Origin of the sequence: Bradyrhizobium rifense (assembly GCF_008123425.1) — a bacterium.
Taxonomy (GTDB): domain Bacteria; phylum Pseudomonadota; class Alphaproteobacteria; order Rhizobiales; family Xanthobacteraceae; genus Bradyrhizobium; species Bradyrhizobium rifense.
In genome coordinates this window covers 1-57,319 of record NZ_VSSS01000028.1, presented here as the reverse complement: position 1 = coordinate 57,319, position 57,319 = coordinate 1, and the positions used below count along the sequence as shown (strand labels likewise).

Sequence of the window (57,319 nt, the reverse complement as noted above, 5' to 3'; positions counted from 1 at the left end):
GCAAATAGGGCGTCATCAGCGCCAGCGAAGCCAGATAGGTGATGCCGACGATGAAAATGAACAGCATTCCCACCGTGAAGTTGCGGTCGAGGAACAGCTTCGGATTGACGAACGAATCGTCGGCCGTGAAGGTATGAACCAGGAAGACGTAGAACGCCGATACCGCGACGACGGCCTCGATCAGGATCTCGAAGGAGGAAAACCAGTCGAGCTGCGCGCCCCGATCCAGAAAGACCTGCATGGCGGCGATGGCGATACTCAGGCTGCCAAATCCGACCCAATCGAGCCTGGCGGCTGCGCTGGTTTTGGTTTCCCGCAGGAAGAACGAGATGCCGGCAAAAGCGATCGCGCCAATCGGCACGTTGATATAAAAAACCCAGCGCCAGCTGTAATGGTCCGTCAGCCAGCCGCCGATCACGGGGCCGAGCACCGGCCCGACCATCACGGACACGCCGAACAGCGCCATCGCCGATCCCCGCTCTTCGGGAGTATAGATATCGAGCAGGATCGACTGTGACACCGGCACCAGCGCCGCGCCGAAGAAGCCTTGCAGCAGGCGGAACGCCACGATCTGGACCAGCGACTGCGCGAGGCCGCACAGGACGGACGCAACAACGAAGCCGGTAACCGCCGCCAACAGGACCCGCCGGCGCCCGAACTTGTTGACGAGAAAGCCGGATGGCGGAGTCATGATCGCCGCGGCCACAATGTAGGATGTGAGCACCCAATTGATCTGATCCGCGCTGGCAGAAACGCTCCCCTGCATATACGGAAGCGCGACGTTGGCGATCGTGGTATCCAACGCCTGCATGATCACGGCGAGGATCACGCAGGCCGTGATGGCCGGCCGGTTGATCGGCCGAGCCTCGACGGCCGTGGAATCAGTCATTTTCGCTTTCCGGGGACGAGGAGCTGAACAGGTCAGTGATGAAGCTGGGCAGTCCGCGCTCGTGTCCGGTATCGATGTTCAATTCCACGCTCATGCCGACGCGCAATGACGGCTTGTCGGGCGCATTGTTGACCCGGATGCGCATCGGAATGCGCTGGACGACCTTGACCCAGTTGCCGCTGGTATTTTCGGCCGGAAGCAATGAAAAGCTCGATGCCGACGCCGGGCTTATGCTTTCGACCGTGCCAACCCATCGCTCGCCAGGATAGCTATCGACGTCGACCGTCACCTTCTGTCCGGGCTTGACATAAGTCAGCTCGGTTTCCTTCGGGCTGGCTTGAATCCAGACATGATCGGTCGACACAATGTTGAATGCCGTTGCTGCGGCAGCGAGATATTGGCCGGGCTGCAACGACGGCACGTTGGTTACGATTCCGGCGAAGGGTGCTTTGACAACGGTATGGGACAGCTGGCGCGCGGCCTCGTTGCGCGCGGCCAGCGCATCCTTGTAACGTGGATGATTCTCAATCGGCGCATCCGGATTGTCGTTCAGGTTTGCGGCGATTCCGGCAAGCTGCGCTTCCAGCGAGGCGAGCTTTTGCTGTGATGCTTGCAGCGTATTGCGGGCCGCGTCAAACGTCGCCCGCGGCGTGAAGTCGTTGGTGATCAACTGCTGCTGGCGCTTGAAGTTGACATTGTTGAAATCGACATCTGTTTTGGCTTGTTCGACCTGGCTCTGCATGTTGCGGTAGCTGGTCTGCAGCGCGACAAGATCATTCCGGGTGTTTCCGATCTGGGCTTCAGCCCGATCCAGCGCCAGCCGAAATGGCAGGTCGTCCAGCTTGAACAGCACGTCGCCCTTCGCGACCTTCTGGTTGTCGTGGACGAGTACGTTAGTGACAATCCCGGAAACGTCGGTAGACAATCCGACCATGTCGGCCTGGACGTAGGCGTTGTCGGTCGACATGACAGCGCCCCCCGTCACATAGAGATAGCCGCCGACCATTAGCGCCACCGGCAACAAGGCAAACATCAGAACCCGCTTTCGGGATTTTTTCGGCGCTCCCGGAGCGGCCGACGCAGGCCGGTGGTGCGGTTCGCCGGGCGACTTGCGATCATCCGACCGCTCTTTCGCTGTCGGCTCGGCGGCTGCGTCTGTGCCTTGAGCGTCCGTCGTCTCCGGCGGATGGCGTGCTAAACGATAGACCTTGTCCTCAGCGCCCTGTGGATCACCCTGGGGGATGGCCTTTTCGCTGTCGGCACCGTGCCGTTTAGAATTTACTTCGCCGGTACTACCCATGACTTGCTCGCTTCTGCTTTTCCTCCGAAGTCGCACGCTTCGGTGAGGTTGATTTTCAAAACTTTGAGGGTCTCCAGCAGGTGCAAACCTTCCGCCTCGGATAGACCAGTCAGCGCCTCGCGGCGGGTGGTCTCGCCGAGTTTGCGCGCCTGCATCAGCTTTGGCCGGGCAGCCGGCGCAAGCCGGAGGATACGGACCCGCCGGTCCGACGAATCCGTATGTCGCTCGATCAACCCGCAAGCCTCCAGCTTGTCCAAAATGCGCGAAAGCGTGATCGGCTCGATGTCGAGGAGTTCCGCCAATCCGCTTTGGTTGATGCCCTCGTTCTGAGCCAGATAGGCCAGTGCCTGCCATTGCGATCGCGTCAGCCCGGATTCGCGGGAAATCTGCTCAAACCTCTTCCTGAGCAGCCGCGCGACTTCGTGCAGCAGAAAACCAAGGGTGGGGGATTCGGCTTCCAAGGCTCTCGGTACTCCTACGTAAGCTTATGATGAGCTTGCTTATGAATTTGATAAGCTTGCTTATGAAAAATGCAAGCGCGCCGCCGCTGGAAACACGCCATCGTGAAAAGGGGCTGGTCAACGCTTGAAGGAATCGGAGCAAGCGTGAAGTGCTTGCTCGGAGCGTGACCCGAGGACGCGAGAACGGAGCGCTGTGATATCGACCTCGCCAGGGTATTGGGGCGAAACGGGCACGATGCGGGACATCGGCAAGGGCGCACCTTTCTCGACGCTTCAACGCCGGAGAAGGCTTCGCGTTGGAGGCGCAACTACCGATACCAAAATTCGCTTTTTGTCGATAATTGAAGAGGATCGGAGCTGGTGGTGGCGCCTGCTTGAACGCCGGGAAAGATTCCACTCGCCGGCAGCATAAACATCAGGATGGAGGCGAGCGGTGACGGCCCCTCGCCTGCGGCACACGGCTTGGTGATCGGCAATTATGTGATGCGGTCGTCGCTGTGCGATCCGACATTGACGAAGATGCGTCCCAAGCGATCAATGATGAAATGCTTAAGCGCGTGGCTACTCACGAACACCCGCAGAGACGTCCGCATCACAAGATGATCCGAAAGCAAGCCGCCGGTCGTGATGACGGTCATGCCTCCATACGGTGGGCTGGAGTCCGCGCAATACCGTCCTGCCGACGCAGCCATTTCATGAGATTCTCGCGCGATGCCACAAGATGTGCGCGCATCAGGCGCTCGGCGGCGTCCGGATCCCTTTGTTCGATCGCCTCGATGATCGCGCGGTGTTCGCGATTTACCGCCTTGCCGCGATGCTTCTGGCTCGCCGTGACAATCATGCTTTGAAACCGGCAGATTCGCAGAAGCGGATAGAGCTCGCCGCAAATAATATCGATCAGCCAACGGTTTCGGCTGCCCCGCGCGATCTGGATGTGCAGATCATTGTCCGCCGCGCCATTGCGAAAGACGCCGCTCGGACCCTCCTCGAGAAATTTCCTCTCAAGTTCCGCAAGCGACTGAAACAGCTGCCGCGTCTCATGCAGCGTCATGTTTTCGGCCGCCTGACGGCACGCCATGCCCTCGAGCGCCTCGCGCGTCACCAGCAATTGTTCGATGTCGTCGACCGTCAATTGAACGACGCGCACGCCGGCAAAGGGCACCCGCTCGACGAGACGTCGCCCCTCCAGACTGCGGATCGCCTCGCGGAGTGGCCCACGACTGATCCCAAAGCGCGACGACAGCGCCTGCTCGGACAGCTTGTCGCCGGGCTTCAACTCCCCGCGAAAGATCAAATGCTCAAGTTGGGATACGGTCTGATCTATCAGCGCACGGCCCGGGCCTTCAGCTGCGTTCATGTCAATTCCGCCACCTAGAAGCTCAATCATCGAGACAGCCTAGGGCGATTCAGCTTTGAGTTCAACAGATTGACGACAATAATTTCATATTGTTGACAATCTGTCGGATTGTATTCAAAGATGGAGCCATCATCGCGCCTTGGGAACGTGCGCGTATCGGGAGGACGGTCATATGCAGGCGCTCATGGAGGCCGCGGTCGGTACGACCACGTCGGTGCCGCGCGACGCGCGGAGCGCTGCGCTCATCGGGGCCCGCATCGATCGCCTTCCTGAATCGCCGACCATCTGGCGACAGATCATTTTGCTTGCGCTCGCGGGGATCTTTGAGGTCTACGACCTCGCGCAAACCGCCTATGTCCCCGTTGGTCTCGTTCGCGACGGCATTTTCGCCGACGCGGACAAGGCGGTCTTCGGCCTTTCAGGCCAGGCGACCTTCGCCGCCGCAACATTTCTCGGTCTTTTCATCGGAGCGACGGCCTTTGGGTCGGTGGCCGATCGCTTCGGTCGCAGACCTGTATTTGTCTGGGCGCTGGTCGGCTACAGTATCGCGACCCTGGCAATGGCACTGCAGGTGAGCGCACTCGGCATCTACGCGTGCCGTCTGTTTGCAGGGATTGGACTAGGCGTCGAGCTCGTAACCATAGACGCTTACCTGATTGAAATCGTACCGAAGCATATCCGCGGCAAGGCGGCGGCCATCGTTCATTCCATCTCCTACCTCGCCATCCCGCTGCTGGCCTTCCTTGCCTATCTGCTCATACCCATCGACCCTCTGGATGTCGCCGGGTGGCGCTGGCTCGTTCTGATCGGCAGCACCGGAGCGATCGCGATCTGGTGGCTTCGCAGGGGGCTGCCGGAATCGCCACGATGGCTGGCTGAGCGGGGCGACATCGAGGAGGCGGAAAGAATTCTCGGATCACTCGAGACGAAGATCGAAGCGGAAACCGGACGTGCGCTCCCTGCACCGCAAATCAGTATCGTCGGCATCGGCCGTCAGGGGACGTTCGCCGAGATCTGGCAGCCGGCGTATCGCTCGCGTACTGTGATGCTGATGGTCTTCAACTTCTGCCAGACCATCGGATTCTACGGCTTCACCAACTGGCTGCCGGCGCTGCTCGCCGCCCAGGGGCATTCTATCGCCAAGAGCCTGCTCTATTCCGCAGCGATTGCGGTCTCGTTCCCGCTATGGCCGCTGTTGTGGAGTTTCACCATCGCCGACCGGTTCGAGCGAAAGTGGCAGATCGTCGTCGCGTCCGGCGTGACAGTCGTTCTCGGCCTGTTGTTCGCCTTCCAATCCCGGCCCGAATTGTTGATCCTGCTCGGCATCCTGATCACCGGCGCGAATACGCTGATGTCGTTTGCCTACCATCCGTATCAGGCAGAGCTCTATCCGACACCGATCCGCGCCCGTGCCGTCGGCTTCGTTTATTCCTTCAGTCGGCTCTCCACCATCTTTACCAGCTTCATGATTGCATTTTGCCTTCAGCACTTTGGAACGGTGGGCGTCTTCGTCCTCATTTCCCTCAGCATGCTCGTGGTGATGCTGTCGATCGGCATCTTCGGACCGCTGACCCGCGGACGCTCGCTGGAGGATATCGCGCATGAGGCGATCGGACGGCTCTCGCCGAGAGAAAAGACCTGAGGTCGCAGGATGTTGGGCGTGCAAAGGATGATCGAAAACATGACCGAGAGAGACAGGCTTCCGGGCGAGATCAAGATCATCGTCCCGACGGGAATGCTCGGCGGGGGCGTCCACCGTCATCACGTGCATTATGGCATCGTCTGCGGCGCTCACGCGATCGCTGTGGATTCCGGATCGACCGACAGCGGCCCTTCGTATCTCGCCCGCGGCGTCTCGAAGACGAATCGGGAATCCATCAAGCATGACCTGGAAGTCCTGATGAGCGAGGCGAACAGGGCTGGGATCCCTCTGCTGGTGGGGACGTGCGGCACCAGCGGCACCGACGCCGGCGTAGACTGGACACGGGATATCGCCATCGAGGTGGCGGGTGAGCTCGGGATCACTCCGAAGATCGCCTGCCTCTACAGCGAACAATCTCCAGCCGAACTCATTCGGAGAAATCAACAAGGCAAGATCACGCCATTGCCGCCGCTCAGACCACTAAACGACAGCGCACTCGAGTCTTGCGAGCACATCGTCGCATTGATGGGTCCCGAGCCTTATATGGCAGCAATCGCGGCCGGAGCCGACATCGTGCTGGGCGGCCGCACCACCGACACCGCAGTGCTGGCCGCGATTCCGCTCTTGAAGGGCGCCGGCGCCGGTGCCGCATGGCACGCCGCGAAGATCGCCGAGTGTGGTGGACAGTGCACGGTCAATCCGCGCCACGGCGGAGTGCTCATGCGCGTTGGCGAGGATGCCTTCGACGTGGAGCCTCTCGATCTCGGCAACCAGTGCTCGCCGGAGAGCGTCTCGGCGCATCTCCTCTATGAAAACAGCGATCCGTTTCGTCTGACGGAACCTGGCGGAGTTCTTGATGTGAGCGAGGCCGACTATCGATGGGTCGATAATCGCATTACGCGCGTGACCGGGTCGAAATGGGAGCCCATGCCCTACACCATGAAGCTCGAAGGCGCGCGAAGCGGCGACTTCCAGACCATCATGCTGATCGGAATAGAAGACCCGCAGGTGCTAGCAAATCTGGACGAATTTCACGACCGTATGCAACGCGTGCTGACGGATCGGATCACCCAGACGTTCGGTGCTGCGATTCGCTTTGATCTGTCGCTGCGGCTCTACGGGTGGAACGGAACGTCTGGACGGCCGGTCCCGGCCGGCACAGCGCCACCGCGCGACGTCGGCGTCGTGTTCGTCGTCACGGCACCGACGCAGGATCTCGCCAACCGCATGGCCAAGGCTTGCAATCCGTACTTCTTCCATACACCGTTACGCCCGGGTATCGAGATGCCGAGCTACGCGTTTCCATTCACGCCGGCGGAGATCCCCCGCGGACAGGTTTACGAGTTCGTCCTAAATCACGTGGTGCACACGCATGACGGGTTCGAACTCGTTCGCACCGAGTGGACCGACCTCGCCGAGAAGGCCTAAAGATGCCCAAGATCAAGGATGTTTGCCGTCATGTCCGCTCCAAGAACGCCGGTCCGTTCTGGGTCACCGTGGATTTTTTCTTCGACGGCGAGGAATCATTCAAGCGATACCGTGACACCGCGGCTCTTGGACCTGAACTGTTCGCACACCTGTTCGGCACTGATGCCGAGCTCGTCAGGCGAGTGCCGGTCGACAGGCTTCGCATGATCAAGATCTCCTATCCACGCCCCCATCCGCAGGGATGGATGCGCGAGCGGGATATGCACGCCGGACAGCAATTTGCGCGATTGCTTGAAGTCGATATCGACTAGCGTTTCCACTCAAAGCCAAGAGCGCGCTCAAGAGCGCGCCTCGGTCGGAGCCGTGATTATCGGCGCGATCGACGGAACAGACTAGGTGGCTGCCGGGACTATGGGATTGCTCGGCTCGCGCCAAACAATCAGTGTGCCTGCCAGCAGCAGACCGCTCAGCATCATGCTCACGGGAAGCGACAGAACGAAACCCGCGATATCGCCGACGTTGGTGCCCCAGGTGCGGATCGCCACGATCGCGGCCCAATAGCTTGCAGCCCCGGCGGATGCCATGTCGAGGCGCGCTTTCTGCGCGAGAATAAGGGCAACGGCTCCGGTCGCGATGATGGCAGAGATCGGTACTCCGACCGTGATCGGGTGGATCATGTGACCTATGCCGTCACCGAGCACAGTGCCGAGCGTTCCGGCAGTCAGCATGGTCAACCAGTAGAGGCCGTTGGTGTGTGGGAGCCCGTATGTCACCGGCGGTAACGATGATACGCGGCGCAAGGCAAGGAGCGCGACCAGGAGCGCGGCCACGCAGGCCGAGACCGTGATGTAGTCCAGATGCGTGCGGTGGATTCCGATGTCGGCCAAGTTGGTCGCGGCGGCTCGTAGAACGAGGATTGCCAGCCAGTACAGGGCCTCATTTCCACGTCTGCTCAATTGATTTGCCAACGCAATGACGGCGAACATCAGTGCAAGCATCAAGAGGCCGCCCAAGTCGCTCAACTTGAGCACATCGGGTATGAAATCACCCATGTTCGCTCCACAGATGCTGGCGATCATAATACCAACCCAATAGCGTGGCCCTATGGCCGGGACGATTTTGAAGTGCATGGATAGCCTTTCTCGGTGTCTTCGCGCCTCGCGCACAAACATGGTTGGGTGACAAAGCTGGATCCTTCGCTGCTCCAAGCCATCGCACGGTGCACTAGGCCGTCGGTAGATTGCCGCAGCATTGCCTATCCTCCGACCGCAAGGCTTCGGGCTTCATCAACGCCATCTCTACAGAGCGGGCGTCATCGCGTCCGGTGGGTTACCGTCCTTCATGTGGTTGAAGTGCCAGCCGGACAGGCTGTGGCCGGGGCGAAGGGCGGTTTGGCATTTCCATGTGCCGTGAATCTCTCTGCTTGGCATGACGTGCGATGCACGCCGCCAGCGGAGAGCTCCGACTAGATTGCCTCAATGTTGCCGGAACCGGCTTCGCCGGGCGTTGCTTCAGAAGCCTCGGGAAAGCGCAGGGTGGCCGTCGTCCCGCGTCCTGGCGTCGACGTGACGATCAGCGTCCCTCCGTGGGCCGCCATGATCTCCTGGACGATCGACAGGCCGAGTCCGTAACCCTCTTTTGACGGATTGCCGGTTTGAAACGGCTCGATGCGCCCGGCGCTTGGAAAGATTCCAGCCCCGTCGTCGCAGATCGAAACGCTGCCGCGATTAAGGTTGGCCACGACGCGTCCGGCGCCGTGCGCATGGACTAATGCGTTGCCGACCAGGTTGGCCAGGGCGCTCCGAATAGCAGCTTCGACGCCGTGCACCACGAGGGTGCCTTCCCCGACCTGCTCTAGCGAGAGCTCGATTCCGGCGTCCAGCGCGGAGGGACTCAAATCTGCAAGGACGTCCCGCGTTACAACTCCCAGATCAACGGGCCGCTTTTCGATCGCATGATTTTGTAACCGCGCCAGGTCCAGCATGGCCGAGACCAGCGACGAGAGGCGACGAACATCGCGCACCAATTCAATTTTCAGGGCAGGTTCGGTCACGTCGTCGATCTTGGCACGCAGCAGGGTCAACGGCGTTCGGAGCTGATGGGCCGCATTGCCGATAAATCTGCGTTGCCGCTGGATGTAGGCGTCGATCTCATGGAAGGCGCGGTTAAGCGCTCTAACCAGCGGCTTGAGCTCGGACGGGACCTCATCGAGCGAGATCGACGCCTGGGGCGCGGTCGGCTCGATTGCGAGCGCCAGCCTGGTCACGCGTTCGATGCTGCGGGCCACGAAGCGCGCAGACAGGAACGCGCCGGTCGCGACCGTCAACGCAAAGGCAACGGCAAGCAGCAGAACGGGGAAAAGATTTCGTCCGACGAACGACCTTACGATCTGGCCGAACCTGACTTGCGCACCTCCGACTATCATAACGAGTTCGGAAGCACCGCTGCGGACCACGGCCAGGCAGAAGGAGCTCTTCTGGTCAAGCGTATTGAGGACCGAGAAACCGATCGGCCCGGTATAGGGTAGTGAGAACGGGAGGGCGGGTCTGAGTTCGCGTCCGAACTCGACCATCAAGCCATTGTAGGACACGACGTACCACAGGTTGGGGCTATTGGATTTCAGCTCCCGGATGCCGTCTATGGAACGGATCGTCAGTTCCCGGCCGGAATCGACCACCGTGGCGCGATCGAGAATCACCGCGGCTGCCTGGCAAAAGGCTTGCTCGCGTTCGCGCGTCATATCCAGCCAGATCACGATGCTGAGCAAGACGAGGAAGATTGCCGCTGCAGCCAGGCTGAGCGAAAGCGTCAGCGTCCTGGTGATCGACGTCATCGGGTCTGCGTCATCCTCAGAATGTAGCCAATGCCCCGCATGCTCCGGATCTCGACGTCTCCGCCAAGCTCGGTCAGCGTTTTGCGGAGCCGGGATACCTGCGCTTCGAGCGTATTGGATTCGATCTCGTCATCGAACCCATAGATCTCCTCCATCAGGGCCGCGCGCGTGATGACGCGGTCGCGCCGCATCAGCAACGCCCCGAGGATCAGAGCTTGACGTCGCCGCAGCAGAACCTTCTTGTTGGCCACAATGGCCTCATTGGTGCCGACGTGCAGCTCGACGTTTCCGAACGACAGGACCGACGGAGCGAGGAGCCGAGGCCGCCGCAGCACGGCCCGCACCCTGGCGATGAATTCCTGCGGCTCGAAGGGTTTGCCGAGATAATCGTCTGCTCCGCTGTTGAGGCCATCGATCACGTCTTCCTTGGCATCTTTAGCCGTCAGCATAATGATCGCCGGCCTTTCGGGCAGCTGGCTCAATGCTATGACGATCTTGAGCGCGTCGCCGTCAGGCAGCATCCGGTCGACGATTGCGAGATCGTACTTGAAATTGCTGAGCGCTTGCTGGGCATCCGAAACGGACGCGACGACGTCAACGATTCCCTGCAACTGCCCGAGCAAACGAGCAAGATAGGCCCCGATCTGCGGTTCGTCTTCGATCACAAGGGAGCGCATCGATCTTCCCTGCTGGGGCTGATGTTGCGGGATCGCGGCATTCCCCGCTTCGCTGGATTTTGACACGTCGGTCCGCCCGGAGCTTCCCCCTTAGGGCAATTTGTCCCGCCAACGCAAGTCGCGGAGGATCGGACCGGCTCATGCAAAGGTGAAGGCTACTGATTCGCCCGAGGCAATCTTGGGGCAATGTTGGTGGACCATGCGTACCTCGAGCTCATGAGCCATACGACCATGAGGTAACTCTCAAAGCCATGGAATATCAGCGCAGCTTTTGTACTCGGGAACCGCGATGACAATTTGCAAGATCTTAAAGCGGCTTCGGTTGGCTATGCTGCTGGTGGTCAGCATCGCGGAGCTCACGGCGTTGCCGCATTCAGCGAGAGCGGACGAACCCACGGCCACTGGCCTGTGGGAAAAAACTGCAGCTGGGAAGCCTGTCGTATGGGTGTTGATCTTCGAGCGCGGCGGCACCTATGAAGGGGCTATTGCAAAGAGATTTCCCAAGCCGGGAGACGATTCCGGCGCGGTCTGCACCAAATGCGTCGATGATCGCAGGAATGAGCCGCTATTGGGTCTTGCCTTTATCAGGGGAATGAAACGGAACGGCTTGAAATACGAAGGTGGCGACATCCTCGATCCGCGCGACGGCAAGATTTACAGCGCGAACATGACCGTCAGTCCCGACGGTCAAGCCCTTACGCTTCGCGGCTATGTGGGTATGTCGATTTTTGGGCACGACGAAGTCTGGAATCGACTGCCCGATAGCGCAGTCCATAGCCTCGATGCCTCCGTTCTTGCAAAATACTTACCGGCTGCGATTCCAGCAACTTCAGCGATCTCGCCAAGGCCGTCCAAATATAATGATCGCGTGCGCTAGACTGGCGATTTCGCCGAGCGTTAGCCGCATTCATGGCAAGACGAATCGCGCCTGAGGTTCGCAACGTCGGCGCTCTCCAGTCCGTGGGGAGCCCGCACGTCGGCCGTCAAGGCGGCACGCATACAATCTGGAAGACATTCCGGCGAACATCCGGCCCTGGAAGTTTTCGGGGGAGTTCCGGTTTGCCCCCACGGGGCAATCTTGAGGCAATGTAGGCGCATCACCTTGCCGCTCCCAACCACACGAGCCGACCCTGCCAAAAAGGCCCGGGGGTCAGAGGCCCCCTCCAATGAAGAATGCCGTCAAAGCCGGCCTCCACCCGTCAACGAGCCGGGGCGCCCGGCGAACGTTCTTGACTGCGCTGCTTACCGCACTCGGTAGCGGCGGCGCCGTCTCCAATTCCGCATCAGCGCAAACTCTGTTCACGTTGCCAGCTCCCCCTTTTGAGTTGCCCATGGTGCCTTCAGTGTCCGGCAACTGGACCGTCATGGTCGGGGTGGGCGGCGAATACAAACCCGATTTCGAGGGCGCGAACCGGAGCATGTTCAGCCCGGTCCCGATTTTTGCGATCCGTCGTGCCGGCACGACGGATCAGTTTCGTGGCCCGCGCGACAGCGCCAGCATCGCACTGATCGACTTCGGTGACCTTCGGGCAGGCCCAGCTGCCAAGTTCGTATCGTCGCGAAAGGCCAGCAGCTATTCCGAGCTGACTGGCCTCGGCGACGTCGGCACTACGGTCGAGCTCGGCGGCTTTGTCGAATACTATCCGGTCGACTGGTTTCGGACGCGCGGCGAACTCCGCCAGGGCATCGGCGGCCACCACGGCGTCGTCGCCGATCTGTCGGCAGACTTCATCGTGCCAATCATTCAGCGTCTCACCCTGTCAGCCGGTCCGCGCTTCACTTGGGAAAGCACCAAAGCGACCACACCCTATTTCGGCATCGACGCCGCGCAAGCGTTGGCGACAGGTTTGCCCGCCTTCGACGCCAAGGGCGGCGCGCACTCGTACGGAGCGGGCGCACAGGTATCCTATCGGATCGATCCGAAATGGGAGGTCCACGCCTATGTCGAGTACGAGCGGCTGCTCGGCGACGCAGCGAAGAGTCCTCTGGTGACCCTTCGCGGTTCGCCGAATCAAACGACCGTCGGCATTGGCGCCTCCTATTCATTCGACTTCAAAATTCGATAGAACACCATGCGCCGAAGCAATCGACACCTAAACTCTGCAACAGTACTTCTTGTTGCCATCAGCGTCAGTGCCTGCGCCATGTTCGAAACTGGCGAGACGAAACTGCAGGCGGTGAAGACCGTCGGCATCATCTCGGCAGTCGGCGGCGAGATGAGCTTTGCAAGGGCGGGGTTCACCGGGCTGAGCAACAACCCCAGTCAAAGTTTCCCGATCGGGTCATGGGGCCTCGACGATCTGATCGTTCAGCAGGCAACCACGGCATTGAACGGGCGGTTTCAGGTGCAGCCGATCCGTTACAACCGAGCTGCCTTTGCGGCGGTCAAGGATTCTCCGATTGCACCCGTAAACCTCGTTCGTGACGATCCATTCAAGAAGCTGGTTCGGACTGAAGTGTCCCCGCAAGGGCTCGACGCCTACATCGTGATCACCAAGGCAAAATCGAATTTCGGCCGCGGCGCCCTAAAGGTCGAAGGCATCGGCGTCGTTAACTACGGGACGATGCTGGCGTCTTACAACCAGATCCATGCACTCTACGAAATCAGAGTTTTCGACGGCAAGACGTTCGACGTTATTGAAAAAAGGAGCGCGCCACCGCTCGACGACGCGGTGGAGGTCCAGCTTCCGGGTCCCACCAGGCAAGTCGACGACAGTTACTCACCAAGCACTGGCGAACCCGTACAAAATGAAAATCTCCATAGAGCGATCACGGCGCTCATCGTACGCAGCCTTTCGACAACCCTGAGCGACATGCACCTCGCGGATGTTCGTTAATTGGAAGCAATAACCGAGGATGATGTGATGAACGTAGTGCGCCTAGGCCTAGCTTTGACGGTCTTGCTGCTGAGCACGAGTTCCAGTCTCGCGGACGGTATCTTGGGGACCTGGTCACGCGATAATGGCGCTGTGCATGTCAAGTTTGACACGTGTGGCGACGCCATTTGCGGAAACATCGCGTGGTTAAAGCCCGGCGCGGAGACAAAAGCCAAAGTCGGGCAACGTCTGTTCTTCGACATGCGTCCCGATGGGGCGAACTCATGGACCGGAAAGGCCGTCAATCCTGACAACGGGTCAATCTATTCAGGCAAGATGCTTATTGAAGGATCGACCCTCAGCACCTCGGGCTGCATCATCGGTGGATTGGTCTGCAAGTCGGCGAATTGGAGAAGAGTACCTTAGCATCAGACTGACTGAAGCTTTTTTTGCCTTCGATGTTGGCAACAGACCCGCGACCTTGATCGCATTGGGCCCCGCACGCCGGCCGTCGACGTCGGTCAAAGCCCGTAACCGAAGGGCTCCTGAGGAAGCGAAGCAGCCTGCAACTGCCCATGCGTGAGATCCACCCGATAGGCGGCGAGTTGGCGGTCATAGTCGAGGTGATGCCAAGGAAGCATATACCGTGCCGTAACGAATCCGAATCGTGTGACGGCCATCACCACGTGCGAGAGGGAGCCACTCGTCCGGTCGATGGCGGCACTTTCGATCGATCCGATTCGATCGCCGTCCGGGCCCACCACAGCGGTGCCCTCCAGCTGAACAGACAAGAACTCGGATGCTTCGATGGAATTGTTCATGATCGTGTCCACTTCTGGTCATTTGAGGCGCTTCGTGTTTTGCTGGCCCCTCGCCCAGCTCACACTGCTTTGCACAATTGCCTTAGGACCGAGTTAGCCCTTCGTGAAGCTTTGCCGAAGAAACCGCGGCACGAAAAAGGCGTCGATGTGCGGTCGCGCGAACGAAAACTCTTCGTCACGCCGGACGAGAGCAGGCCCGGCAATGCTGCCTCCAAGCTCCGGCGGATGGGCTACCGCTTCCATAGCGGTCAAAAAACCTACTCCATCGGCCCTTACGGCAACGGCAAGGATGGCACGATCTCGCATACCGCTATCGCAGGCCTCTCGCTTTGCCATCGGAGGACAGACTGACTCGCGGGGCCCAGTTGTGAAAGTCCGCCAAGAGCGCCTTTCGTCCGCGATCCATTCCCGCGTAAGAGGCCTGCCGGCGCGCGAGATCCGGCTCGGCCGAATCGGTGGACGACAGCGGCAATGAAGTCTCCCCTAAGACGAAACGAAATAGCGATCGCTAGGTCGGCATCATGCGAAGAGATGACAGGCGACACGTCGATCAGGCCCGGATTCCTTGAGGATCGGCACCTCGACCCGACAGCGCTCGAATGCGAACGGGCAGCGCGGATGAAAGCTGCAGCCCGGCGGCGGATCGAGCAGGCTCGGCACTTCGCCTGACACCACCGGATGTCTGACATAGTCCGGATCAGCGCGCGGCACCGCGTCGAGCAGCGCACGCGAATAGGGATGCTGCGGATCGCTGTAGATCTGCGATTTCGGCGCCGTCTCGACAATCGAACCGGCATACATCACCGCGACTCGCGTCGATACTGCCCGAACCACCGCGAGATCGTGCGCGATGAACAAATAGCTCAAGCCAAGCCGGTCCTGCAGATCGAGCAGCAGGTTGACGATCTGCGCCTGCATGGAGACGTCGAGCGCCGACACCGGCTCGTCGCAGACCACGAACTCCGGATTGAGCGCCAGCGCGCGAGCAATGACGATGCGCTGGCGCTGGCCGCCTGAGAACTCGTGCGGATAGCGATCGATGCTGGTCTTTGGCAATCCGACCAGATCGAGCAATTCGGCGACACGATCGTTGCGATCCTTTCGCGACAGGCCGCCGGCGATATCCAGCGGCTCGGCGATGGCGCTGCCGATCCGCATTCGCGGATTGAGCGAAGCATAAGGATCCTGAAACACGAATTGCAGCCGCGTGCGCACCTTTGCCAGCTGCACCTTGCCATCGGCGCCGGTGATGTCGTGGCCGAACAGGCGCACGCTACCGCTGCCGGCCGGGACCAGCCCGACCAGAATGCGGCCGGCGGTGGTCTTGCCGGAGCCGGACTCGCCGACCAGCCCCAGGGTCTCGCCGCGCATGATCTCGAAATTGACGCCGCTCAGCGCATGAAGCGTCGAGACGCCGCCAGCATGCTTGACGGAAAAGGTCTTCCTGAGGTCACGGACCTCAACGATGGGCTGATCAGACATGCCGCACATCCAGAACCTGGATCCGCGGCGGACAACGCGCCGACTGGCCATCACTGACCATCTGCATGGATGGTGGCTCCTCGCGGCAACCCTGTAGCACCAGCGCACAGCGCGGGCTGAAACGGCAGCCGGGGATGATCTCCTGCGGGCCGGGAATGCGCCCTGCGATCGTGGTCAGCCTTGGTGCATCACTGTCGAGCGCCGGCACGGCCGCGATCAGGCCCATGGTGTAGGGATGTACCGGCCGGCGAAAGAGCTGTGTTACCGGCGCGTCCTCGACGACGCGGCCGGCATACATCACCACGACGCGCTGGGCGAATTCGGCGATCACGCCGAGATCGTGGGAGATCAGCATCACCGACATGCTCAATTCGCGGCGCAGATCGCGCAGCAATTCGAGGATCTGCGCCTGGATGGTGACGTCCAGCGCGGTGGTCGGCTCATCGGCGATCAGCAGCCGCGGCTTGCAGGCGATGGCCATGGCGATCATTACGCGCTGCCGCATGCCACCGGACAAGCGGTGAGGATAGTCGTCGGCGCGTCGCGCCGCGTCGGGAATCCGGACCAAACCGAGCAGCTCGATCACGCGCTTTCGCGCGGCCGCGCCGGTGAGGCCCTGATGCTGACGCAGCGTCTCGGAAATCTGGTCGGCCACGGTCAGCACCGGATTGAGCGACGACATCGGGTCCTGGAAGATCATGGCGATCTCGCTGCCGCGGATCCGCCGCATGGTCGAACCTTTGGCACGCAGCAGGTCGTCGCCCTGGTACAGGATCGAGCCTGACGGCATCCGCGTGGTGACGCGATCGTGCAGTTGCAGGACCGACAGCGCGGTGACGCTCTTGCCGCTACCGGATTCGCCCACAACGCCGACGCAATCGCCGGTGCCGACATCCAGCGAGACGTCGTCGATGGCCGTAACCCAGCCGGTATCGACGCGAAACTGGACCGTCAGGTTGCGGATGGAGAGCAGCGGCACGGCCATCACTCGCCTCCCTTGAGGCGGGGGTCGAGCATGTCGCCCAGTGCGTCGCCCAGCAGGTTGAGACTGAGCGCGGCGAGGCTGATGGCAATGCCGGGAAACAGCATCACCCACCAAGCCTGGGTGGCGTAGTCGCGGCCCTCGGCGATGATGTTGCCCCAGCTGGCAATCGGCGGCTGGATGCCAACGCCGAGAAAGCTGAGCGCCGCCTCTGCCAGCATCGCGTAGGCGAAGATGAAGGTGAGGTGCACCAAGAGCGGGCTGAAGCAGTTCGGCAGGATATGACGCAGCACGATGCGCAGCGACGACGCGCCGGACACCTGTGCAGCCTGCACGTAATCCATCTCGCGCACGGTCAGCGCGGCGGCGCGGACAATGCGCACGCCAGCGGGAATGTAGGCAACGGTCAGAGCGATGATGACGCTTGAGACCCGCGGGCCCAACGCCGCGGCGATACCCAGCGCCAGCAGGATCGCGGGGAACGACATCAACGCATCCATCAACCGCATGATGGCGCTGTCTAGCCGGCGAAACTGCGCTGCGATCACGCCGAGAATGGCGCTGCAAAGGCCGGAGACCACGCAGACCGCAAAACCGACGAACAGCGAAATGCGCGTGCCGTACAACACGCGGGTGAAGATGTCGCGGCCGAACTGGTCGGTGCCGAACCAGAACGCGGCCTGCGGCGGCCGGAAACGGAAACGCACCCGCATCGCGGAAGGATCAACCGGCGCAATCAGAGGAGCCAGTAGGGCGAGAATCGCCAGCAGCGCGATGATGGTGAAGCCGATCAGGAACGAGCGATGCCGCAGCAGCCGGCGCAACGTACCGTGGCCGCGCGGTGCGGCAATCGCTGCCGCCGTCGCCGGGGCTCCGATGCCGACGTCAGTCATGGCGCACACGCGGATCGGCGAGAGTGTAGAGAATGTCGACGATCAGGTTGATCATCACGAACGTGAAACCGAGGATCAGCATGGTGCCCTGCACCAGCGGATAATCGCGCGCCATGATCGCTTGCACCACCATGCGGCCGATGCCCGGCAATGCGAACACCTGCTCGATGATCACCGAGCCGCCGATAGCCGCACTCAGCAGGATACCGGTGGCAGTGATGATCAGGATCAGCGCGTTGCGCAGTGCGTGCTTTCCGACGGTGCGCCACTCGCTGAGCCCCTTGGCACGGGCAGTACGGATGTAGTCCTGGCTAAGCACGTCGAGCATCGCCGAACGGGTCATGCGGGCGAGGAATCCGATCTGGAACAGCGACAAAATCAAAGCCGGCAACGCCATGGAAGCGAACCACCGGCCGACGCCCTGCGAGATCGGCGCAAAACCGCTCGAGGGCACCCAGCCCAGTTGCACGCTGAACAGGATCACGCCGAGGATAGCGATCCAAAATGCCGGGATGGAAACACCGAGCAGCGCCACGGTCATCACCGCAGAGTCGATCCAGGTGCGCCGGAAATACGCCGCCAGAGATCCGAGAAATACGCCCACCGGAATCGTAAAACCGATGGACAATGCCGCCAGCGACAAGGTCACCGGCAGACGCTCGCCCACCGCCGACAATACGCTCTGGTTGAGGATCAGCGATGATCCGAAATTGCCGCGCGCCAGATTGAATAGCCAGATGCCGAGTTGCTCCAGAAACGAGCGATCGAGACCGAGTTGCCGGCGTACCTGTTCGATCGCCGCAGGCGAGGCCTGGTCGCCAGCAATGATCATCGCGGGATCGCCAGGCAGCAGGCTGAGCAGCAGGAACGCCAGGATCGAGATGATCAGGATGACCGGCACGGCCTGAAGCAACTTGACGGCAACGATGCGTATCAGGGCGACCTCCTCCGACGAATCATCGGGAGCCTGCAGTTGCCACGTATCAATTGAGCCACAGATCCCATAGCTGCAGGATGCCGGCGTAGTCGTTCTGGCCCTGCAGGCTCTTCGAATATCCGCTCAACCGGCCGGTATCTGCGATCTTGACGAGATAGCCGCCGCCCAACACTTCCTTTTGAATCGTCAGCCAGCTGGCGCGCCGCGCCTCCAGCGTCTGGCCCTGGAAGAATTCGGCATAGGCCTTGTCGATGATGTCGTTGCCGGTAATGTGCGGGAACGTGTAGAGCATCGGCCGCCACTGCTGCGGCCCGAGAATGTGATCGGGACCGAACGCCGTGGTCGACAGGTTCCAGTCTCCGGTGCCTTGCTGCATGTGCGACGCGTTCGTGGTCCAGTCAGTCACTTGGACATCGACGGTCATGCCGGCGGCCTTCAGCTGCTCGGCGACGATCAGCATGGTGTCGCGCATCCACTGGTAGTTGCTGTTGGTCTCGATGATTATCTTTTCGCCCTTGTAGCCGGCCTGCTTCAGCAATTCCTTGGCCTTGGCTGGATTCTTGATGTCGTACCAGGGGGTCGGTGCCGTATCACCGAGGAAGTAGGGCGTGCCGGGAAACGACATCCAGGGATTGCGCTTGTTGAGCCCGCCGGCGCCTTCGATGATCTCATCGACATTGATCGCCGCGGCGATCGCCTGACGAATCAGCACATTCGCAGTGAGGCCCTTCTGCGAATTGACGATGATATAGCTGCCGAGTGTCGGAAACACCTCGCGGATCGCCAGATCCTTGCGCTCAGTGATCTTGGCGCTGAGGTCGGGCGGTACGCTTGAGATCAGCTGCGCCTCGCCATTCTGTAAAGCCGCGATACGCGTCGTGATCTCCGGCATGAAGCGGTAACGCACCGCATCGAGATAGACGGTCTTGCGGCCGGCGTAGCCGTCGCGGCCCGGCGAGCTGGTGTCGGCCGTGTAGTCGTCAAATCGGGTAATGACAAGGTGGCTGTCCTTGACCCATTCGCCAAGCTTGTAGGGGCCGGTACCGATCACTTCGATGTCGCGGGCCGGCTTGTCCTTCTGCGACGCCGGCAGGATCATCAGCGGATAGATCGGCGACTTGATGACGTCGAGCAGCACGACATTGGGCTCCTTCAGCACGATCACGAAGCTGTAGGGATCCGGCGTGTCGAAATGATCGACGGCATCGAGGTTCTTGGCGTTGGGACTGATGCGCTTATAGCGCTCGAACGACGCCTTGACGTCGGCCGACGTCATCTCCTGGCCGTTGTGAAACTTGACCCCCTTTCGGAGCTCGAACGAGTACGTCTTGAAATCGGCGGAGGCGGTGGCTTTCGACGCCAGCATCGGTTTGGTGGCGTTGACGTTGTCCAGGGTCACCAGGCCTTCGAAAATGTTGTTGATGACTTCGAGCTCGACAACGCTGGAGGCCATGTAGGGATCCAGCGTGCCCGGACCGGACACACTGGCATAGACCAGCGTGCCACCCTTCTTGGGCGTTTGCGCGGCGGCGGCGCCAAAGGAAACTCCGAGGACCAGGGCCAGGGCCACTGCAACGCCGCGTCGAGCGAGTTTCTGCTTCATTCGCCTGCTCCCGAGTGTTCGCCGCAAATTCCGTTCACGCCCGCAATCTAAAGCCCCGCCACGATCTTGAAGGCATCGTCGGTCACCGACAACGCATGATCGATATCCGCTGCGGTATGGGCGACGGAGAGAAACATGTTGTGCTTGGGATGCATATAAACGCCGCGCTTCAGCGTCTCCTGGGTGAAGCGGTTGCCTCTGGCGTAATCGGCATCGTCCTCGAACAGGATGGTCGGCATCTGCACCGGGCCGCTCTGGCGGACGCCGAGATTGTAGCGCCGCGCCTGTTCGGCGATGCCGTCGCGCAGCCGCTGTCCCATCGCGCGCATGTGCTCGGGGCCGTTCTCCGCTTCCAGCACGTCCAGGGTCGCCAGTGACGCGGCCATCGCGACGGCGCCGCACCAGAACGAGCCGGTCGCGAATAGCGCCGCAGCCGCGTCGCGAAACCGGTTGTTGCCCATCACTGCAGAAAGCGCGTAACCGTTGGCGATCGCCTTGCTCCAGGCACTGAGATCCGGTTGCACACCGATCTGGTCCCAACTGCCATGCAGCGTTAGCCGGAAGCCGGCGCGAACGTCATCGAGGATCAAAGCCGCATCGTTGGCATCGCACAACGCCCGTGCACGCTGCGCGAACGCCAGATCCGGCAATTCCTGATGCTGGCCGTAATCATGTTTGAACGCCGACACCACGATGGCAGCGAGATCACCGCCCGCCTGCGTCACGGCCGCCTCCAGGCTGGCCACGTCGTTGTAGTCGAAATACAGGATGTGGGCACGATCCTCGGACATCACGCCGTACGGATGCGGCGAGCACCAAGGAACGGCGCCGTGATAGGCGCCCTTGGCCAGCAGCACCTTGCGCTTGCCAGTGGCTCCGCGCGCCAGTGTCACGCAGGTGGTCGTGGCATCGGTGCCGTTCTTGGAAAACAGTGCCCAGTCGGCATGGGTGACGAGGCCGACCACCCGCTCCGCCAGTTCGACCATGCGCTCGGATGGCCCGTTGAGGACGTCACCCTGCTCCATCTGCCTGCGCGCCGCGGCGTCCACCACCGGATGATGGTGGCCGAGCACGATCGGGCCCCAGCTGCACATGAAATCGAGATATTTGCGGCCGTCCACATCCCAGATGTGGCAGCCCTCGCCGCGGGCGAAGAATTGCGGATAGCCGTCCGGCAGACCGCTGGCGCGCATATGGCCATACATTCCGCCTGGCACGACGCGGCTGGCGCGGTCACGAAGGCTCTTGTCGATCGGGCGGAGGTCACTTGTCATCAGCTACCATGCTCCATCGTCAGCACCAAGATATATGATATATTCTTGGCGGCAAGGATTACCCTGACGTCATTGGCGGCAGGACCAGATGAAAAGACGCTCAAGCTGCGCTTGTTTTGCTCGAAACTGCCGCAGGCTGGCCAAACTGCAGTTCGACGACGCCTTGCGCGGTCTCCACCATGGCGGCGCGGCCGTCTTCGAGCTGCTCGAGCAGATCGACCATCGCCTTGCCGCCCTCAATGATGTCGGCGAGGATCGCATGGCGCGCCAGGGCCGCGTCATTGCTGCGCAGCGCATCCATCAAATTCAAATGCTGGTGCCGCACGGGATAGGCCGGCGGCGCATGAGGATACAGCAGCTTGAGCATCGGCCCGTGCCGCAGCCAGATGCTTTCCAGAATCGAGACCAAGTCCTCGATGCCTGAGGCGCGGTACACCAGAAAATGGAACTGGTAGTTGGTCAGCGTCGCCGCTTCATAGTCCGCGGTCTGCTCGGCCTCGATCAGCTGCGCGTGCAGGTTCTCCAGTTGCGCGATCATGGCCGGGGTCATCCGCGGCGTTGCCTTCTCGGTCGCCATGCCTTCCAGCAGGAAGCGAATTTCGCGCAGTTCGAGATAGCGTGCCCGCGACAGCTTGACGACGTTGATGGTCTGGCCCGACCGCATTTCCAGTCCGCCTTCGCGGACCAGTTGCATCATCGCCTCGCGCACCGGCGTGTCGCTGACCTCCATGGCCGCCGCGACCTCGCGCACCCGCAGGCGCTGGCCAGGCCAGAAACTGCCAGACATGAGCCCGATCCGCATCTGGTCATAGACCCGCGAGGTCAGGTTATCCCGGCTGCTGACTTTCAGGCCTTTGAGCATCGTGCCTCAGGGAGTAAATCGCGAATCGTCCACAGGCCGTCGTCCACCAAATCATCTCCGGCCGTCACGCAGAGCGCAATTGCTGATGCGACGTGGCCGACGACTCGATCTGCTTCCAGTCATATAGCATCGGGACCATTTTTCCTTCCACCCACGCGGCATTCTGGTTGTCGTAGCTTGCGCTGGCCGTATGGCCGGACGCGCCGTGGAACACGATCCACTGGCAATTGTCCCAGGCGCCGACGTCGAACACGTAGCGCGACAATGCGGCATAGGTTGCCTTGGTGCCAAGCCGAGCAATGTAGCCGGTGGCGAAGGGCGTATCATTGTCGCCGCCGAGCAAACCGCAGGGCTTGTCAAGCGATGCGGCATACTCGGGATAGATCGCCGACAGCGGATGACGCAGAATCGGCCGGTGAACCGCGGCCCAGTCTTCCGCGGGGCAATCCCTCGCCGCGTCAACCAGCGCCTGTGCCAGCAACTCGTCCCATGAGGCGCCCTTCAGCAAGCCGGTATCGTTCGCGCGCAAAAGCTGCGGCACGGTCCACCATATCTGGCTCTCGCCAAATATCCCCGGCGGTACCTTGGTGTAGGGACTCTCGGACACTGCACGGACGCCGCTTTTGTCCGCAACCAGTTTGGTCAGCGCGGTGCGCAGGGCCACATAGGCGACCGCGGCCTTGGACTGTGCGTCCATCGCGCCGTCCCAGTCGAGAATGCGGTCGCGCAGGACCAGAGCTTCTCCAGCGACTGCGACGTTGCGGATCCGGTCGCGAAACTCGATCGCCACCACGCTGACCGTATCGCGATGAATCGACGCCATGTCCTCCACCGTCGCTTTCGCCATCCCGGCGAGGCGCTGCCAGATCCGCCGCGTGCGATGCGGCGGCATGGCATCGGTGCAAAAATAATGAGTGCCATTTTCCATCACGCGGTTGTTTGCGGTGACAATGGCCTGCTCGACCGGATCGATGGTCCAAGGCATGTCTGCGAACGGGATCATCCCCTTCCACTCGTGCTCGCCGGTCCAGCCCGGCACAGGCAGCCAGCCGTTGGCGCGCGGGCGCACTGGCACCTTGGCGCGAACGCGGTTACCGATCTGCCCCTTGATATCGGCGGCGACCAGATTGTGATCCATCAGGCCCCATTCGGCGCCGGCCTCGTACAGCTCTTTCACTGTGCTCGAACGCAGCACTTTCAGCGTGCAGTCGAACGAGGTGTCGGGCTCCGCGAACTGCATGGAACGCAGCACTAAGGCGGTACCGGCCTTGGGCTCGCCGACGATGACCGGACCGTGCATGGTCTCCACCACGTCGATCACTACATCACTTTCGCCGCGCACAGAAATGGTCTCCGCACGATGAGTGACCGGCGACCAGCCGCCCTTGAAGGCGGTGTTTTCGACCGCAGCATCAAAGCGCTCGATATAGAGATCGTGAATGTCGACGAAGGCATGGGTGACGCACCACGCCACCTTGCCGTTATGGCCGAAATTGGGAAAGCCCGGCGCGCCCGGCACAGAGAGGCCGATAGCGTCGAACTCGTCGCAGGCCAGATGCGCCTGGTAGTACATGCTCGGCATTTCCAGCACGCGGTGCGGATCGCCCGCCAGCAGCGGACGGCCGGTGGCGGTGCGCTGCGACGACAGCACCCAGTTGTTGCTGCCGCCCGCGACTTCGGCGTCGGCTTGGTAGTTTCCGGTGGCCAGCATCGCCTCCAGCCCGGGCTTGAGGTCGGCCAAGGCCGCCAAGTACCGCTCGCCTTCCGCACCCGGCGGAATGCACAACATGTCGTCGCCGCCGTCGTCAAAACGCAGCTTTCCGATTTCGCCAGCGCCGACGATGGGCAACGCCGCCGCTCGCCACAATTTCCACCACACCGACCCCATCAGGAAGCCGATCTGGCGCATCACCGCGATCGAATGCCACGGCTCCCATGCCGAGGGCTTCGCGCCAAGAAGGGCGTACTCCACCGGCCACACGCCAAGCGCGATGAAGGCATTGACGCCGCGCGCATAGGCCTCGAGCATCGCCTTCGTTTCGGCATTAAGCAGCGCGAAATCTCGCTTCGAAGCACCCGTGGTGTTGAGCTGGCGCGCCAGGATATCACCGGCAATTGCGGGTTTCCCAACCCATTCCGCATAACGCCCGGTACCTCGACGCAGCAGCGCTTCCATCTGCCAGAGCCGGTCCTGCGCATGGGCGAAGCCGAGCCCGGCGAAACCATCGGTGACGGAGGCGGCGCGGATATGCGGTATGCCCCAGGCGTCGCGGCGGAGATCAACAGCCCCGCGGAGCCCGGGCACAACCGCCGCGCTGTCCAGATCGGGCAAATAATCCTTCGAGCTGAAATCGATCGTGTTTGCCATTAATCCCTTCCAGGCTCGTATGGTGCGTTGTCAGCGTGCCACCGACACGCCGGACTACAATATATCATATATTATCGCGCAGCTTCTCCGCTTTTTTGCTCTGGCCCATTCCGACGACCAAACCGCCTGACCTCCATTGAACCCTCAGTAGCAACCCGCCGCTCCCAGCGCTGCCATTCTGCTTCGTGCATCGTGAGGACGACAGGCGTGCGATGCTAATTGGTCTTCGGCAATGCGTGACCGGAGTAGCCCAATATGCGATGTCGGCTGTTTTCTCTCATGGATCATCTCGCGCGCACAAAGGAGGGAGTCGAGCGCGTTCACCCGCCAAACCAGCGCGAACCGGTTCAGGGTGATTGTCTCCACATCGGCGAAAACGGCCGAGCCGGCATTGTAGAATGGACAGGGATGACTTGGCTGGACCGAATGGACAACATCCTGAAAGTTCTCATCTAGGCTGCACGGACTTCCATGAGGAAGCTGCGCCTTGGTATCCACAGGCCTGGTATTGAAGCAGCCTCTTGGCGGAGACGGACTGTCACAGCATAGCAGCATCTCGCCCTGCCCCTCCCAAACGTCACATCCTCCCTGTATAAACCGGTAGCTTCTTCCTCTTCCTCGAAGGAGCTCATATGAACGACCTGCACGCGTGGCTTTCCGAACAGCACGACGGTTTGCGGACCTTCCGGATCTTTCAGCAAAAACTCGAAACGCTCGGTCGGGACGATCCCGCCCAGCGCGGCTTGTGCCGTCTCCTCAGCAATCTGGTCGGCAGCTATGTCGAAGCGTTTGACGAGGCACCGCTGCCGGTCGCAGTCGCCGAGAGCGCCTATCAACGCCTACTGACGCTGCTGGCAAGCCTCGACCTCCGCGGCGATGCCGAGCGGCGGCTGGCTGATATCAACCGGGTGGCGACCTGCGAGCTTTGGCAGTGACGGCGCGGTCCGCCGCGCGCCTTACCGCATCCGCGTGTAGGTCGTGATCATCACGTAATCCTTGCGCGGACCCGACACGATGTGACGAATGACAAAGCCGCCATCGCCGCGGAAGATGTAAGTCGACTGATAATGATCGAGATTGCAGAGATGGCCGGCGCTTCCGCTGAAGCCGCCGCCATCGGATGCAGCGAGTTCGATCGCTTGGAATAGCCGTGGCGGAGTCTCCTTGAAGAAGACTTCGAATCCCCGGTCGCGCTTGCGGAAAACGTACTCCCGCTCCGCATCAAGCTCGGTGCCGTTCTGGAGCTTCAAGCGTCCCTGCTCGCGATAGGCCAGATTCTCCGCGTCCAATGGCGCGAAGGTCGCAAGGCCCTGCATGCTCCCTTGACCTTCGATGACCCGGTCGAACGACCAGGCGCCGGCGAGCCGCGTCATCACCTGCGACGCATCATCCCAAGCATCGATCACAGTTTCGTTCATGTGCTCTAGACCCACGTGCCCCGTCGGCGGCGCAACATCCGCGGGGCCCGCGTTCGACTTTGCCGCGCCGCTACCTATATCCTGTCGACAATGCGTGTCGAGGCAGTGAGCAAGTGATGGCCAGGAGACCCACGACGGACACCGACGACCTGCCCCGCTATTTCGTCTGGGTCCGCGGCCTCGACGGGCCCAAGCCGCAGAAATGGGTCGACATGGAATTCGGCGTCGGCGACTGGAAGCGGCCGCTGGTGCTGGCCTGGCTGGAGCTGCCGGTGGACGAACGGCGCCTGCCGCTGTCGATGCTGGCGCGGCGATACCCGCCGCCGAAGGTGGAGACGCTTTAGGCCTGCCTCACTTGCCCCGCGCCGCGGTCGGCGTCAGGCCGAACCTGCGGCGAAAGCAGCGGTTGAAGTACGAGAGATCGTTGAAGCCGCAGGCGAAGGCGATGTCGCTGATGCGGCCTTCGCGATGGGTGAGCAAATCGGCCGCCTTGCGCAGGCGCAATTCGGTCAGGCGGGTGGTGAAGCTCGCGCCCGCCTCGAACAAGAGCTCGTTGACATAGCGCTCGGAAAGACCGGCCGCCATGGCGAGCTTCTGCGCGGAAAAATCCGGCTCGTGGAAGCGCGTCTCGAGGATCGACAGCACGGCTTTCAGCCGTACCGCGCGCAGGCCCCGGCGCCGTGCCGCGGCCGCAATGTCGCTGCGGGCGCCCAGGCCGATCGCGGCGAGATCCAACAGATGGGATGCGATCGCCATGCCGGCCTCGTCGGCGGCCACGGGATGACGAAGCAGGAGATCGCTATAGTCCATCACCAGCGACAGCGCGCCGCCGGGCTCGAGCTCGCAGCCGACGAGGTCGTCGACATCAGTGACCATCGCACGCAGTGAATCGACCGGCAGATGCACATTGGTGAAACGCTTCTGGCTCGCGCCATCGGCAGCGAAGAACGGCTCGTCGAGCTTGAGCAGCACCATCGATCCCGCCCGCATGGTGAATTCGCGACCGCGATGAACCACCTGCGAGGGACGATCGCCGGTGTTGCGCACGAGGCAAAAGCGGTCGTCGCCGGTCTCGATCACCTGGCGCTTTTCCCGCCGCACCGTGACGAAGCTGCCGTCGCAGCGGCCGAGCATGGTGGTGCCGATATGGATCGAGTTCATCGTGGCGCGAAACGGCACGTCGGAGGCCGGGTCGAGCTCGCCGGTGTTGGAAAAATGCTCGAACAGCTCGGCGAAACGGATGAAGCGCTGCCGGTCGGACAGATCCTGCGGCAGCATCTCGGTCGAGAGCGACTTCCTGATGACGGACATCGGTGAGGACTTCCGGGAAAGACTTTTTCGGAAAAAATCGCGCAGAAAACAATTGAGCCTTGCAAGCCGGGAATGAACCCGCGCTGAAGGCCGACGGTCACAGGCTACCAGTACGGCCATCTGATTCAAGCTGCGCCGGTCAGTCCAAGCCGCACCGCCTCGGGCGCCGGACAGTCCAAGACGGCCCGCACACACCCATCCTATTCAGGCAACGGATGCGACATCCCGCCACACGCGAATCGCATCCGGGCAACCGGGCGGCCCCAGCCTGACGCCCGCTGGAGGAGACAACGTCATGCGAACCTCTCTACCCCGCAGCCTCGTGCTCGGCGGCGCCATCGCAACCAGCCTCTACATCGGCTACGCGCTCGGCGCGCAACCGCATATGGACGAGGCGGTGGCGATCCTGCAATCGGCCCGCGCCGAGCTCGTCAAGGCCGAGCCCAACAAGGGCGGCCATCGCGAACGGGCGCTGGGGCTGATCGACCAAGCGGTCGCCGAAGTGCGCGCCGGCATCGCTTTCGCAGCCACCCACTGAGCGACGCAATCCAGGAGAACACAGCATGATACGAACCGTATTTGCCGCGGCGTTCGCGCTCGGCGCAATCGTCAGCTCGGCCCAAGCCATGCCGTTGGCGCCGTTCGGCGCGCAGAGCAATGGCGATATCATTGCGGTCGCCGGCGGCTGCGGCGCCGGCTGGCACCGCGGGCCCTATGGCGGTTGCTTGCGAAACTTCGCCAACCCCGCCGCGCATGCCTGCCCGCGCGGCTTCCATATCGGCCCCGGCGGCGCCTGCCGCGGCAACGGCAGGTAAGCGCCGGCCACACACACCACGCTTCGCAGATAGGAGTCATGCCCGGGCCTGCCCGGGCATTTCTTTTGCCGATTGTGGCGGAGATCATAGACAGCCGGAGCGAAACGGCGCAACCGTCCTTGCTACCTCAGCGCGATTGTGGGCGAAATACATCCACTACTTCATAATGTAACCACTGATTGAATTTGAAGGATGCCGCCCGAACCGGGCTTAAAGCATCCCCAACTGAATTTTCGGAGGAGTCCATGACGCACCAGGACAGGGCGCTGCATGGCGGTCCTGCAAGGCCGGCCCCTACGCACGATGAATCAAATGCCGCGGCGAATGCACCCGACGCAAGTCCGCCGCGCAAGCTGGTGCTGTTCGCCGACGGCACCGGCAACGCCTTCACCACCCAGGAATCCAGCGTCTGGCGGCTCTACGAGGCGCTCGACCATACCAAGCCCGATCAGATCGCCTACTACATCAAGGGCGTCGGCACCGCCGGCTGGGCGCCGCTCGCAGCCCTCGACGGCGCCACCGGCATCGGTGTGCCGGCCAACGTCCGCAAGCTTTATCGCTTCCTGTGCTGGAACTGGCGCGAGGGCGACGAGATCTACATCTTCGGCTTCAGCCGCGGCGCCTTCACCGCGCGCACGCTGGCAGCGCTGATCGCAAGCCAGGGCCTCGTGCCGGCGGTGATCGACAAGGTGGCCGTGTCGCATGCGGAGATGCAACGCAACACGATGGCCGCGTGGCGAGAGTATCGCAAGCAATCGGTCGGCTATCGCAGCCTGCCGACGATCTGGGTCGTGCGCTGGATCCGCGACGTGCTGATCTATCTCTATGATCTCGTTTTCCGGCATCGCTCTTATGCCAGCGTCCGCGAGGCCATGGACGGCCGCAAGGAGGTCAAGATCGAATTCCTCGGACTGTTCGACACGGTCGAGGCATTCGGCGTACCGATCGAGGAGCTCCGTGTCGCGATCGACTGGGCGATCTGGCCGATCTCGTTCCGAAACTACCGGCTCTCCGACAAGGTGAAGCACGCCTGCCAGGCGCTCGCGCTCGATGACGAGCGCACCACCTTCCACCCGCTGCGCATCGACCAGGCCGACCTTGCCGAGGGGCAGATCGTCAAGGAGGTGTGGTTCGCGGGCTCCCATTCCGACATCGGCGGCGGCTATCCGGAATCCACGCTGTCCTTCGTGCCGTTGGTCTGGATGGCCGAGCAGCTCGGCAACCAGCTCCGCTTCCAGGGCGGCACGATCGCGCGCTTCCGCGAGTACCAGTCGGCGATCGGGCCGATGCACGATTCGCGCAGCGGCGCCGGCGTGCTGTATCGCTACGGTCCGCGGCCGATCCACGACCGCGTGGAAGATGGCGGACCGCCGGTGGTGCACTTCGGCGTGGTCGAGCGCATGCTGCACGGATGCGACAATTATGCGCCGCTGATGCTTCCGGCCAATGCCAAAGTGCTGCTGCCGGATGGCCAGGTGCTGCCGCTGACGCGCGACGAAACGCGCAAGGCCATGCGGTCCGCCTACGCGAAGCGAGAAGGCGACGGCAACAGGGCGGCGGAAGCCGACGCCTTCATGGCGATGAGCCCGCCGAATCCCGAGATGGCGCGACAGGTTCTCGATACCGTGTGGTGGCGCCGCTTCGCCTATTTCTCGCTGCTGATCGCGCTCGGCATCCTGGTCGCATGGCCGTGGATCGCGCGTTCCGTCGTCGGCTCGTCCAAGGAGCACGGGCTTGAGGATACCACCCTGCTCAAATGGATCACGGCCATCGACAACGGCACGAGCACGGTCGTCAAGCCGTTCGCCGATCTGCTCGCGAGCGTGCTGCCGTCCTACGCGGCACCATGGCTTGCGATCGCGCTGTATTATCCCTTCGTCACCACGGTGCTCGTCATCATCATCCTGATCGCGTGGAACAGAAATGCGGCGCTGCGCGACAGCATTCAGGAACGCGCCCGGCTGGCCTGGTACAGGCCCGACCGGATGGCCTCGCGACGCCGAGTGAGCAAATCCGGCTGGTTGCTCGCGATCGGCCGCTGGATGCGGCTGCATGCCTGGCCGGTGCGCATGGCCTTCACCAACGTCCTGATGCCGGGTGTCTTCCTCATCGCCATTTTCGGCTCCGCTCTGCTGTTGCTGTCCCGCGGCTATCTCGACTGGCGCGCGGGCGTCGGCGACTTCTGCAAGAGCAGCGCATCGACGCATGCCGTAGGCGATACGCCGGTCGCGGCCCGCGACGGCGAATTGTTCGACGTCAGCGATTTCTGCTGGCCAAGCCGCCTCGCGGTCGAGAAGGGCCGCAAATACCGCGTCTGGATCGAGATGGCCGATCCGTGGTTCGACCGCACCATCATGACCGGCCTCAACGGATTCAAGACCCCGCCGGATCCGACCCACCGCCTCGCCGTCCCGCTCCTGCGGCTGCAGGGCGCCGACTGGTTCCAGCCGGTGGTGCGGATAGGCGCGCGCGGATCGTACGATCTGCCGCTGCAGGCCATCAACGGACTGCCCGCGAACGAACTGCCGCGGCGGGTCAATGCGACGGTGCCGGCCTACGAGGACGAGAGCAAGAACAACTACCCGATCCATGTCGAGGACTCCGCCGAGTTCAAGACACAAGGCAGCGAATTGAATCGCGTCTGGAAGCCGTTCGGAGATTTCGAACAGATCCCCGCCGCCGCGCTGCCGGCGGCGCGCGCGCTCTGGCGCAAGCAGGGATTGTCCGAGCTGTTCGTCGCGGAATTCGAGGCGCCCGAGGCCGGCGAGCTGTTCTTCTACGTCAACGACGCCGTCCAGCTTTTCCCGCGTTTCATCTCCACGCGGCTCGCGCCGCGCTGGCTCGTGCCCGTGCAGGGCCGGCGCGTGCAGTTCTACAAAAACAACAGCGGAACGGCGACGATCCGCCTGCAGCGATTGCCAGCGCCCGCGCCCCCATGATTATGGGTGTCGCGCCCGCAGCGCCGCGGCTAAGCCAGACGCCGACGATCCTGAACGCCGAATGCGCGGCCGCCGCGATCCTGGGCTGGGGAAGCCAGCCACCCGGCGCGTGTCCCCTTTTGGGGACGACGATGACACGATCCCGGCTTGCGCTGCTTTGTCGCAGACCGGCGTGCAAATTCGATATTTCGTGACATAGCATCTTGCACAACGAAAGATTGCAAGGCAATTTAAGGACACTGGACGCATGGGCGTTGCCACCCGAAGATCGTCTTTCGTGGCAATCGCAGATTTTTTTATCGACCCGGTCAGGCTCCGGCATGTCGACCCTGATCGCGGACCAGCTGTGCTCACTTTAAAATATTTGGAGCGCGCGAATGAGCATCGATTGGAGGCCGGCCAGGAGCCTTGAAGTCCTGCTCAAGCAGGTCAACGACATGGCGCCCGGGCGCGACAAATCGAGCGACGGGATGCTCGGCGATCAATCCCACCAGACGCGCAAATCCGACCACAACCCCGACGCCAACGGCGTGGTGACCGCGATGGACATCAGCCATGATCCGGCTCATGGCGTCGACGCGGGCGACCTTGCAGAAACGCTCCGCCAGTCGCAGGACAAGCGCATCAAGTACATCATCTCCAACCGCCGGATCGCCTCGAGCGTCGTCTCGCCCTGGCAATGGCGACCCTACAACGGCGCCAACGCTCACGAGCATCATGTTCATGTTTCCGTCATGGATACGCCGAGCCTGTATGACGACACGTCGGCCTGGCAGATCGATCCCAACCTCATGCGGCGAGCCAAGATCTTTCCCGAGGCTGCGGCCGGTAGCACGAGCCATTGCATCAACATCACGGCGACGGTCTTCGGCGGCAGCGCTGACCGGGACGAGAAGAGCGCCTATGACGGCCACCGAATCGACGACGTGGAGCTTGGCGTCGCCCTGCCATCTCGCTTCTCCGGACCGCGTCCCCAGGTCCGGGTCACCAACAGGGCGAACGGCAAATCCGTGGTCTGCAACATCGTCGATGTCGGACCCTGGAACATCCGCGATCCCTATTGGGAGAAGGGCGCAAGGCCGCAGGCCGAGTCCGGAACGGACCTGACGGGACGACGGACCAACGGTGCCGGTATCGATCTCACGCCGGGCGCCGCGCGCGCGATCGGCGTCCCGGGCAAAGGCGTCGTCGATTGGGAATTCGTGGGTGCCGTGCAAGGCCCGCAAGCGAACCCAGAGGCCGCGCTGCCAATTCTCGTATTGCTGCAGAAAATCGTGAAGGACGGAGCCATCAAGATGCCGCTTCCAGCCGACGACGTCAGCGCCATTCTTCAGCAGCTGTTCAAATTTCTCCAGGGACAGAATGCAGCGCCCGGCCCGGCGTCCCCGACGCCCGCCCCGACCCCTGCTGCCGATCCGAGCGCACAGATCATCGACCTGATCGCAAAGATCATCGTGCCGGCGCTCAGCAAGCAGATTCCGCAGCTCGGCCAAGTGAACGGCGCACTAGGGCAGACCATCGGTGAGCTCCTCAATGGCAAGAAGACTGCGCTCGGAATCTTCGGTTCGCTGGCTTCATGGCTTGCGCCGATCATCGGCTCCTCGGGCCTGTTCGGTGGCGCAGGCATGGCAGCCGGTCTGGGAGGAGCCAGTGCTGGCGGACTGGCGCTCGTTCCGCAGATCGGTGTGCCGATATTCATAGCCATGACGCTCTGGGGCATCCTCGGCAAGGTCGAGAAATGGAACCAGGGCAACGTCCCTTTGTCGCTGCCGCCGAAATAGCCCGCGGAAAGTCGAACCGGCATCAAGGGGATGGGGGCATGACCGACTACTTTGAAAAGGATCAGGCCGAACAGCTCCTCACGGAGGAAAAGACCTTCATCGCGAGCAACCGTGCGCGGGATGGGCGAACCGATTGGTATGGGCTCGCACTCTCCGGCGGCGGCATCAGGTCGGCGATCTTCTGTCTCGGCGCGCTTCAGGCGCTCGCCGCCAAAAACGTCATGCCGAGCTTCGACTACATGTCGAGCGTATCCGGCGGCGGCTATGTCGCGGCCGCGCTGCAATGGCTCTGGCGAACCGATACCACCACCGGGTCGTCGCAAGCGGGCTTTCCCTTCGGCGCCACCCGCGATTATCGCAGCGGCAACGAGACCAAGGACAAGCGGCTCGCCTATCTCCGCTCACACGGACAATACCTCATCCCGGACGAACATCTGTCGATCTGGTCACTGAGCGCCGTGGTCACTCGCACCCTGTTTCTGAACCTCTCCGTCTGGCTGCCGATCGGCGCGCTAGCCTATGTCTTCATGATGCTGCTGTTCCGGCTGCTCGAAAAGATTCCATACATCGACAAGCTTCCCAATCTGCTGGCACTCGTGATGGCCTCGCGGTGGCGGAACGACTGCGAAGGCGATGCGCTGGCGATATGCAAGGGCGCGGCCGAGACGGCTTCGGCGGCGGCTTCGGCAGCGCATATTCCAGGTGGAGCCCAGATCTGCACGGCGGCGACCAGCCTCGCTGCCAAAGCCATGCAACCGGAATGCTTCTGGAAACTCGATCTTTTTTTCGAGATATGCCTGGTGGCCGCGCTGCTGTGGATCGCCCGCTTCGCGCTCTGGGCGATCGGGTTCTCGGTGGATACGCGGATATCTCCGAAGCAGGACGTGGCTCCGAACCCCCGGCTGCGCCTGCTTTGCGGCGCCGTTTCGCTGCTGTGCGGCCTGATCTTCCTGAGGCTGACCGTCTGGTTCTGGATCACGGGTGAACCAGTTCTGGATCCCATCTCTTTTGCCGTCGCGATACTGTTCCTCGTCTTTGCTTACCTGGCGGGCGTTCTCTATCGGCTTCAGAAGTCAAACCGGACAGTCTCTGCGAACTACAACTGGCGACGCAGGTTCGAGATCACGGCCGGATGGTCGCTACCATGGATCACGATCCTGATCGCGCTCGGCACTGTTCCGGTCATTCCCTATCTGCTGATCAACAAGGCAGGCTTCGCTGCAAAGGCCGCAGCGACGGTCGCTTCACTCGCGAGCGGTCTGTATGCAGGTGTATTCGGTCACCAGGCTCAGTCAGCACAGAGCGCGCCGACCGATCTCAGCAGATGGATCCTGATGGTCGCCTCGGCGGTCTTCATCTACTCCATCGCGGTCGTGGCCTACAGCATCGCGCAGTTCTGGTTCGCTCCGGAATTCCTGCTCGGTTCAGGCGACAACCAGCTTGCATCCAATCTGATCCGCGCAGGCATCACGGCATGGGTTTTCGTCGCGCTTGTGATGGCATCATTCACGAACATCAACTATGTCGGACTGCATCGCTTCTATCGCGACCGGCTGATGGAAGCTTTCATGCCCTCGGACGAGGCGGTCCGGCGCAACGTCATCGACTTTTCCCCCACCGCCGACCGGCTTTCGATGGCCGATTTGTGGCCGCCACCACGCGCCGCGGGCGCGCCGCTGCGCGACATTCCCTACCCCATCGTCAACACCAACGTCATTATGATGAATGACCCCGACCGTCTGCTGTCGTGGCGGGGCGGCGACAATTTCATCGTGAGCCCACTGTTTGTCGGCTCGTCCGCGACGGGATGGGAGCGAACAAGCAGCTACATCGCCAAGAACGGTCCGGTGTCGGTGCCCTCCGCGATGGCGGCCTCGGGCGCGGCCATCAATGCCAACGCTGCCTATGTCGGCGCCGGCGTCACACGTGACCGGCTGGTCTCGATCGTCCTGGTGCTGCTCAATCTTCGGCTCGGCATGTGGGCAACGCGTCCTGATGATCATGGCGCCAGCCGTCTGAAACGCGAGCCCAACCATTGGTCGCCCGGCTTTCGCTACGGCCTGACCCGGTCAGGCTACCGATCCGACAGCAGTTTCGTCGAGCTCACCGATGGAGGTCACTTCGACAATTCCGGCATCTACGAGCTGGCGCGCAGGAAATGTGCGGTCATCATCGCGATTGACGGTGAGGAAGACCCCAACATGGCGCTGCCGGCGCTCTATTCTGTCGCGCAACGCATTCGCGAGGATTTCAAGGCCAAGATCGACCTCGACGGGGTTTTGGACGATCTCATTCCGGAGAAGGGCAAGGGTTATCCGGAGGGGGTGAGTTTCGTCACCCGCCCGTATTTCGTCGCCGAGATCACCTATGATGACGGCAGCCGCGGCGTTCTGGTCTATGTGAAGCTTTCGCTGGTCCAGGGACTAGGGTTCGATGCCCTGGGATATCGCGCACAGCACGCGGATTTCCCGCACCAGCCGACCACCGATCAGTTCTTCGTGCCCGAGCAGGTCGAGGCCTACCGCATCGTCGGCTTCGCGAACATGGACAAGGCGATCGGCGAACTCAATCTCGGGTCCAACCCCATCGATACAAATGCAGTTCTCGCCGCGTATCGAAACAGGCCGCGACCACAGCCGCCAGGCGGTCAAGACCCTTCACGACTCTGGGCCAGACTCAACCGTAGAATGACCCGAGTTCGTGGCAGCCGGCCTTAGACCGGGAGATACAATACGAAGAGCAGGAACATCGGCACGCACATCGTTGCGCCGACGACGATCTCCATGCGCCGCGCCACCTCGCGGGAATCCCCTTCTTGGTCACTCTCTTGATCTCTCCGCCGAACGGCTTCGATCGCCCAGACGGCCGCGAACGACGCCGTGACGTAGATAGCCGTCAGCAAAGCGTATGCGGTCAGGTTCAGGCCGAATGACTCGTAGATCGGATCGTCGATCCAGCGCGACAGTGTCGCCATCTGTGCCACGGCATAGAGAACCAGAGACGCGATCCAGACGGAGGAAAGTCGGCCGTACCGGGCCATAGGCAGATTGCGATGGTACGGGGATGACGGCAGAGCAAGTGCGAGAGCGACGTATGCGCCGAGTGGGACGACGGCAAACCAGAGCAGCCAGGGAGTCAGCAAGGGCTCTTCCACGCCCCATGTCAGCTTGCGATCGACGACGAACAGAACACATCCCGCCGCGAGAGATGCGACAAAGCCCGCGACGGAGCCGCCACCAAGCACCGGGCTGCGGCGTTCCTGCACCGAAGGGATCAGGGCGTCACTCATATTCCAAACCCGCTCCTTCCAAGCCTGCTGCCTTTCCAAGCCTGAAGTCTCGATGATCATGGCGACGGCAGGATAATGTCACGTTAATCATGTCATCGTCCAGGCGGCCATGTTCGATCTAGCTCGTCTTTGCGGCGGTTTGACGATTCCGAGACCCGCGCTTCCAGATCATTGATCCGGAACGAATAATCGGTCGACCGCAGTGGCACCGAGAAGCGGACGCAGGCCAAGCCGCCCTGGGTCGCATATTTCCTGACGAGCACACGATGTTCCGCAGTGCCGTCGAATGGCGATGCTGGCACCCAGAATAGCCGGAACACGGTATAGGCTCCGCTGGCCACGACGGTCTTGTCGAAGGAAAACTGCGCCCGGTTGCTATTCGTGTTGGTCGGGAAGTCGTCGTACTCGTCATTGTCGGTTCGCACACATTTCCGTTTGCGTGCGGAACGGTACTCGAAGTGAAACGCCCTGACCGCGTCAAATTCGGTGACGCCACCTTCCGTGGTCTGACGCAGGGCCGCAGTCGCGCGTGGAGGAAAATCATGGTAGTCGCGAAACGACTGGGTCGAAATCGATGTCTCTGAATTAGGGAGCCCGGCCGCCGCGCAACCGGGATCGCTTACGATATCGCGGCGCACAAGTTTGACCCTGTTGCGCAATTGCTCGGTATCGGTTGAAGCGACGGGCCGGTTGGTCTTGACGACGAACACGCCTGCACGATCGGGTGCGCCATTGGCCCCGATCACATAGGCGAACTCGACTTCCTGCGGCGACCTCGCAACCAATTCGGACAGAGTGTCGAACGTCTGCCAGCCCGACTTGCCGGATGCGAAAAGCTGGCCGTCCTGCAACGGGCCCAAGCTATCCGGCAGAAACCGGCAACTGTCACTTGCAAAAGAGATGTCGGCCGAGGCGACGGATGCAAACATCAAAAGCGGGAAAACGCGTGCAAGCATGGCAATCCCTACAACATGACAAGTTCTTAGAAATACCGTCGAACATTACAACAACCAAAAGTAGATGAAAAGGAAGGAGACAAGGGAAGCGCCGCGGCTAAGTGGTCGGCCCATAAACGTCGAGGCGCCCGTCATAGGTCGGGCGATAGATGCGGCCCTTCCAGGCGATCGGACGGTTGAACTTCGGATGCGTGAAGGCGTGCTCAGGGCCCCAGTTCTCACTGTCCCAGATCACCTGAAGCCGCTTCGAGCCATCCGGATTGGTCGCGAAATTCTGGGCGTCATAGACCAGGAAACGGCCCGGGCTGAGCATCATGTTGCTGTCCTTGTAGGGGACCATTGCGACGATGATGGCGTCGGTGCCGTTGTTGGCGGCGAGCGTGATGCTCCAGCCGGGCATGCCGCCTGATGGACGCGGCGATTGCGGCGAGGCGATCTCGTTGGATCCGGCGAGATAGATCGAGGTCCCGTCGGCCGCGATCGACCACGCCCGCAGCGCGCTGTTCTCGCCGCCGACGATGTGCATCACGCCATGTGTTGTGGACGAGAATAGCAGCGGTGTGCCATGCAGATGCCGCGTCGCGCCGCCCGGATACAGATTCAGCTCCGTCGGCGAGGCCGGCGCCGGCGGCACGGTAGGATCGAAGAACGTGTAGAGGATCGGCGGCATCTTGAGCTTGGCATAGTTGGCGGCGAAATGACCGGCCTGAAGATCGCCCGGTTGCGTGTCGCCGAGCGCCGCGGCATTGCCAGTGTAGAGAATGCCGTCCTTGCCCGCCGCGAGCACGGCGTGGGCCGATGCGACATAGACCGGTCCGCCCGAACCAAAATCCTGGTCGCTCCACGCCGATTCCTTCATCGCCGCCAAATGATGCGCCACGACCGGCGCGATCTGCGCATCCATCGGGTCGGGCCCCGACGTCACCGCGACATGCGCCATCTCGCGCGCATGAAGCGGCGTGAGCGCCATTCCCATCCGCTTGGCATGGCCGATCACCGCGGTCAGCGAGACGTTCGACGGCAGCGCGTGCGCATCGTCGTCGTCGAGCGGCGCTGCGGCCGCGGCGCCGACCCGGTTGGCGTCCGTCCACGGCGTCCACCACGACAACACCTCGAAATGAGCGAGAGGTCCGGTGTGCAAGGCCAGCCGCACCACGCTTTCGCCGAAATCACCTTGCTGCGGCAAGAACGATCCGTTGCCGGTGATGACATAGATCGACCCGTCGGGAGCAATGGCGGGGCCGGCCCCGCTCTGCCACAGCCCGCCACCGGAGTGGGTCACGGTGGAGCACCATGCGGCCGCAAGATGCCAGGCATGGATGTCGACCGCGATCAGCCAACCCCGCGCCGCCGCCGAGGTCTCCCTGACCGTACCGAAGGGAACCAGCACGTGGTTCCGCGTCAGCGTCAGCGCGCTGCGTTGCTTGCGCTGGATCGAGACGAATTTCTGCACGGGCAAGCCACCCGGCGGGGTGTAGACCGCGCCCTCCAGATTGAGCAGGTCGTGCACCTTGGAGCCGTCGCTGATGCGCAAGCCTGCAAGAAAATGCTGGGCTCTGGCAACGCTGCCATCATCGCTGATCCAGGCGCAGGCGTAGAGAATGCCGGTGCCCTCGTCGATCACGGGGGTCGAGAGGATCCCCCAATCGACATTGGTCATGTGACCGTCGATGGCCGGCGTTCCGACGATGGGACGACCAAGATTCGTCGCCCAGATTTTTTCGCCGGTTACCGCATCGAAGGCGTAGACCCAATTGCCCATGGTGGCCTGAAAAATCAGGTCGCGGGTCTTGCCATCAGGTGTGTGCACGCCGCCGACAGCCAACGGCTGCGCCTCGAGCCGGGGATCGTCGGGGATAGCGATGCTGAAGAGTTTTGCGATGCCTTTGGTGCGGACGGCGGTCGCCGTCAGCACCGTCTCGGCATTATTTGCGCCGGTTCGGGCCAGGTCATAACTGCGGGTGGTGACAGAGCCGGCCATGGTCAGGCTCCCCAGGCAAGCAGGCTTCCGGCCGCGATCAGGCAGGCCGCAGCCAATGGTCGCGCATCGCGCAAGCCTGCGCGCCACCAGCTCAACACGACGGCGCCGGAGGCAAAGCCGAGCCCGGCCATGATCGCGCTCGATAGCGCCGCAAGGGCCGGCGCATCGGATACGTGCGACACGACATTGTCGATCGCCAGCAGCGGCGGCAGGACGTAGAGCCAGCCCGGCGCCGTCAACAGACGTTGCACAATGGGCAGGCCGACGAGAAGCGCCGCACCACACGCCATCAGCAGCATCGCAGCAAGCCCACCCGCGAGCGGCAGACTGAGGCCAAGTGCCGAGCCGAGCCCGTCGCACAGGCCGAACATCAGCGCGAGCGGCAGCGCATGCCGCCCCGGCAGAATGAAGGACAACGCGAAGGCAGCAATCAGGCTGTCCGCGGACGTCCACAACAGATGCAATGACATGGGAATCCTCTCAAACAATCTGTGAGGCAAGGTAGGTGACGTCGATGGAAAACGCCGCGCCGTGCTCCGGCAAAAGCCGGCCCGCGACGCGAATATGATGCTCGCCGGTCGCACCGGCTGTTGCTTCCGCGCTGACATGGTCGCCGCTGCACACGGCCTCGACCACGCTGCGCCCTTGCGTATCGGTGACGGTGACCTTGAGCGAGCCATCTGCCAGCACGCCGCGACGATCGAGGCTGACCCGGAGGGCGATCTTGCTGCCCTGCTCCACCCAGATCCGTGCCGTCTCGGTCTCGGCGTTGGTGGCAGGCCCCGTGTCGAGATCGGCGGCGCCGAAGATCGTCTGCGTGGTGTGGCGCGGATGGCGGATGGACGCCACGTTCAGGCCGGCACGCGAGAAGCACAGATAGCTCTGGCCCTTGCTGAAGGCATTGCTCGGAATCGTGAATCGCGCGACGCCGCTTCCATCGGTCCAGATATCGTCGTGATGGCCGGTGTAGTCGTGCAATTGCACGTTGGCGCCGAACGCTGTCTGGCAGCTGATCGTACGCGCATTCATGGTGTCGAAGTTCAGCGCGGTCAGCAGGCCGGGTGCGCCGGTCCTGTTGAGCACGATCACCTTGTCATCGAGGAAGCGCCCGCTGGTCGGTCCATTGGCGAGGTGCTCGTGGATCCAGACCAGATTGTCGATCCACGGCTTCAGGCCGTAGGCGCCGGGCCAGACGCGCGGCGGGAAGTAGTCCTTGCCGTAGACGAAGGGGTAGCCTTCGATCGACAGCAGGAAGGCGTAGGCGAGCAGCTTGTTGCTGATGACCTGTTGGCCCGGCGAGGTGTCGGTATCGGGATTGTCGACGAAGGTGCAGGTGAGATCGGGACGCCAGCTGGTATAGCCGGCGCCATCCAGCACGCGCGCATTGCCGCCGTCGCAGGCGGATTGCAATGCCCAATGCATCGGGAAGTCGGCGACGAGAGACCGGCCATTAAGCGGCGGCTGCGTCGCCCAGCCGTTGAGGATCGCGCGATTGCCGTCGAAATACTCCGAATAGAAAAACTTCGACACCATCACGCCGTGGGTCATGAATTCGCGCACGAACGGCGCCCAGGTGCCCTTGACGTCGTCGAAGCGCGCGCCGTCCGCGCCTGTGGTGCGGAACACCCATTCGCCGAAGTCGAGCGCATCCTCGATCGTGACGCGCGGCGGACGGCAGCGCTGATACGACAGTTCGCGACCGAACGGAAAATCGTCGGGCGGGCTCGGCACGTCATCATCAGGAAGATCGTCCGGCGGCACGCCGCGAAACCAGCCGGGCGAGGTGGTGTGCCGTCCGTTCAGCGTCTGCCCGTCCGCGCCGAGATAGCGGAACACGCCGGGCCCACCATTCTCGCCGCTGCGCTGATGCAGAACGAGATCGAGATAAACGTCGATATCGCAGGCATGCGCGACGGCGACCAGACGCGTCAGCGATGCCCTGGTGCCGTAGCGCGTGGCGAGGGAGCCTTGCTGGTGCTTGCTGCCGATGTCGCGGGGATCGAACACGCCGTAGCCGTCGCAGCCTGGGCCGGCACCACCTTGCGCCTTCGACGTCGGCGGCAGCTGGATCGCGGTGAAGCCGACATTGCGCAGCGCGCGGACATGGGTGGTGAGGAAATCGAGCAGCCAGGGTGCGCCGCGCCCGTCAACCGGCGCCGGCACGGTCACGCGTTCGCCGTGCGGACCGAAGAAGCGTCCCCAAGCTAGCAGCGCTACTCCCATGACGCGGCCTCTGGCTGGCAGCGTCAATCATGCCTTGGACCGAGATCATCCGGAAGTTGAAATTTGCGGCACGCGCTGCCGCAGAACGAACTGCCGCTCACGTTCGCGTGCGCGGCGAACGCCTCAGATGTCAGTCGTCACCGAACAACGAGAAGCCACCGCGCGGACGGCGGACGACAACATCGCGGGTATCGGAATCCGCGCGAACATTGCGCGCGACATCATCCCAGTCGGTCTGATCACGCCCGCCGCGTGCATCGCGCGTGTCATAGCGGCGTCGCTCGGCCCAGCGCTCGTGACGCTCCGCACGTCGCCGCTCGGACGCGGCACGCTTCACGTCAGAATCCCTGGCCTTGGCATAGGCGTTGTCAGGTGCGGGTGCCGGTTCGGTCGAAGCCTGTTGCTCGACGGGTTTTGTCGCTTGCGAAGACGGCGCGGGCGCCGGCTTGGGCGGCTCGACCCCGGCCGTTGTCAGCGGAGGCGGCGGCGCTGCAGATTCAGTGCTCGCCGGAGTGGTCTGCACATCAGGCTTGGTTTCAGCCTTGGTTTTAGGCTTGGCTTCGCTCTGCGCCGCGTTCATCGCGCCGAAAGATTGCGATCCCGTGATATATTGCACGCGCTCCGATGGCGCATTTGTCGTGGCCGGCGCGGCGGCTTCGGCGCGTTGCGCCATCTTGCCGGTATCGGGCCCCTGCTTGGGCGCGATCGGATGCATGATATTGCCGGCGACGATGCCGCCGCCGAGACCAATGGCAATGGCGGCGACGATCGATCCGGCACCGACGAAATAGGCTGTCGAGGCGCGCATTGGTCCACTCCCTGTTCGGAGCAGGCAACGCCTGTCGATTGCCGGATGTTCCTGATGAGAGCGCGGTTCCTCTCAGGAACCCAAACCTTAGATCTCAAGCCTCAGATCTGCTGCGCGACCTTCTCGAGCCCGATGATGCGGGCGAGCTTGCGCACTTCTTCCTTCTGGTCGTCACGCAGCTGGAACAGCAGCGGCATTGCGGCCGACTTCAACTGCTGAACCTCGTCGCAATTCGGATCGATCTGCACGGTCGGCCCGTTGGGATTGGAGAGCTTGTTGGCCGAGATCTTGCGGGCGACGTTGCGCAGCGCGGACTCGACCGAGGGCCAGTAATATTCCTGCGACGACGACAGCTTCAGGCGATCCCTGATGCCGGCGATCTGCACCTCGGAGAGCAGCGAATAGGTCTTTTGCGGCTGCGGCTTCGCGACGGCCTTCGGCTTCGGTGCAGCCTCGATGGCGGCGGGGGTTTCCGAAGGAGCGGGCGCCTCGTTCACGTTCGGCTTGGACATCGGGAAATCAGCGGGCGTCGCTGCGGCAAAGGCCTGGCGCAGCGGCTCGGTCAAGACGGGGGCCTGCGAAAGCTGGTCGGCGGGAACCTGCACCGGGTTGATGGCGGCCGAGGCCAGCGCCAGCGTCGGAACCAGCCGGTCGGCCTTGGCGGCGCGGTTGGCGGCGAGCGGCTTCGGCGGGGCCTGCGTGATCATCTCGGCGCTGACGCTGGGCACGCTGTCGCGGCCGAGAATGGCAGTGGTGGCGACACCGAGGACGAGAAAGCAGGTCAGCACAATGAGGGTGATGGCTCTGGACAAACGTCTCTCCGGAAGGACCGCTTCACGTTGTTGTTAGCGATGCCGGGAAAAAGGGAACGAAATAAGGCTTGAGTGTGCCTTTGCGGCGACATTCACCATGTCTGCCGCGACAAAGCCAAAAAGCCAAATGAAATCAGGCAGCTGCGGCCAGATCGTAGGCATCCTGGATATCGGCAACGATCTCGGAGGCCTCCCAGACGGCGCGCGGCTCGACCGATTGCAGCGCCACCGTCCAATTGCCGCCCCGGCGGGTGCGGGGAACGCTGACGATGTCGAAGCGGACAGTGCGGCAGAGCGGGTGACGGGCCAGCGCATGCGCGACGCGGACGCGGATCTCGTCCAGCGTTGCGGCTGTCTTGCTGTTGAGAAAATCGAAACCCATTGCCTGTCCCTCTCGTCCTGATTGACGGCCGTGAGGGGATTGTTGGCGGGCGATGGTTAATCTGCCGTTAAGCGTGGCCTTGCGGAGCCATGCGGGATTAACCGTGCTGGGCGGCGCGGAACGCGTCGCGTACTCGGCGGCCGCCCGGGCCAAGAGACGCCATCACGGCGGATGGTGGGGTAAATACCCCGGGATTCTACGGGGCCGTTGTGGCCTCGGCACCACAATGCGTGACGGAGTGTGCGTCCAAGACGGGCGCCCGATTGCCGGCGAATCCGGGAATCAATTAGACCGCTGATGGGGCTGGGAAGCGGAGTAAGACATGCGAGTCGCTTCCCTGGAAAGTGCAGTCGCCGCGGTTACGTTGATCACGGCTATCATCATCGTGCTGTGGGAGATCAAGATCTTCTACGGCGCATGAACAGGCAGGATGCCCTGGTCGAGCACGACCAAGCATCCCTTCCGCGGCGGCGGAAGCCTGCCGTTCAATCGGCCCAAGAAATCGGCCCAAGAGCAGCCGCGACGCTTGCGCGTGACGCTTACCGCTTCTCGATCACCAGGCTCTGCACTGCGCGACCGAAATAGCCTTGCCTGTCAGCGAGCCGCGACATCGCGAGCCCCGCGCCATCCGGGCCAATCCAGGATTCGCCGTCGAGCAGGATCCAGTCGCCGACCGGCTGGCGCGCCAGGTTCACCGAGAGGTCGGCGTTGATGTAGGTCCAGGTGCGGAAGTCGAGCGTCGAGGCGGTGCCGTTGGAGAAATCGGCGGCGACCACGGCGCGCATCGCCTGCGAGACCGCCTCACCTTCGACCAGCTGATGGTCGAGGCGAAACCAGATCGCGCCGGCACCGGCCTGGCCGAAGCGGCCACGTGCGGCGCGCATCGAGACCATGCCCGCGAACGGACTGGTCGCGCCGTGACCGTCCTCGACCAGCGAGTCCTCCGGCGACGGCAACGTGACCGGCAACTCCCTGACGTCATCGGGCAGCGGCTGTGACTGCTGCTTGATCTTGAGCACGGTGGCGCCGACGACCTGCACGCCATCGGCGAGCAGCTTGACCGCGCACAGCTGGATCTTGCGGCCCTCGCGCAACACCTTGCTCTCGATCGTGAGCGGCGCGACCGGCACCGGGCGCATCAGATCGATCGTGACGCGCGCGATGTTCATCGCGACCTGTGTTGGAATCCGCTCCGCCGCCCACGTCACCAGCGCCGATGGCGCCGAGCCGTGCTGCATGCGCCGGTCCCATGGCCCCGCCGCATTGGGGCTGGTGACGACGCTGTTGCCGTCGACGTGATAGATGGCGGGCATTGCGAGCGCCATCACAACGGCGGATCGATCGCTTCCTCGTATTCCTTCTTGAAGCGCGCGATCATCTCGGCGGCGGGCACGATGCCGTCAACGCTGCCGATGCCCTGGCCGGAGCCCCAGATCTCCTTCCAGGCCTTCGGCTTGGCCCGTTCGCCGGAGGCGTCGGTGCCAAAATTCATCTTGGAGGGATCGGAGGTCGGCAGGTTTTCCGGATCCATGCCGGCGGCGAGAATCGAGGGCTTCAGATAATTGCCGTGCACGCCGGTAAAGAGGTTGGAATAGACGATGTCGTCGGCCGTCGAGCCCGCGATCATCTCCTTGTACTTCTCGATCGCGTTGGCTTCCTTGGTCGCGATGAACGCCGAGCCGATATAGGCGAAGTCGGCACCGAGAATGCGCGCGGCACGGATTGCCTTGCCGTTACCGATGGCGCCCGACAGTGCGATCGGACCGTCAAACCACTTGCGGGTTTCGGCAACAAAGGCGAGCGGCGAGATGGTGCCGGCATGGCCGCCGGCGCCGGCCGCGACCAGGATCAGGCCGTCGGCGCCCTTCTCGATCGCCTTGTGCGCAAATTTCTGATTGATCACGTCGTGGAAGACGATGCCGCCCCAGCCGTGAACGGCCTGATTGAGCTCCTCGCGCGCGCCGAGCGAGGAGATGATCATCGGCACCTTGTACTTGGCGCAGAGCTGCATGTCGTGGTCGAGCCGGTTGTTCGACTTGTGCACGATCTGGTTGACCGCGAACGGCGCCGACGGCTTGTCGGGATGGGCGCGGTCATAGGCCGCGAGCTCTTCGGTGATCCGCGCCAGCCATTCGTCGAGAAGCTCCGGCGGCCGCGCGTTCAGCGAGGGAAACGAGCCGACCACGCCCGCCTTGCACTGCGCGATCACGAGGTCGGGCACCGAGATGATGAAGAGCGGCGAACCGATCACGGGGATCGACAGGCGTCCCTTGAACAGAGCAGGCATGGACATTGCGGAACGATCCTTTGCGGGCAGACGCATTGAAGGTTGGGAGCCATACCAACAAGGCAATCTTTCCACTGTCAAGTATTGCGTTTTGACGCCCTGGCGGATGCCGTTACCGCAATTCCAACGCGCGGAATTCCTCTCTCACCTCTCCCATGGGGAGAGGTCGAATTGCGAAGCAATTCGGGTGAGGGGATCAAGTCCCACGAGCGAGGGTAACCCCTCACCCGGCGCTACAAGCCGACCTCTCCCTGTGGGAGAGGTGTGGCATCGCGCGCAACCGCGGTCACCCAAGCAAATCCGGATTGATCAAACGCTCGAACGAGAACATCTCGTCCCATTTTTCCTGGGTCAGCAGCTTGCGTTCTGTCACCACGATCTGGTGCAGCGACTTGCCGCTCTTGTAGCCCTCGCGCGCGATCTCGGCGCATTGCTTGTAGCCGAGCAGCGGCTTCAGCACGGTGACGATGCCGAGCGAGTTCAGCACCATGTTGCGGGTGTGCTCCTCGTTGGCGGTGATGCCGACAATGCAGTTCTCGCGCAGGCTGTTGACGGCGCGCTCCATGGTGCGGATCGAGAAGAACAGCGCGAACGAGATCACCGGCTCCATCACGTTGAGCTGGAGCTGACCGGCACTTGCTGCCAGCGTGACGGTCATGTCGAGGCCGATGACGAGGAAGCTGGTCTGGTTGACGACCTCGGGGATCACCGGATTGACCTTGCCCGGCATGATGGAGGAGCCCGGCTGCAATTGCGGCAGGTTGATCTCGTTGAAGCCGGCGCGCGGGCCGGAGGCGAGCAGGCGGATGTCGTTGCAGATTTTGGTCAGCTTGCTCGCAGTACGCTTGAGCACGCCGGAGAGCTGCACGTAAGCGCCAGTGTCCGACGTCGCCTCGACCAGGTCGCCGGCAAGGATAAAATCGACGCCGGTCAATCCGCTGAGATGCCGGACCGCGAGCTTGGGATAACCAGCCGCCGCGGTGACGGAGGTGCCGATCGCGGTGGCGCCGAGATTGATCTCGCGCAGCAGCGCGCGCGCTTCCGAGATGCGGTCGACCTCCTCGCCGATGGTGGTGCCCCAGCCGCGGAATTCGGCGCCGAGCGACATTGGGACTGCGTCCTGCAGATGCGTGCGGCCCATCTTCAGCACGCGCTCGAACTCGCGGCCCTTGGCGAAGAAGGCCTCCTGGAGCTGGCGCAGCGCCGTCATGTAGCTCTCGAGGCGCAGGATCAGCGCCAGCCGAAATGCGGTCGGATAGGTGTCGTTGGTGGACTGGCCGTAATTGACGTGGTCGTTCGGGCTGACGTGCTGGTAATCGCCCTTGTGGAAGCCCATCGATTCCAGCGCGAGGTTGGCGATCACCTCGTTGGCATTCATGTTGGTCGAGGTGCCGGCGCCGCCCTGGATGAAGTCGGTGACGAACTGGTCCATCATGTCGCCGGCGATGACACGGTCGCAGCCGAGGATGATCGCATCCGCCACCTTCGTGTCGATGGCGCCGAGATCGCGGTTGGCCATCGCTGCCGCCTTCTTCACGTAACCCAGCGCCTTCACGAAGTAAGGCTCCTGGTTCATCGGAATGCCGGTGATATGGAAGTTTTCCTTACCCCGGATGGTCTGGACGCCGTAATAGATGTCGTCGGCGATCTCACGCTGTCCGAGGAAGTCCTGCTCAGTGCGGCTCATGGGCGCTCCTTATGCTCGCGCGACGTCCTCAGTTCTGGCACAGCGCGCTGGTGATGACGGTATCGGTGCGGCAATCGTCCGCTTTGCGTTGCCTGCCCGGAATGAGAACCTTGGCCGAGCACTTCTCGGCGGAATCGGTGTTCAGGCTCTTGCCTTCCTTGTAGCCCTTGCCCTGGCAGAGCTGATCGGCCGCGAGCTTGCAGTCGGGCCCGCCGCTTGACGAGACTGGACAGGCCACGCGCCCCGACACCATGGTGGACGGCCGCGCCAGGCGCGACAAATCGTTCATGGTCTCGCTCGGGCTTTTGATCGGCGGCAGCATCGAGGGCAGCTTGTCGAACAGCTTGCCCATTTCATTGATCAGCCCGGGGTTTTCCGAAGGTGCGGGCGTCGAAGGCGGCGGCGCGGCCTGCGGCCCCTGCTCCTGCAAGCCAAGCGACGGCGGCGCCGATTGCGCCCACCCGGTCCCGCCGGCACCGGGCAGGAGCAGCAGCACCGCTGAGATCAGCGTCCCGAGCCGCACCGCCGGATTTCCGGATCGAACCATCATAGGGACAACCGTAGCCGAAGCCGGCGCGGCGGCAAAGCCGCAGCAGCCCTAGATCAACTTGATTGCAACGACGAAGCCGAGCACCAGCACCGCGGCGCCGAGCGCCACCCATAGGCCGAGATGCTCCTCGAGCTTGTGCCGGATCCAGTCGCCATAGCGGTTGAGCAGGATCGCCACGATGAAGAAGCGCCCGCCGCGCGCGACGATCGAGCACAGGATGAAAAGAACGAGATTGTAGCCGGCAAAGCCCGAGGTGATGGTGACGAGCTTGTAGGGGATCGGCGTCAGGCCTTTGAGCAGGATGATCACCGCGCCCCACTCCGCATAGGAGGCGCGAAAAGCATCGACCTTGTCGCCGAGGCCGTAGACCTGGATCAGCCAATGGCCGACCGAGTCGAACAGCAGCGCGCCGATGGCGTAGCCGAGCAGGCCGCCGATCACCGAGGTGACCGTGCAGATTGCGGCGTAGAGCCAGGCGCGCTGCGGGCGCGCCAGCGACATCGGGATCAGCATCACGTCCGGGGGAACGGGAAAGAAGGAGCTTTCGGCGAAAGCCACGGCACCCATGATCCAGAGCGCGTAAGGCTTGTGGGCGGCGTCGATGCACCAGTCGTAGATACGTTTCAGCATGGCGCCGCGATGAAGCACCATGGGACGGATTTGTCCATCGTGAGTTTTGTGACGGTTTTAGTGCCGCTTGCGCGCCGCGCGACCCTCGAGCGCGACAATTGGCCGCCGGGCGGAGATGCGCGGTGACGCGACTTTGGGCAGCTTCATCGGCGACTTCGGCAGCTTTTCGGCAATGCCCAACATGTCCTCACGCCGCGACATTTCGCGCCAGACGTCTTCAGGGCGCACGCCGGCTGAAGCCCAGAGCACGGTGAGATTGTAGAGCAGATCGGCGCTTTCCCGGACCACGGCCTCGCTGTCGCCGTTGACCGCATCGATCACGACCTCGATCGCCTCTTCGGCCAGTTTCTTCGCCATTTTGGAGGGCCCACGCTGAAACAGCCGGGCAGTACGCGATGTTGCCGGATCAAGGTCTCTGGCCGCGAGCACAGCCAGATATAGCCGCTCAAGCGAATCACTCATGGTACTCAAAACTACTCTAAACCAATGGCGAGCGCGTTAACGCCTGACAATAAAAGACAAAAAGGCCGGCGCGACAAGCGCGCCGGCCTTTTGTGGTCAACGACTTACCAACAACCCGCGCCGCTTCGGCTGCACGTGGCAAAGGGGTCGCGACCGCCACTGCCATTGGTGCCAAGGTATTCGCGATCGTTCCTGTAATAGCCCGGGCCGCCGTAATAGGCCGGACCCTGATCGTAATAGACCGGACCGCCGCCGTAATAGGCCGGGGCGTCGTAGGCGTAGGCGTCACGGGTCGCGGCGATCGCAAGCCCGGTGCCGATGGCGCCGGCAATGGCTGCGCCGGCGAAGGCCGCGCCGCCGCCACCATGCCAGTGGCGGCCGCCTGCGAACGATGCGGTGGGGGCGACGCTGGTCAGCGCCAGCACCGCGGCGGTGGCGAGAACGGCCTTGCGGCCGGCAAATTTCGAAAATCGGTCAAACATCGCTTGGACCCTCCTTGGGACCTTCAATGGTGCCTCGAGACAGGCTCATGCCTTTCAAACACCCGCAGCCCATGTTGGGTTCCCCAACCCCAACGGAAGATGAATGGGGCTGCGTGATCGTGACGCAACCACCGCTCATGCGCCGTTCATGTTGATGCGGAGACACTCATGGCCGGCCAGCGCTGCGAGCGTCACGAAACCACAACAATGCGGAACCGGCGCTACCGATGGTTGGATTCAGGACGATCATCTCTCACTGCCTGCTGGTCCTCTCGCTCGTGCTTGCCGCACGCGACGTCCATGCGGGCGAGACCGCGGCGCCGTCTGTGGTGATCCACGTCAGCTTCGACCGCCCGGTCGATGCGAGCATGGCGCCGTTCTTCATGGCAGCAAGGGACGGCAAGTTCGGCGCCGAGCACCTCAACGTCTCCTTCAACAGCGCGGCCGGATCGCCGGAAGCGCTTGCGCGCGTTGCGAAAGGCGACAGCGAGCTCGCGCTCGTCGACATCAACGAGCTCATTCGTTTTCGCGACAAGGCCGATGCGCCGCCCATCAGGGCCGTGTTCGTGCTGTTCAACCGCGCGCCTTACGCAATCGTCGCCCGCAAGAGCCGCGGCATCCATCTGCTCTCCGACCTCGATGGCAAGACCGTCGGCGTCGCCGACAGCGATCTGTCGATCCGGCTGTGGCCGGCGCTGGCGCGGCAGAACGGCATCGACGTCGCGCATGTCAAATTCTTCAAGATGAGCGCGGCAGTGCGCGAGCCGGTGCTCTCGGCAGGACAGGTCGACGCCGTCGCCGGCTTTTCCTATCTCTCGGCCGTGAATTTGCGCGACCGCGGCGTGCCGGCCGACGATCTCGCGGTGCTGCGTTATGCCGACTATGGCTGCGAGGCCTACGGTTTTGCGGTCGTCGCGAATCCCGCCTTCGCCACGGTGAAGCCGGACGCGCTGAAGGGTTTTGTCCGCGCGCTGATTGCGGGCATCAACGCAACTGCGAAAGAACCGGCGCGCGCGGCGGACGAAGCCGCCGGCCGCATCGACGACGGCGACCGCGACCTCGAGCTCGCGCGCCTGCGCACGGTGCTTGCCGACAACATCCTGACCGACGAGGTCAGACGCAACGGCCTCGGCGGCATCGACCCGGCACGCCTGGAGCGTTCGATTGACCAAATCGCGGAGGATTTCAGATTCCGCAAGCGTCCGGCGGCGGACGACATCTTCGACGGCCGGTTCCTGCCGCCGGTCGAAAGCCGGCTCATCAATTGAGCAAAACTGGCAGCTTCCGCTGTATCTCGCGGGCGTTCCCTGCTTAGAATATCGGCTCATCTCGTTTGATCCCCAGAGTTCACCCCCGCATGTCCATTTTCAGCCTCTACACCCGCGTTCTCGAGCTGCTTGGCAAGGAGGCGCGCCTTGGCTGGCTGCTGGCGTTCGCCAATCTTCTGCTGGCGGCCTCGCAGTTCGCCGAACCGGTGCTGTTCGGCCGGATCGTCGATGTGCTCTCCGGCAAGGCGGTGGCAGGCTCCAGCTCGGCCTGGCCATTCCTGATGGCATGGGTCGCGTTCGGATTGTTCACCATCGGCTGCAGCGCGCTGGTGGCGTTGCAGGCCGACCGGCTCTCCCACCGCCAGCGCCAGGCGGTGCTGACCAGCTATTTCGAGCACATTCTGCAACTGCCGCTGACCTTCCATTCCGGCACCCATTCGGGCCGGCTGATGAAGGTGATGCTCAACGGCACGGACGCGCTGTGGCGGCTCTGGCTCGGCTTCTTCCGCGAGCACTTTGCAGCGATCCTGTCGGTGGTGGTGCTGCTGCCGCTGTCGTTGTACCTGAACTGGCGGCTTGCGATCCTGCTGTTCGTGCTCTGTGTCGTCTTCACCGCGCTGACGACCTTCGTCGTGCGCAGGACGTTCGGCATGCAGATGGCGGTCGAGGAGCAATATAGCGAACTCTCCGCGCGCGCCTCCGACGCGCTCGGCAATGTCGCGCTGGTGCAGAGCTTCGTCCGCGTCGAGTCCGAGGTGCAGGGCCTGCGCTCCGTCGCCGACCAACTGCTCGCAGCACAAATGCCGGTGCTGTCGTGGTGGGCGCTCGTCACTGTGATCACGCGCGCCTCCACCACCATCACCGTGCTCGCGATCTTCACGCTCGGCATCGCGCTGCATGACCAGGGCCTGACCTCGGTCGGCGAGATCGTGATGTTCGTGAGCTTCGCGACGCTGCTGATCCAGAAGCTCGAGCAGGTCGTGAGCTTCATCAACAACGTGTTCATGGAAGCCCCGCGCCTGCGCGAATTCTTCAACGTGCTCGATGCCGTACCCGCGGTGCACGACCGGCCGGATGCGATCGATGCGGGGCGGCTCTCCGGCCTCGTCGAGTTCAACGACGTCACCTTCTCCTATGACGGCAAGCGGCCGGCGATCGAGGATCTCTCCTTCACCGCGCTGCCCGGCCAGACCATCGCGCTGGTCGGCCCGACCGGCGCCGGCAAGTCGACCGCGATCGCGCTTTTGCATCGCGCCTTCGATCCGCAATCCGGCTTCATCAGGATCGACGGCATGGACGTGCGCGGCGTCACGCTGACATCGCTGCGGCGAAACATCGGCGTCGTGTTCCAGGAAGCGCTGCTGTTCAACCGCTCGATCGCTGAGAATCTGCGCATCGGCAAGCCTGACGCGACCGAGGCCGAGATGCGCAAGGCCGCCGCGCGCGCGCAGGCGCTCGAATTCATCGATCGCAGCGGTGGCTTCGAGACCAATGCCGGCGAGCGCGGCCGCATGCTCTCCGGCGGCGAGCGGCAGCGGCTGTCGATCGCGCGCGCGCTGCTGAAGGACCCGCCGATCCTGATCCTGGACGAGGCGACCAGCGCGCTCGATGCCCTCACCGAGGCCAAGGTGAACGCTGCTCTCGATGAAGTGATGAAGGGCCGCACCACCTTCGTGATCGCCCACCGCCTCTCCACCATCCGCAATGCCACGCGGATCCTGGTGTTCGAGAACGGACGGGTGATCGAAACCGGAACTTTCGATGAACTCGTGGCCAAAGGCGGCCATTTTGCCGAGCTCGCCAAGGCCCAGTTCATGGTGCAGGAACATACGAGGGCCAGCGTGGGTGCCGCCGAGGCCGCGGCCTCTGCCGCCAAGTCCCCTTAGCAAGTCCCCGTAGCACCGTCGAAATTCGGCCTATTTCATTGCGGAATACCCGGCCGAAACCCCTATTCTCGACGCAAGAGCCGGTATAGGTTTGCGCTGCCGCGAGCGGCGGCGCTGGATTTCAGAACCGAACAGAGATCACGAGATTCCGACCGGAACCGGCGGATCTCCAAGGACCGGAATCGGATAGTGCACGTCTTTCGCCCGCTGCTTCGCAAGCCCCTGTTCAACCTGTTCGCTGCGGCCCTCGCAGTCGGCGCGCTGCTCGCACCGCGCATCGCAAACGCGGAAGCGCTGCTTCTGATCGAAGCCGACAGCGGCAAGGTGCTGCAGGCCGACAACGCGACCATTCCCTGGTATCCAGCCTCCGTTACCAAGATCATGACCGCCTATGTGACGCTGAAGGCGGTGAAGGACGGCAAGATCACGCTCGACTCGATGCTGACGGTGTCGCCGACGGCCGCCTCGCAATCGCCCTCGAAGATGGGCCTCCGTCCGGGAACACAGCTCACCGTCGACAACGCGCTGAAGATGATGATGGTCAAGTCGGCGAACGACATGGCCGTGGTGCTCGCCGAAGGCCTCGGCGGTTCGATCGACGGCTTCTCCGTGATGATGAACGACACCGCGAAGAAGCTCGGCATGACGCAGACGAACTACGTCAATCCGAACGGCCTGCCCGCGGACGGACACGTCACCTCGGCGCGCGACCTCGGCATTCTTGCCCGCTCGTTTCTGCGCGACCTACCGGAATATGAGTACTACGTGCACATCCCAGCGATCCGCTTCGGCAAGCGCGTCACCGGCAATTTCAACAAGCTGATTGGCCGCTATCCCGGCGCCGACGGTTTCAAGACCGGCTTCATCTGCGCCTCCGGCTATAACCTCGTGGCGTCAGCCACGCGCAACGGCCGCCGCCTGATCGCGGTGGTGCTCGGCGCCAACTCGGGCACCGCGCGCGCGGTGAAGGCGGCGCAGCTCTTGGAGCGCGGCTTCAGCCAGGACAATCTGTCGTGGCTGCGCCCCTCGCTCGGCACCGTCGAGAACCTCGTTCCGGTCGACGCCTCGCCGCCGAACCTGCGCGAGGAGATGTGCGGCGGTCACCGCAAGCGGCCGGCCAGCGACGACGACGATGCGCTGATCGCGACCAACAGCGGCGGCACGGGTGGTTCTGCCACCGGCGGCGAAGCGCAGGTGACGTTCTTCACCGCAGGCCTCCAGCCGCCGCTGATGAAGGCGTCCGAGCTGATGGCCTCGGCGCCAGCAGCCGCAGAGCCCGTGGTGGTCTATACCGGCCCGACCCGCACCGGCGCAGCCCTGGTCGCAGCAGTCGCAGCCGACACCGACCAGCAGACCCCGCCAAAGGCGCGTGGCAAGAAGTCGCGCGTCGCCAAGAAGCCCGACGCCGGCAGCGACGCCAAAACGGCCGCAGCGAAACCGGCGGCCGCCAAACCTGACGCTGCGCCCAAAGCTGACGCAAAGACTGCGGCCAAGCCGGCAGGGGCCAAGCATGCCGCGGCCAAGCCTGATGCAGCGGCCAAGCCCGCTGCGGACAAGCCGGCGGCAAGCGGCGATCAGGCTGCCAAGCCGGCCAAGCCCAAGGCAGCGACAAAACCTGCGTCGAAGCCCGCGCCCAACAACAGCTAGGTTAACACTCCAGGCCCGCCGGGTTGCGTCGCACTTCGCAACTGCGGCAGCGATTTGCGACGATTCCAGTAGCCAACTCCCCGACCTTTGCCCTAAGCCTCGACCGCTTGCCAGCCGTTGCGGCAAGCTCGATACTGCCGGCAATGAGGCAAGCCCGAGACACAACGGGCTCTGATGCAAGAGAGGGGAGTTTCCATGGAGCGCATCTGGCTCAAGCAATATCCGCCCGGCGTGCCAGCTGATATCGAGCCGACGCAGTACGCATCGCTGGTCGACCTCCTTGAGGAGAGCTTTGCGAAGTTCGCCGACCGCAAGGCGTTCATCTGCATGGACAAGGCGATCAGCTATCGCGACCTCGACCAGATGTCGCTGGCGCTCGCTGCTTACCTGCAGGGACGTGGCCTGCAGCGCGGCGCGCGCGTCGCGATCATGATGCCGAACGTGCTGCAATATCCGGTCGCCACCGCAGCCGTGCTGCGCGCCGGATTCGCCGTGGTCAACGTCAATCCGCTCTACACCCCGCGCGAGCTCGAGCATCAGCTCAAGGATTCCGGCGCCGAAGCCGTCATCGTGCTGGAGAACTTTGCGCATACCGTCGAGCAGGTGATCGCGAAGACGCAGGTCAAGCACGTCATCGTCGCCAGCATGGGCGATCTGCTCGGCTTCAAGGGCGTGATCGTCAATCTCGTCGTCCGCCGCGTCAAGAAGATGGTGCCGGCCTGGTCGCTGCCGGGCGCGGTCTCGTTCAACGACGCGCTCTCGGCCGGCCGAGGCGCAACCTTCAACAAGCCAAAGCTGTCGCCCGGCGACGTCGCCTTCCTGCAATATACCGGCGGCACCACCGGCGTCTCCAAGGGCGCCACGCTGGTCCATCGCAACATCGTCGCCAACGTGCTGCAGAACGATGCCTGGCTGCAGCCGGCGATGGCTGCGCCGCCCCATGTCGATCAGCTCATGATCGTCTGCGCGCTGCCGCTCTATCATATCTTCGCACTGACGGCCTGCTACCTGCTCGCGGTGCGCGCCGGCGGCTGCAATCTCCTGATCCCCAATCCGCGCGACATCGCGGGCTTCGTCAAGGAACTGGCAAAATACCAGGTCAACAGCTTCCCGGCCGTGAACACGCTCTACAACGGCTTGATGCACCATCCTGATTTCAAGAAGCTCGACTTCTCCAAGCTGAAGATCTCCAATGGCGGCGGCATGGCCGTGCAGCGCCCGGTGGCCGAGCAGTGGAAAAACGTGACCGGCTGCTTCATCGCCGAGGGCTACGGCCTGTCGGAGACCTCGCCGACGCTGACCTGCAATCCCGCGACCACGACCGAATTCTCCGGATCGATCGGCATCCCCGTGCCCTCGACCTGGATCTCGATCCGCGACGATGACGGCAACGAAGTCCCGCTCGGCCAGCCCGGCGAGATCTGCGCCAAGGGCCCGCAGGTGATGTCGGGCTATTGGAACAGGCCGGAGGAGACCGCGAAGGTCATGACCGCGGACGGCTATTTCCGCACCGGCGACATCGGCATCATGGACGAGAAGGGCTACACCAAGATCGTGGACCGCAAGAAGGACATGATCCTGGTCTCCGGCTTCAACGTCTATCCGAACGAGATCGAGGAAGTGATCGCGAGCCATCCGGGCGTGCTCGAATGCGCCGTGATCGGCGTTCCCGACAGCGGCTCCGGCGAAGCGGTGAAGGCCTTCGTGGTGAAGAAGGATCCGAACCTCACGGCAGAGGACGTCATCAAGTTCTGCCGCGAGCAGCTCACCGGCTACAAGGTGCCCAAGCAGATCGAATTCCGTGCCGACCTGCCCAAGACCAATGTCGGCAAGATCCTGCGCCGCGAGCTGCGCGACGAGAAGAAGGCTCAGGCGGCGTAAGCCGTCTCTTGCTGATGTCAGAGACCTCTAACGTGACGCCGGCCGGCATTCTCGCCTTCTGGCGCGAGGCCGGCCGCGAGCGCTGGTACAAGCGCAACGACGCTTTCGATGCCGAGGTCCGGCGTCGTTTTCTTCTGCTCTGGCAGAAGGCAGCCGCTGGCGCGCTGGCGTCATGGGAAGGCAGCGACGACGGCGCACTCGCGCTCGTGATTGTGCTTGACCAGTTTCCCCGCAACATCTTCCGCGGCACGCCGGAGGCTTTTGCCAGCGACGCGCTGGCGCGTGACGTCGCCCGCCGTGCCATCGAAAGGGGCGCCGACGCGAGGATCGATCCGCTGCTGCTCGAATTCCTCTACATGCCCTTCATGCATTCCGAGCATTTGCCCGACCAGCTGCAGTGCGTTGCGCTGTTTGAAAACACGGAGAATGCCGAAAACCTGAAATACGCCCGGGAGCATGCCGACATCATCCAGCGGTTCGGCCGCTTCCCCCACCGCAACGGCCTGCTCGGCCGCGAAACCACGGCCGACGAACAGGCCTTCCTCGATGGCGGCGGTTTTGCCGGCTGATGACATAACGGTGAAGGGCTGAGGTCCTTACTGCTTCCCTCGCTGGCAATATTGTGCCTCCCGGCCGCACGGTCTACAAAGCGGGACCGATTTTCAGGGAGACTGACGATGGCGATCCAGACTGGCGACAAGCTGCCCGAGGCGAAATTCCGCGTGATGACGGCGGAAGGCCCGCAGGTGAAGACCACCGACGATATCTTCAAGGGCAAGAAGGTGGCGCTGTTCGCCGTGCCCGGCGCCTACACCGGCACCTGCCACAAGATGCATCTGCCGAGCATCTTCCTCAACGCCTATGCCATGAAGGACAAGGGCGTCGACACCATCGCGATCGTCTCCGTCAACGACGCCTTCGTCATGAACGCCTGGAAGCGCGACACCGACCAGCGCGACGAAGCGATCTTCCTCGCCGACGGCAATGCCGACTTCGCCAAGGCGATCGGCATGGAGCTCGACGCCTCCGGCAACGGCCTCGGCATCCGCTCCAAGCGCTACTCGATGCTGGTCGAGGACGGCGTGGTCAAGAAGCTGAACCTCGAGGCGATGCCCGGCAAGGTCGAGGTGTCCGGCGGCGATACGCTGCTGGGGCAGCTGTAAGCGTTAGCCGCGGCGGCGGTGCCGTAGCAACCATTA

Annotated in this window: 54 protein-coding genes (1 of these 54 cut by a window edge); 20 read left to right on the top strand and 34 right to left on the bottom strand. The window is 62.8% G+C overall.

Annotated elements, in window-relative coordinates:
* From FXB40_RS18165 to FXB40_RS18150, 5 genes are all read right to left on the bottom strand, one after another.
* On the bottom strand, positions 1–889 hold the 5' portion of the coding sequence (locus tag FXB40_RS18165; protein ID WP_148773556.1) for a DHA2 family efflux MFS transporter permease subunit. 653 nt of this gene lie to the left of the window's left edge; only the first 889 of its 1,542 coding nucleotides appear in the window; it begins with the start codon at positions 887–889; its stop codon lies off the left edge, out of view.
* Positions 882–2,189 carry an HlyD family secretion protein gene (locus FXB40_RS18160; RefSeq protein WP_246207693.1) on the bottom strand — a complete coding sequence of 436 codons (1,308 nt, stop codon included), beginning with the start codon at positions 2,187–2,189 and terminating at the stop codon, positions 882–884. The genes FXB40_RS18165 and FXB40_RS18160 overlap by 8 nt, the downstream gene beginning before the upstream one ends.
* Positions 2,168–2,650 (bottom strand): MarR family winged helix-turn-helix transcriptional regulator, encoded by a 483-nt coding sequence (locus FXB40_RS18155; RefSeq protein WP_148773555.1) that lies wholly within the window; start codon positions 2,648–2,650, stop codon positions 2,168–2,170. Before FXB40_RS18155 ends, FXB40_RS18160 begins: the two co-directional genes overlap by 22 nt.
* Before the next feature lie 476 nt (positions 2,651–3,126).
* A complete protein-coding gene (locus FXB40_RS47950; RefSeq protein ID WP_187436957.1) occupies positions 3,127–3,288 on the bottom strand; it encodes a hypothetical protein in 162 nt (53 codons plus the stop codon).
* Positions 3,285–4,007, bottom strand: coding sequence for a GntR family transcriptional regulator (locus tag FXB40_RS18150; protein ID WP_187436956.1), 723 nt, complete (start codon positions 4,005–4,007; stop codon positions 3,285–3,287). Before FXB40_RS18150 ends, FXB40_RS47950 begins: the two co-directional genes overlap by 4 nt.
* 214 nt (positions 4,008–4,221) lie before the next feature.
* On the opposite strand from FXB40_RS18150, the gene FXB40_RS18145 reads away from it, so the two are divergent.
* From FXB40_RS18145 to FXB40_RS18135, 3 genes are read left to right on the top strand one after another with little or no spacing between them, the layout of a single operon-like run.
* Positions 4,222–5,649, top strand: a complete 1,428-nt coding sequence (locus tag FXB40_RS18145; RefSeq protein ID WP_246207691.1) for an MFS transporter — start codon at positions 4,222–4,224, stop codon at positions 5,647–5,649.
* 9 nt (positions 5,650–5,658) lie between these two features.
* Entirely contained in the window at positions 5,659–7,077 is a 1,419-nt protein-coding gene (locus FXB40_RS18140) for an acyclic terpene utilization AtuA family protein (RefSeq protein ID WP_430647565.1), read from the top strand.
* A 2-nt stretch (positions 7,078–7,079) separates the two neighbouring features.
* Positions 7,080–7,388, top strand: coding sequence for a DUF4387 domain-containing protein (locus tag FXB40_RS18135; protein WP_148773552.1), 309 nt, complete (start codon positions 7,080–7,082; stop codon positions 7,386–7,388).
* An 81-nt stretch (positions 7,389–7,469) separates the two neighbouring features.
* On the opposite strand, the gene FXB40_RS18130 is transcribed toward FXB40_RS18135, so the two are convergent.
* The 3 genes from FXB40_RS18130 to FXB40_RS18120 form a co-directional block, all read right to left on the bottom strand.
* Positions 7,470–8,207: a COG4705 family protein gene (locus FXB40_RS18130; protein WP_187436955.1), complete on the bottom strand. Its 738-nt coding sequence runs from the start codon at positions 8,205–8,207 to the stop codon at positions 7,470–7,472.
* A 335-nt stretch (positions 8,208–8,542) separates the two neighbouring features.
* Entirely contained in the window at positions 8,543–9,910 is a 1,368-nt protein-coding gene (locus tag FXB40_RS18125) for a sensor histidine kinase (RefSeq protein ID WP_148773550.1), read from the bottom strand.
* Positions 9,907–10,653 carry a response regulator transcription factor gene (locus tag FXB40_RS18120; protein ID WP_246207687.1) on the bottom strand — a complete coding sequence of 249 codons (747 nt, stop codon included), beginning with the start codon at positions 10,651–10,653 and terminating at the stop codon, positions 9,907–9,909. Before FXB40_RS18120 ends, FXB40_RS18125 begins: the two co-directional genes overlap by 4 nt.
* 223 nt (positions 10,654–10,876) lie before the next feature.
* Here FXB40_RS18120 and FXB40_RS18115 point away from each other — a divergent pair, with 223 nt between their 5' ends.
* From FXB40_RS18115 to FXB40_RS18100, 4 genes are all read left to right on the top strand, one after another.
* Positions 10,877–11,464: a DUF2147 domain-containing protein gene (locus FXB40_RS18115; protein ID WP_148773549.1), complete on the top strand. Its 588-nt coding sequence runs from the start codon at positions 10,877–10,879 to the stop codon at positions 11,462–11,464.
* Positions 11,465–11,753: 289 nt separating this feature from the next.
* Positions 11,754–12,653, top strand: a complete 900-nt coding sequence (locus tag FXB40_RS18110) for a MipA/OmpV family protein (RefSeq protein ID WP_148773548.1) — start codon at positions 11,754–11,756, stop codon at positions 12,651–12,653.
* A 6-nt stretch (positions 12,654–12,659) separates the two neighbouring features.
* Complete coding sequence (locus FXB40_RS18105; RefSeq protein WP_148773547.1) at positions 12,660–13,424, top strand: hypothetical protein; 765 nt, start codon at positions 12,660–12,662, stop codon at positions 13,422–13,424.
* 27 nt (positions 13,425–13,451) lie between these two features.
* Positions 13,452–13,829, top strand: coding sequence for a DUF2147 domain-containing protein (locus FXB40_RS18100; protein ID WP_148773546.1), 378 nt, complete (start codon positions 13,452–13,454; stop codon positions 13,827–13,829).
* 95 nt (positions 13,830–13,924) lie between these two features.
* Here FXB40_RS18100 and FXB40_RS18095 read toward each other — a convergent pair whose 3' ends face one another.
* The 9 genes from FXB40_RS18095 to FXB40_RS18050 all read right to left on the bottom strand — a co-directional run bounded on the left by FXB40_RS18095 (position 13,925) and on the right by FXB40_RS18050 (position 24,625).
* Positions 13,925–14,224, bottom strand: coding sequence for a PRC-barrel domain-containing protein (locus FXB40_RS18095; protein ID WP_148773545.1), 300 nt, complete (start codon positions 14,222–14,224; stop codon positions 13,925–13,927).
* Positions 14,225–14,743: 519 nt separating this feature from the next.
* On the bottom strand, positions 14,744–15,757 hold the full coding sequence (locus tag FXB40_RS18085; protein ID WP_430647559.1) for an ABC transporter ATP-binding protein: 1,014 nt from the start codon (positions 15,755–15,757) through the stop codon (positions 14,744–14,746).
* Positions 15,699–16,691, bottom strand: coding sequence for an ABC transporter ATP-binding protein (locus FXB40_RS18080; protein ID WP_148773542.1), 993 nt, complete (start codon positions 16,689–16,691; stop codon positions 15,699–15,701). Before FXB40_RS18080 ends, FXB40_RS18085 begins: the two co-directional genes overlap by 59 nt.
* Entirely contained in the window at positions 16,691–17,581 is an 891-nt protein-coding gene (locus FXB40_RS18075) for an ABC transporter permease (RefSeq protein WP_148773541.1), read from the bottom strand. Before FXB40_RS18075 ends, FXB40_RS18080 begins: the two co-directional genes overlap by 1 nt.
* A complete protein-coding gene (locus FXB40_RS18070) occupies positions 17,574–18,518 on the bottom strand; it encodes an ABC transporter permease (RefSeq protein WP_187436962.1) in 945 nt (314 codons plus the stop codon). Before FXB40_RS18070 ends, FXB40_RS18075 begins: the two co-directional genes overlap by 8 nt.
* Positions 18,519–18,564: 46 nt before the next feature.
* The gene (locus FXB40_RS18065; RefSeq protein WP_148773540.1) at positions 18,565–20,121 is read right to left on the bottom strand and encodes an ABC transporter substrate-binding protein; all 1,557 of its coding nucleotides are present in this window, start codon (positions 20,119–20,121) and stop codon (positions 18,565–18,567) included.
* Between the two features lie 47 nt (positions 20,122–20,168).
* Positions 20,169–21,395, bottom strand: a complete 1,227-nt coding sequence (locus tag FXB40_RS18060; protein ID WP_210352168.1) for an aminotransferase class III-fold pyridoxal phosphate-dependent enzyme — start codon at positions 21,393–21,395, stop codon at positions 20,169–20,171.
* A 100-nt stretch (positions 21,396–21,495) separates the two neighbouring features.
* Entirely contained in the window at positions 21,496–22,257 is a 762-nt protein-coding gene (locus FXB40_RS18055) for a GntR family transcriptional regulator (protein WP_148773539.1), read from the bottom strand.
* 64 nt (positions 22,258–22,321) lie between these two features.
* The gene (locus FXB40_RS18050) at positions 22,322–24,625 is read right to left on the bottom strand and encodes a penicillin acylase family protein (protein WP_148773538.1); all 2,304 of its coding nucleotides are present in this window, start codon (positions 24,623–24,625) and stop codon (positions 22,322–22,324) included.
* Positions 24,626–25,257: 632 nt separating this feature from the next.
* On the opposite strand from FXB40_RS18050, the gene FXB40_RS18045 reads away from it, so the two are divergent.
* A complete protein-coding gene (locus tag FXB40_RS18045) occupies positions 25,258–25,560 on the top strand; it encodes a hypothetical protein (RefSeq protein ID WP_148773537.1) in 303 nt (100 codons plus the stop codon).
* 21 nt (positions 25,561–25,581) lie between these two features.
* On the opposite strand, the gene FXB40_RS18040 is transcribed toward FXB40_RS18045, so the two are convergent.
* Entirely contained in the window at positions 25,582–26,043 is a 462-nt protein-coding gene (locus FXB40_RS18040; RefSeq protein WP_148773536.1) for a DUF6314 family protein, read from the bottom strand.
* A gap of 116 nt (positions 26,044–26,159) precedes the next feature.
* Between FXB40_RS18040 and FXB40_RS18035 the strand changes: the two genes are divergently transcribed.
* Positions 26,160–26,387, top strand: coding sequence for a hypothetical protein (locus FXB40_RS18035; protein ID WP_148773535.1), 228 nt, complete (start codon positions 26,160–26,162; stop codon positions 26,385–26,387).
* Positions 26,388–26,394: 7 nt separating this feature from the next.
* Here the strand turns inward: FXB40_RS18035 and FXB40_RS18030 are convergent, their stop codons facing one another.
* Positions 26,395–27,354 (bottom strand): helix-turn-helix transcriptional regulator, encoded by a 960-nt coding sequence (locus FXB40_RS18030; RefSeq protein ID WP_148773534.1) that lies wholly within the window; start codon positions 27,352–27,354, stop codon positions 26,395–26,397.
* Positions 27,355–27,649: 295 nt separating this feature from the next.
* On the opposite strand from FXB40_RS18030, the gene FXB40_RS18025 reads away from it, so the two are divergent.
* The 5 genes from FXB40_RS18025 (at position 27,650) to FXB40_RS18005 (ending at position 35,606) form a co-directional block, all read left to right on the top strand.
* On the top strand, positions 27,650–27,892 hold the full coding sequence (locus FXB40_RS18025) for a hypothetical protein (protein ID WP_148773533.1): 243 nt from the start codon (positions 27,650–27,652) through the stop codon (positions 27,890–27,892).
* Positions 27,893–27,917: 25 nt separating this feature from the next.
* Complete coding sequence (locus tag FXB40_RS18020; RefSeq protein ID WP_148773532.1) at positions 27,918–28,169, top strand: GCG_CRPN prefix-to-repeats domain-containing protein; 252 nt, start codon at positions 27,918–27,920, stop codon at positions 28,167–28,169.
* Between the two features lie 245 nt (positions 28,170–28,414).
* A complete protein-coding gene (locus tag FXB40_RS18015) occupies positions 28,415–31,108 on the top strand; it encodes a T6SS phospholipase effector Tle1-like catalytic domain-containing protein (protein ID WP_148773531.1) in 2,694 nt (897 codons plus the stop codon).
* Positions 31,109–31,485: 377 nt separating this feature from the next.
* The gene (locus FXB40_RS49190) at positions 31,486–32,889 is read left to right on the top strand and encodes an RlpA-like double-psi beta-barrel domain-containing protein (protein WP_246207685.1); all 1,404 of its coding nucleotides are present in this window, start codon (positions 31,486–31,488) and stop codon (positions 32,887–32,889) included.
* Between the two features lie 38 nt (positions 32,890–32,927).
* Positions 32,928–35,606, top strand: a complete 2,679-nt coding sequence (locus FXB40_RS18005) for a patatin-like phospholipase family protein (RefSeq protein ID WP_246207683.1) — start codon at positions 32,928–32,930, stop codon at positions 35,604–35,606.
* Here FXB40_RS18005 and FXB40_RS18000 read toward each other — a convergent pair.
* The 15 genes from FXB40_RS18000 to FXB40_RS17930 all read right to left on the bottom strand — a co-directional run bounded on the left by FXB40_RS18000 (position 35,603) and on the right by FXB40_RS17930 (position 49,438).
* A complete protein-coding gene (locus tag FXB40_RS18000; protein WP_187436954.1) occupies positions 35,603–36,238 on the bottom strand; it encodes a hypothetical protein in 636 nt (211 codons plus the stop codon). The two genes, FXB40_RS18005 and FXB40_RS18000, sit on opposite strands and share 4 nt — an antisense overlap.
* Positions 36,239–36,270: 32 nt before the next feature.
* The gene (locus FXB40_RS17995; protein WP_148773528.1) at positions 36,271–37,134 is read right to left on the bottom strand and encodes a hypothetical protein; all 864 of its coding nucleotides are present in this window, start codon (positions 37,132–37,134) and stop codon (positions 36,271–36,273) included.
* 97 nt (positions 37,135–37,231) lie between these two features.
* The gene (locus FXB40_RS17990; RefSeq protein ID WP_148773527.1) at positions 37,232–39,115 is read right to left on the bottom strand and encodes a PQQ-binding-like beta-propeller repeat protein; all 1,884 of its coding nucleotides are present in this window, start codon (positions 39,113–39,115) and stop codon (positions 37,232–37,234) included.
* A 2-nt stretch (positions 39,116–39,117) separates the two neighbouring features.
* The gene (locus tag FXB40_RS17985; RefSeq protein WP_148773526.1) at positions 39,118–39,585 is read right to left on the bottom strand and encodes a hypothetical protein; all 468 of its coding nucleotides are present in this window, start codon (positions 39,583–39,585) and stop codon (positions 39,118–39,120) included.
* A 10-nt stretch (positions 39,586–39,595) separates the two neighbouring features.
* Positions 39,596–41,338, bottom strand: coding sequence for an alpha-amylase family protein (locus tag FXB40_RS17980; protein WP_148773525.1), 1,743 nt, complete (start codon positions 41,336–41,338; stop codon positions 39,596–39,598).
* A gap of 130 nt (positions 41,339–41,468) precedes the next feature.
* Positions 41,469–42,146, bottom strand: a complete 678-nt coding sequence (locus tag FXB40_RS17975) for a hypothetical protein (RefSeq protein ID WP_148773524.1) — start codon at positions 42,144–42,146, stop codon at positions 41,469–41,471.
* Between the two features lie 101 nt (positions 42,147–42,247).
* A complete protein-coding gene (locus FXB40_RS17970) occupies positions 42,248–42,958 on the bottom strand; it encodes a hypothetical protein (protein ID WP_187436953.1) in 711 nt (236 codons plus the stop codon).
* A 133-nt stretch (positions 42,959–43,091) separates the two neighbouring features.
* Positions 43,092–43,340: a hypothetical protein gene (locus FXB40_RS17965; protein WP_148773523.1), complete on the bottom strand. Its 249-nt coding sequence runs from the start codon at positions 43,338–43,340 to the stop codon at positions 43,092–43,094.
* A 539-nt stretch (positions 43,341–43,879) separates the two neighbouring features.
* Positions 43,880–44,653, bottom strand: a complete 774-nt coding sequence (locus FXB40_RS17960; RefSeq protein WP_148773522.1) for a thioesterase family protein — start codon at positions 44,651–44,653, stop codon at positions 43,880–43,882.
* An 11-nt stretch (positions 44,654–44,664) separates the two neighbouring features.
* A complete protein-coding gene (locus tag FXB40_RS17955; RefSeq protein WP_148773521.1) occupies positions 44,665–45,633 on the bottom strand; it encodes an NAD(P)H-dependent flavin oxidoreductase in 969 nt (322 codons plus the stop codon).
* A gap of 280 nt (positions 45,634–45,913) precedes the next feature.
* Positions 45,914–47,314 (bottom strand): aspartate ammonia-lyase, encoded by a 1,401-nt coding sequence (locus FXB40_RS17950; RefSeq protein WP_148773520.1) that lies wholly within the window; start codon positions 47,312–47,314, stop codon positions 45,914–45,916.
* A 28-nt stretch (positions 47,315–47,342) separates the two neighbouring features.
* Positions 47,343–47,864: a hypothetical protein gene (locus tag FXB40_RS17945; RefSeq protein ID WP_148773519.1), complete on the bottom strand. Its 522-nt coding sequence runs from the start codon at positions 47,862–47,864 to the stop codon at positions 47,343–47,345.
* A 48-nt stretch (positions 47,865–47,912) separates the two neighbouring features.
* Positions 47,913–48,515, bottom strand: a complete 603-nt coding sequence (locus FXB40_RS17940) for a YqaA family protein (protein ID WP_187436952.1) — start codon at positions 48,513–48,515, stop codon at positions 47,913–47,915.
* 36 nt (positions 48,516–48,551) lie between these two features.
* The gene (gene hisE / locus FXB40_RS17935; protein WP_148773518.1) at positions 48,552–48,956 is read right to left on the bottom strand and encodes a phosphoribosyl-ATP diphosphatase; all 405 of its coding nucleotides are present in this window, start codon (positions 48,954–48,956) and stop codon (positions 48,552–48,554) included.
* 104 nt (positions 48,957–49,060) lie between these two features.
* Positions 49,061–49,438, bottom strand: a complete 378-nt coding sequence (locus FXB40_RS17930) for a hypothetical protein (protein WP_246207681.1) — start codon at positions 49,436–49,438, stop codon at positions 49,061–49,063.
* A gap of 227 nt (positions 49,439–49,665) precedes the next feature.
* Between FXB40_RS17930 and FXB40_RS17925 the strand changes: the two genes are divergently transcribed.
* From FXB40_RS17925 to FXB40_RS17900, 6 genes are all read left to right on the top strand, one after another.
* Positions 49,666–50,706, top strand: a complete 1,041-nt coding sequence (locus FXB40_RS17925) for an ABC transporter substrate-binding protein (RefSeq protein ID WP_148773517.1) — start codon at positions 49,666–49,668, stop codon at positions 50,704–50,706.
* Between the two features lie 89 nt (positions 50,707–50,795).
* Positions 50,796–52,592, top strand: a complete 1,797-nt coding sequence (locus FXB40_RS17920) for a glucan ABC transporter ATP-binding protein/ permease (RefSeq protein ID WP_148773516.1) — start codon at positions 50,796–50,798, stop codon at positions 52,590–52,592.
* A gap of 189 nt (positions 52,593–52,781) precedes the next feature.
* Positions 52,782–54,239 (top strand): D-alanyl-D-alanine carboxypeptidase family protein, encoded by a 1,458-nt coding sequence (locus tag FXB40_RS17915; protein ID WP_148773515.1) that lies wholly within the window; start codon positions 52,782–52,784, stop codon positions 54,237–54,239.
* A gap of 195 nt (positions 54,240–54,434) precedes the next feature.
* On the top strand, positions 54,435–56,120 hold the full coding sequence (locus tag FXB40_RS17910) for a long-chain fatty acid--CoA ligase (RefSeq protein ID WP_148773514.1): 1,686 nt from the start codon (positions 54,435–54,437) through the stop codon (positions 56,118–56,120).
* Between the two features lie 14 nt (positions 56,121–56,134).
* Complete coding sequence (locus FXB40_RS17905; protein ID WP_148773513.1) at positions 56,135–56,689, top strand: DUF924 family protein; 555 nt, start codon at positions 56,135–56,137, stop codon at positions 56,687–56,689.
* Positions 56,690–56,797: 108 nt separating this feature from the next.
* The gene (locus FXB40_RS17900; RefSeq protein ID WP_007597501.1) at positions 56,798–57,283 is read left to right on the top strand and encodes a peroxiredoxin; all 486 of its coding nucleotides are present in this window, start codon (positions 56,798–56,800) and stop codon (positions 57,281–57,283) included.
* Positions 57,284–57,319 lie beyond the last annotated feature (36 nt).

Coding starts and splice junctions, on each gene's coding strand:
- FXB40_RS18160 (WP_246207693.1), bottom strand. CDS start 2,189: ATGGGTAGTACCGGCGAAGTAAATTCTAAACGGCACGGTGCCGACAGC.
- FXB40_RS47950 (WP_187436957.1), bottom strand. CDS start 3,288: ATGACCGTCATCACGACCGGCGGCTTGCTTTCGGATCATCTTGTGATG.
- FXB40_RS18150 (WP_187436956.1), bottom strand. CDS start 4,007: ATGAACGCAGCTGAAGGCCCGGGCCGTGCGCTGATAGATCAGACCGTA.
- FXB40_RS18140 (WP_430647565.1), top strand. CDS start 5,659: ATGTTGGGCGTGCAAAGGATGATCGAAAACATGACCGAGAGAGACAGG.
- FXB40_RS18135 (WP_148773552.1), top strand. CDS start 7,080: ATGCCCAAGATCAAGGATGTTTGCCGTCATGTCCGCTCCAAGAACGCC.
- FXB40_RS18130 (WP_187436955.1), bottom strand. CDS start 8,207: ATGCACTTCAAAATCGTCCCGGCCATAGGGCCACGCTATTGGGTTGGT.
- FXB40_RS18125 (WP_148773550.1), bottom strand. CDS start 9,910: ATGACGTCGATCACCAGGACGCTGACGCTTTCGCTCAGCCTGGCTGCA.
- FXB40_RS18115 (WP_148773549.1), top strand. CDS start 10,877: ATGACAATTTGCAAGATCTTAAAGCGGCTTCGGTTGGCTATGCTGCTG.
- FXB40_RS18110 (WP_148773548.1), top strand. CDS start 11,754: ATGAAGAATGCCGTCAAAGCCGGCCTCCACCCGTCAACGAGCCGGGGC.
- FXB40_RS18105 (WP_148773547.1), top strand. CDS start 12,660: ATGCGCCGAAGCAATCGACACCTAAACTCTGCAACAGTACTTCTTGTT.
- FXB40_RS18100 (WP_148773546.1), top strand. CDS start 13,452: ATGAACGTAGTGCGCCTAGGCCTAGCTTTGACGGTCTTGCTGCTGAGC.
- FXB40_RS18095 (WP_148773545.1), bottom strand. CDS start 14,224: ATGAACAATTCCATCGAAGCATCCGAGTTCTTGTCTGTTCAGCTGGAG.
- FXB40_RS18085 (WP_430647559.1), bottom strand. CDS start 15,757: ATGGCCAGTCGGCGCGTTGTCCGCCGCGGATCCAGGTTCTGGATGTGC.
- FXB40_RS18080 (WP_148773542.1), bottom strand. CDS start 16,691: ATGGCCGTGCCGCTGCTCTCCATCCGCAACCTGACGGTCCAGTTTCGC.
- FXB40_RS18075 (WP_148773541.1), bottom strand. CDS start 17,581: ATGACTGACGTCGGCATCGGAGCCCCGGCGACGGCGGCAGCGATTGCC.
- FXB40_RS18065 (WP_148773540.1), bottom strand. CDS start 20,121: ATGAAGCAGAAACTCGCTCGACGCGGCGTTGCAGTGGCCCTGGCCCTG.
- FXB40_RS18060 (WP_210352168.1), bottom strand. CDS start 21,395: ATGACAAGTGACCTCCGCCCGATCGACAAGAGCCTTCGTGACCGCGCC.
- FXB40_RS18055 (WP_148773539.1), bottom strand. CDS start 22,257: ATGCTCAAAGGCCTGAAAGTCAGCAGCCGGGATAACCTGACCTCGCGG.
- FXB40_RS18050 (WP_148773538.1), bottom strand. CDS start 24,625: ATGGCAAACACGATCGATTTCAGCTCGAAGGATTATTTGCCCGATCTG.
- FXB40_RS18045 (WP_148773537.1), top strand. CDS start 25,258: ATGAACGACCTGCACGCGTGGCTTTCCGAACAGCACGACGGTTTGCGG.
- FXB40_RS18040 (WP_148773536.1), bottom strand. CDS start 26,043: ATGAACGAAACTGTGATCGATGCTTGGGATGATGCGTCGCAGGTGATG.
- FXB40_RS18035 (WP_148773535.1), top strand. CDS start 26,160: ATGGCCAGGAGACCCACGACGGACACCGACGACCTGCCCCGCTATTTC.
- FXB40_RS18030 (WP_148773534.1), bottom strand. CDS start 27,354: ATGTCCGTCATCAGGAAGTCGCTCTCGACCGAGATGCTGCCGCAGGAT.
- FXB40_RS18025 (WP_148773533.1), top strand. CDS start 27,650: ATGCGAACCTCTCTACCCCGCAGCCTCGTGCTCGGCGGCGCCATCGCA.
- FXB40_RS18020 (WP_148773532.1), top strand. CDS start 27,918: ATGATACGAACCGTATTTGCCGCGGCGTTCGCGCTCGGCGCAATCGTC.
- FXB40_RS18015 (WP_148773531.1), top strand. CDS start 28,415: ATGACGCACCAGGACAGGGCGCTGCATGGCGGTCCTGCAAGGCCGGCC.
- FXB40_RS49190 (WP_246207685.1), top strand. CDS start 31,486: ATGAGCATCGATTGGAGGCCGGCCAGGAGCCTTGAAGTCCTGCTCAAG.
- FXB40_RS18005 (WP_246207683.1), top strand. CDS start 32,928: ATGACCGACTACTTTGAAAAGGATCAGGCCGAACAGCTCCTCACGGAG.
- FXB40_RS18000 (WP_187436954.1), bottom strand. CDS start 36,238: ATGATCATCGAGACTTCAGGCTTGGAAAGGCAGCAGGCTTGGAAGGAG.
- FXB40_RS17995 (WP_148773528.1), bottom strand. CDS start 37,134: ATGCTTGCACGCGTTTTCCCGCTTTTGATGTTTGCATCCGTCGCCTCG.
- FXB40_RS17990 (WP_148773527.1), bottom strand. CDS start 39,115: ATGGCCGGCTCTGTCACCACCCGCAGTTATGACCTGGCCCGAACCGGC.
- FXB40_RS17985 (WP_148773526.1), bottom strand. CDS start 39,585: ATGTCATTGCATCTGTTGTGGACGTCCGCGGACAGCCTGATTGCTGCC.
- FXB40_RS17980 (WP_148773525.1), bottom strand. CDS start 41,338: ATGGGAGTAGCGCTGCTAGCTTGGGGACGCTTCTTCGGTCCGCACGGC.
- FXB40_RS17975 (WP_148773524.1), bottom strand. CDS start 42,146: ATGCGCGCCTCGACAGCCTATTTCGTCGGTGCCGGATCGATCGTCGCC.
- FXB40_RS17965 (WP_148773523.1), bottom strand. CDS start 43,340: ATGGGTTTCGATTTTCTCAACAGCAAGACAGCCGCAACGCTGGACGAG.
- FXB40_RS17960 (WP_148773522.1), bottom strand. CDS start 44,653: ATGCCCGCCATCTATCACGTCGACGGCAACAGCGTCGTCACCAGCCCC.
- FXB40_RS17955 (WP_148773521.1), bottom strand. CDS start 45,633: ATGTCCATGCCTGCTCTGTTCAAGGGACGCCTGTCGATCCCCGTGATC.
- FXB40_RS17950 (WP_148773520.1), bottom strand. CDS start 47,314: ATGAGCCGCACTGAGCAGGACTTCCTCGGACAGCGTGAGATCGCCGAC.
- FXB40_RS17945 (WP_148773519.1), bottom strand. CDS start 47,864: ATGATGGTTCGATCCGGAAATCCGGCGGTGCGGCTCGGGACGCTGATC.
- FXB40_RS17940 (WP_187436952.1), bottom strand. CDS start 48,515: ATGGTGCTTCATCGCGGCGCCATGCTGAAACGTATCTACGACTGGTGC.
- hisE (WP_148773518.1), bottom strand. CDS start 48,956: ATGAGTGATTCGCTTGAGCGGCTATATCTGGCTGTGCTCGCGGCCAGA.
- FXB40_RS17930 (WP_246207681.1), bottom strand. CDS start 49,438: ATGTTTGACCGATTTTCGAAATTTGCCGGCCGCAAGGCCGTTCTCGCC.
- FXB40_RS17925 (WP_148773517.1), top strand. CDS start 49,666: ATGGTTGGATTCAGGACGATCATCTCTCACTGCCTGCTGGTCCTCTCG.
- FXB40_RS17920 (WP_148773516.1), top strand. CDS start 50,796: ATGTCCATTTTCAGCCTCTACACCCGCGTTCTCGAGCTGCTTGGCAAG.
- FXB40_RS17910 (WP_148773514.1), top strand. CDS start 54,435: ATGGAGCGCATCTGGCTCAAGCAATATCCGCCCGGCGTGCCAGCTGAT.
- FXB40_RS17905 (WP_148773513.1), top strand. CDS start 56,135: ATGTCAGAGACCTCTAACGTGACGCCGGCCGGCATTCTCGCCTTCTGG.
- FXB40_RS17900 (WP_007597501.1), top strand. CDS start 56,798: ATGGCGATCCAGACTGGCGACAAGCTGCCCGAGGCGAAATTCCGCGTG.